The 42735-nt window shown below is 45.3% G+C and carries 35 protein-coding genes and 1 pseudogene; 12 read left to right on the forward strand and 24 right to left on the reverse strand.

The window, feature by feature from the left end:
• Positions 1-504, reverse strand: a pseudogene (locus RMO55_RS01960) (photosystem II q(b) protein); the annotation flags it as partial.
• Positions 505-759: 255 nt separating this feature from the next.
• Positions 760-1245 (reverse strand): glutathione peroxidase, encoded by a 486-nt coding sequence (locus RMO55_RS01965; RefSeq protein WP_310422680.1) that lies wholly within the window; start codon positions 1243-1245, stop codon positions 760-762.
• A 132-nt stretch (positions 1246-1377) separates the two neighbouring features.
• Between RMO55_RS01965 and RMO55_RS01970 the strand changes: the two genes are divergently transcribed.
• A complete protein-coding gene (locus RMO55_RS01970; protein WP_310422683.1) occupies positions 1378-2136 on the forward strand; it encodes a cobalt-precorrin-6A reductase in 759 nt (252 codons plus the stop codon).
• Between the two features lie 102 nt (positions 2137-2238).
• Here RMO55_RS01970 and gcvP read toward each other — a convergent pair whose 3' ends face one another.
• Entirely contained in the window at positions 2239-5163 is a 2925-nt protein-coding gene (gcvP, locus tag RMO55_RS01975) for an aminomethyl-transferring glycine dehydrogenase (protein ID WP_310422686.1), read from the reverse strand.
• Positions 5164-5378: 215 nt separating this feature from the next.
• Complete coding sequence (gene gcvH, locus RMO55_RS01980) at positions 5379-5768, reverse strand: glycine cleavage system protein GcvH (RefSeq protein ID WP_310422688.1); 390 nt, start codon at positions 5766-5768, stop codon at positions 5379-5381.
• A gap of 563 nt (positions 5769-6331) precedes the next feature.
• Between gcvH and RMO55_RS01985 the strand changes: the two genes are divergently transcribed.
• A complete protein-coding gene (locus tag RMO55_RS01985; protein ID WP_310422691.1) occupies positions 6332-7807 on the forward strand; it encodes a leucyl aminopeptidase in 1476 nt (491 codons plus the stop codon).
• Between the two features lie 179 nt (positions 7808-7986).
• Here RMO55_RS01985 and RMO55_RS01990 read toward each other — a convergent pair whose 3' ends face one another.
• From RMO55_RS01990 to RMO55_RS02020, 7 genes are all read right to left on the reverse strand, one after another.
• Positions 7987-8379, reverse strand: a complete 393-nt coding sequence (locus RMO55_RS01990; protein WP_310422694.1) for a PEP-CTERM sorting domain-containing protein — start codon at positions 8377-8379, stop codon at positions 7987-7989.
• 294 nt (positions 8380-8673) lie between these two features.
• Complete coding sequence (locus tag RMO55_RS01995; RefSeq protein WP_310422697.1) at positions 8674-9012, reverse strand: rhodanese-like domain-containing protein; 339 nt, start codon at positions 9010-9012, stop codon at positions 8674-8676.
• Between the two features lie 82 nt (positions 9013-9094).
• Positions 9095-9892: a prolipoprotein diacylglyceryl transferase gene (lgt, locus tag RMO55_RS02000; protein WP_310422781.1), complete on the reverse strand. Its 798-nt coding sequence runs from the start codon at positions 9890-9892 to the stop codon at positions 9095-9097.
• A 267-nt stretch (positions 9893-10159) separates the two neighbouring features.
• Positions 10160-11119 carry a hypothetical protein gene (locus RMO55_RS02005; RefSeq protein WP_310422700.1) on the reverse strand — a complete coding sequence of 320 codons (960 nt, stop codon included), beginning with the start codon at positions 11117-11119 and terminating at the stop codon, positions 10160-10162.
• A 98-nt stretch (positions 11120-11217) separates the two neighbouring features.
• Positions 11218-11805 (reverse strand): nucleoside triphosphate pyrophosphatase, encoded by a 588-nt coding sequence (locus RMO55_RS02010; protein WP_310422703.1) that lies wholly within the window; start codon positions 11803-11805, stop codon positions 11218-11220.
• A gap of 14 nt (positions 11806-11819) precedes the next feature.
• Positions 11820-12365, reverse strand: a complete 546-nt coding sequence (gene psbP, locus RMO55_RS02015) for a photosystem II reaction center PsbP (RefSeq protein ID WP_310422706.1) — start codon at positions 12363-12365, stop codon at positions 11820-11822.
• 244 nt (positions 12366-12609) lie between these two features.
• Positions 12610-16632, reverse strand: coding sequence for a hypothetical protein (locus tag RMO55_RS02020; RefSeq protein WP_310422709.1), 4023 nt, complete (start codon positions 16630-16632; stop codon positions 12610-12612).
• Between the two features lie 210 nt (positions 16633-16842).
• Here RMO55_RS02020 and RMO55_RS02025 point away from each other — a divergent pair, with 210 nt between their 5' ends.
• Both RMO55_RS02025 and RMO55_RS02030 read left to right on the forward strand, forming a co-directional pair.
• Positions 16843-17826 (forward strand): hypothetical protein, encoded by a 984-nt coding sequence (locus RMO55_RS02025; RefSeq protein WP_310422712.1) that lies wholly within the window; start codon positions 16843-16845, stop codon positions 17824-17826.
• A 224-nt stretch (positions 17827-18050) separates the two neighbouring features.
• The gene (locus RMO55_RS02030) at positions 18051-18434 is read left to right on the forward strand and encodes a DUF2809 domain-containing protein (protein WP_310422715.1); all 384 of its coding nucleotides are present in this window, start codon (positions 18051-18053) and stop codon (positions 18432-18434) included.
• A 314-nt stretch (positions 18435-18748) separates the two neighbouring features.
• Here the strand turns inward: RMO55_RS02030 and RMO55_RS02035 are convergent, their stop codons facing one another.
• Entirely contained in the window at positions 18749-20062 is a 1314-nt protein-coding gene (locus tag RMO55_RS02035) for a GAF domain-containing sensor histidine kinase (RefSeq protein WP_310422718.1), read from the reverse strand.
• Positions 20063-20482: 420 nt separating this feature from the next.
• Here RMO55_RS02035 and RMO55_RS02040 point away from each other — a divergent pair, with 420 nt between their 5' ends.
• Positions 20483-20806 (forward strand): DUF3155 domain-containing protein, encoded by a 324-nt coding sequence (locus RMO55_RS02040; RefSeq protein ID WP_310422721.1) that lies wholly within the window; start codon positions 20483-20485, stop codon positions 20804-20806.
• 76 nt (positions 20807-20882) lie between these two features.
• Here the strand turns inward: RMO55_RS02040 and RMO55_RS02045 are convergent, their stop codons facing one another.
• The 6 genes from RMO55_RS02045 to RMO55_RS02070 all read right to left on the reverse strand — a co-directional run bounded on the left by RMO55_RS02045 (position 20883) and on the right by RMO55_RS02070 (position 29973).
• Entirely contained in the window at positions 20883-21419 is a 537-nt protein-coding gene (locus RMO55_RS02045; protein ID WP_310422724.1) for a cofactor assembly of complex C subunit B, read from the reverse strand.
• 33 nt (positions 21420-21452) lie between these two features.
• Positions 21453-22634, reverse strand: coding sequence for a citrate synthase (locus RMO55_RS02050; protein WP_310422727.1), 1182 nt, complete (start codon positions 22632-22634; stop codon positions 21453-21455).
• Positions 22635-22767: 133 nt separating this feature from the next.
• Entirely contained in the window at positions 22768-24090 is a 1323-nt protein-coding gene (locus RMO55_RS02055; protein ID WP_310422730.1) for a four-carbon acid sugar kinase family protein, read from the reverse strand.
• A 220-nt stretch (positions 24091-24310) separates the two neighbouring features.
• Positions 24311-25120: an SDR family NAD(P)-dependent oxidoreductase gene (locus tag RMO55_RS02060; RefSeq protein WP_310422733.1), complete on the reverse strand. Its 810-nt coding sequence runs from the start codon at positions 25118-25120 to the stop codon at positions 24311-24313.
• 736 nt (positions 25121-25856) lie between these two features.
• Positions 25857-27293: a carotenoid oxygenase family protein gene (locus tag RMO55_RS02065; protein ID WP_310422737.1), complete on the reverse strand. Its 1437-nt coding sequence runs from the start codon at positions 27291-27293 to the stop codon at positions 25857-25859.
• Positions 27294-27444: 151 nt separating this feature from the next.
• Entirely contained in the window at positions 27445-29973 is a 2529-nt protein-coding gene (locus tag RMO55_RS02070; protein ID WP_310422740.1) for a WD40 repeat domain-containing protein, read from the reverse strand.
• 540 nt (positions 29974-30513) lie between these two features.
• Here RMO55_RS02070 and cysK point away from each other — a divergent pair.
• Positions 30514-31464 carry a cysteine synthase A gene (cysK, locus tag RMO55_RS02075; RefSeq protein ID WP_310422743.1) on the forward strand — a complete coding sequence of 317 codons (951 nt, stop codon included), beginning with the start codon at positions 30514-30516 and terminating at the stop codon, positions 31462-31464.
• A 124-nt stretch (positions 31465-31588) separates the two neighbouring features.
• A complete protein-coding gene (locus tag RMO55_RS02080) occupies positions 31589-32269 on the forward strand; it encodes a DnaJ domain-containing protein (protein ID WP_310422747.1) in 681 nt (226 codons plus the stop codon).
• 47 nt (positions 32270-32316) lie between these two features.
• Here RMO55_RS02080 and RMO55_RS02085 read toward each other — a convergent pair whose 3' ends face one another.
• Positions 32317-32724: a hypothetical protein gene (locus RMO55_RS02085; protein WP_310422750.1), complete on the reverse strand. Its 408-nt coding sequence runs from the start codon at positions 32722-32724 to the stop codon at positions 32317-32319.
• A gap of 217 nt (positions 32725-32941) precedes the next feature.
• Here RMO55_RS02085 and RMO55_RS02090 point away from each other — a divergent pair, with 217 nt between their 5' ends.
• Positions 32942-33367 (forward strand): VOC family protein, encoded by a 426-nt coding sequence (locus RMO55_RS02090; protein WP_310422752.1) that lies wholly within the window; start codon positions 32942-32944, stop codon positions 33365-33367.
• A gap of 143 nt (positions 33368-33510) precedes the next feature.
• On the opposite strand, the gene RMO55_RS02095 is transcribed toward RMO55_RS02090, so the two are convergent.
• On the reverse strand, positions 33511-34224 hold the full coding sequence (locus RMO55_RS02095) for a triacylglycerol lipase (protein ID WP_310422756.1): 714 nt from the start codon (positions 34222-34224) through the stop codon (positions 33511-33513).
• A 269-nt stretch (positions 34225-34493) separates the two neighbouring features.
• Here RMO55_RS02095 and RMO55_RS02100 point away from each other — a divergent pair, with 269 nt between their 5' ends.
• A complete protein-coding gene (locus RMO55_RS02100; protein ID WP_310422759.1) occupies positions 34494-34937 on the forward strand; it encodes a hypothetical protein in 444 nt (147 codons plus the stop codon).
• Between the two features lie 129 nt (positions 34938-35066).
• On the opposite strand, the gene RMO55_RS02105 is transcribed toward RMO55_RS02100, so the two are convergent.
• Positions 35067-36242, reverse strand: coding sequence for a hypothetical protein (locus RMO55_RS02105; protein ID WP_310422761.1), 1176 nt, complete (start codon positions 36240-36242; stop codon positions 35067-35069).
• Between the two features lie 169 nt (positions 36243-36411).
• Here RMO55_RS02105 and RMO55_RS02110 point away from each other — a divergent pair, with 169 nt between their 5' ends.
• On the forward strand, positions 36412-37125 hold the full coding sequence (locus tag RMO55_RS02110; RefSeq protein WP_310422764.1) for an NnrU family protein: 714 nt from the start codon (positions 36412-36414) through the stop codon (positions 37123-37125).
• Between the two features lie 331 nt (positions 37126-37456).
• Positions 37457-37852: a thioredoxin family protein gene (locus tag RMO55_RS02115; RefSeq protein WP_310422767.1), complete on the forward strand. Its 396-nt coding sequence runs from the start codon at positions 37457-37459 to the stop codon at positions 37850-37852.
• Between the two features lie 305 nt (positions 37853-38157).
• Here RMO55_RS02115 and dxs read toward each other — a convergent pair whose 3' ends face one another.
• A complete protein-coding gene (dxs, locus tag RMO55_RS02120) occupies positions 38158-40068 on the reverse strand; it encodes a 1-deoxy-D-xylulose-5-phosphate synthase (RefSeq protein WP_310422770.1) in 1911 nt (636 codons plus the stop codon).
• Between the two features lie 186 nt (positions 40069-40254).
• Between dxs and RMO55_RS02125 the strand changes: the two genes are divergently transcribed.
• The gene (locus tag RMO55_RS02125; protein ID WP_310422773.1) at positions 40255-40932 is read left to right on the forward strand and encodes a L,D-transpeptidase; all 678 of its coding nucleotides are present in this window, start codon (positions 40255-40257) and stop codon (positions 40930-40932) included.
• Positions 40933-40942: 10 nt separating this feature from the next.
• On the opposite strand, the gene RMO55_RS02130 is transcribed toward RMO55_RS02125, so the two are convergent.
• Positions 40943-41716, reverse strand: a complete 774-nt coding sequence (locus tag RMO55_RS02130; RefSeq protein WP_310422775.1) for a sterol desaturase family protein — start codon at positions 41714-41716, stop codon at positions 40943-40945.
• A gap of 458 nt (positions 41717-42174) precedes the next feature.
• Positions 42175-42486 (reverse strand): metalloregulator ArsR/SmtB family transcription factor, encoded by a 312-nt coding sequence (locus RMO55_RS02135; protein ID WP_310422778.1) that lies wholly within the window; start codon positions 42484-42486, stop codon positions 42175-42177.
• Positions 42487-42735: the final 249 nt, after the last annotated feature.

Here is a 42735-nt window from a genome sequence, read left to right on the forward strand (position 1 = left end):
GAATGAACCTTGACCGATTGGGTAGATGAGGAAGACTGCTGTTGCTGCTGCTACTGGTGCTGAGTAAGCTACACAGATCCAAGGACGCATTCCGAGGCGGTAGGATAGTTCCCATTCACGTCCCATGTAGCAGAAGATGCCGATGAGGAAGTGGAATACTACTAGTTGGTAAGGACCACCGTTGTACAACCACTCGTCTAAGGATGCTGCTTCCCAGATTGGGTAGAAGTGAAGTCCGATTGCGTTGGATGAAGGAATAACTGCACCGGAGATGATGTTGTTTCCGAACATTAATGAACCTGCGACTGGTTCGCGGATGCCGTCGATGTCTACAGGAGGAGCGGCGATGAAGGCGATGATGAAACAGATGGTAGCGGATAGTAATGTAGGAACCATCAGTACTCCGAACCAACCAACATAAATGCGGTTCTCGGTGGAGGTGATCCAGCTACAGAAGCGATCCCAGGTATTTTCGCTCTGGGTGCGTTGTAAGGTTGTGGTCATTGGTTTATGATTGCTGTTTGTTCTTTGGTAAGAACGGGATGTTTTTTATGTATGTACCTAATTTAACCTGATTGTTAACCTTTGTAAAGTTTTCTCAGTTTTGTAGAGCTGATGAATGCCATCAGCTTTGCTTATATACCAACTGCTACATCGATTAGGATATATTAGTCCGCGAAGGCGGACTTTGCATTCCGAGCGGCGATTTCAATCGCTGTCCTAATCGCCTTAGCGGTTGCTATATCTAAATAATCAGACTTATTTTAAAATTGCCTCGATATCTTTGGCGATATCTTTTGGTTCGGCATTCGAGCCATAGCGTTTGACCACATTGCCACTACCGTCAACCAAAAACTTGGTGAAATTCCATTTAATCCCCTCAGTCCCAAAGATTCCTGGTGCTGCTTTGACTAAATGTTTGAATAGTGGATGGGCATTATCGCCATTGACATCAACCTTTTCAAACAGTGGGAAAGACACCCCAAATCGTTTCTCGCAAAAAGACTGAATCTCAGTTGCGCTACCTGGCTCTTGTTGTCCGAATTGATTGCAGGGAAACCCTAGTACTGCGAATCCTTTGCTGGCATAATTGTCTTGTAATGCTTGCAAACCCTTATACTGCGGTGTAAAACCACACGCGCTGGCGGTATTGACGATGAGTAAAACCTTGTCTCGATAAGTACTCATTTCGATGGGTTGACCTTCGATACTGGTAGCCGAAAAGTCGTAAACTGTTGATGACATAAAGATTTTCTTACTTTGTAGATCCTAATCTATTTATTATTAGTCAACTACTCAGAACTTGCTAGGGGATAGATTGGCTCATCCCCTTGATGAGGGGAGGTTGGGAGGGTAAAATCGAGCAATTAGTATGTGATGAAGCGACTTTTAATTTTAGGTGGAACTGGGGATGCGGTAAGATTAGCCAGTCTGGCGATCGATTTACCTGGATTAGCAGTGATTACCAGTCTCGCAGGGAGAACTATCGCACCGAAAGCTTTAGCGGGTGCAGTGCGGATTGGTGGTTTTGGTGGTGAGGTTAGTTTGGTAGAATACTTGCAAACTGAGAACATCGATTTACTAATTGATGCTACCCATCCGTTTGCGGCGCGGATTTCTGGGAATGCGGCTGGTGCGGCGACGAGGGTGGGAATTCCTCGATTGATGTTAATTCGTCCTGGATGGGTGAGATCTGATCTAGATGATTGGATTGAGGTTGAGAGTGTTGAGGCGGCTGTGGGGGCGATTCCAACTAGGGTGGAGCGAATATTTTTGACGATCGGCAGGCAGCAATTAGCACCTTTTGCTAGTCTGGCGGATAAATGGTGTTTGATGCGATCGATCGATCCTCCCGATCCTATTATCCCATTACCTCCAGGTGAGTTATTACTCGATCGCGGGCCGTTTAGTCTAGAGCAAGAACTGCAATTACTTAGAGATTATCGGATTCAGGCGATCGTTAGTAAGAATAGTGGTGGTGATGCTACTTATGCCAAAATTATCGCTGCTCGTGAGTTGGGTTTACCTGTGATTATGGTACAACGTTCGATCGTTCCTGAAGGCGATCGAGTTGGGGATGTTTTGGGTGCGATGAAATGGTTGAGGGAAAGAAACAGTAACCTTATGCGAAGCTAGGGAGTCCTTGCCGTCTACGGCGGGGAGTATGTCAACTCATATCCATTCTCTAGTCGGGTAGGGTAGGGGTAATTCATGAATTACCCCTACCCTGATGAGAGACTACTCTTGACTATAGGCATCCATCGGTAGACAAGAACAGACCAAATTCCTGTCCCCATAAGCTTGATCGATCCGACCAACTGCTGGCCAGAACTTGTAATCCTGCAACCCAGCCACAGGAAACACCGCTTGCTCCCGACTGTAGGGACGATCCCAATTAGGATCGACTAGATCGACGATCGTGTGTGGGGCATTTTTCAGGGCGTTATTTTGTTTATCCACATTACCGATTTCGATTTCGCGGATTTCTTCACGGATGGCGATCATGGCATCGCAAAAGCGATCGAGTTCGGCAAGGGATTCGCTTTCTGTGGGTTCGACCATCACCGTTCCGGCAACTGGCCAGGATACAGTGGGGGGATGGAAACCATAGTCGATCAGGCGTTTGGCGATATCATCGACTTCGATTTCGGCGGTCTTTTTGAACTCGCGGAGGTCGAGGATGCACTCGTGAGCAACGAAGCCGTTGGTACCTTTATAGAGGACGGCGTAGTGATTTTCTAGCCGTTTGGCGATGTAGTTGGCACTGAGGATGGCAACTTCGGTGGCTAGTTTCAGTCCCGCTCCACCCATCAGGGCGATGTAGACCCAGGAAATCGGTAAAATGCTCGCGCTACTCCAAGGGGCGGCGGAGACTGCGCCGATGCCTTGTTTGCCGCCCATTGCGATGACTTTGTGCGTGGGGAGATAGGGGGCGAGATGTGCCATTACGCCGATCGGTCCCATGCCAGGGCCGCCACCACCGTGGGGGATGCAGAAGGTTTTGTGGAGGTTGAGGTGACAGACATCGGCACCGAAGTCGCCAGGACGACACAAACCGACTTGGGCGTTGAGATTGGCTCCATCCATGTAGACTTGTCCGCCGTGTTCGTGAACGATCGAGCAGATCTCGACAATTCCCGCTTCAAATACGCCGTGGGTAGAGGGATACGTGACCATTAGGGCGGCTAATTTGTCCGCATGTTTGGTGGCTTTGGCACGGAGATCTTCTACGTCGATGTTACCATCATTATCGCAGGCGATCGGGACTACTTGCATTCCAGCCATAACTGCGCTGGCAGGGTTGGTACCGTGGGCGGATTGAGGGATCAGGCAGACATTTCGATCGATATCGCCGCGCTGTTGGTGATATTCACGGATTACTAAGAGTCCAGCATATTCACCTTGGGAACCTGCGTTGGGTTGGAGGGAGATCGCCTCAAAGCCTGTAATTTCGGCTAACCAGCGTTCTAAGTCGTCAAATAAGACTTGATACCCTTGGGCTTGTTCGACGGGTGCGAAGGGGTGAATTTGCCCGAATTCTGCCCAGGTTACGGGTACCATCTCGGAGGTAGCGTTGAGTTTCATCGTGCAGGAACCGAGGGGAATCATCGCTTGGGCGAGGGATAAATCCTTTGATTGCAAGCGAGTGATATAACGCAGTAGCTCGGTTTCAGAGTGATAATTTTTAAAAACTGGGTGAGTGAGGTACTCGGAGGTGCGGGCTAAGGTTGAGGTGTGGATGGTGGATTTGGGGCTACTAGCTTCGATTTCGGAGAAGGTGAAATCGGGTGCTTTATCTCCATCAAAAATCCGCCATAAGTCCATTACATCTGCGGGTGTGGTGGTTTCATCTAGGGAGATACCAACGCTATTTAGATCGATCGATCTCAAGTTAATTTGTTGAGATTTTGCTCGTTCTAAGATTTCAGCAGCATTTCCAGTTACTTTTACTTGGAGGGTGTCGAAATAGGGTGCGTCGCCGATCGAGTAACCTAGTTTAATTAATCCAGTAGCGAGGGTAGTAGTGAGAGTATGAATACGGGATGCGATCGATTTCAAACCTTCGGCACCATGATAAACCGCGTACATCCCTGCCATAATTGCCAAGAGGACTTGGGCTGTACAAATATTGCTCGTTGCTTTATCGCGGCGGATATGTTGTTCGCGAGTTTGGAGTGCCAAACGGAGGGCAGTTTTACCGCGTTTGTCTTTTGATACGCCAACTAATCGCCCAGGGATTTGGCGTTTGTAAGCATCTTTGGTCGCAAAGTAGGCAGCATGAGGGCCACCATAACCTAATGGTACCCCGAAACGTTGCGTATTTCCGACGACGATATCTGCGCCGAATTCTCCAGGTGGCTTTAATAGGGTGAGGCTGAGTAAATCGGCGGCGACGGTGACAATTGCGCCTGCTTTGTGGGCTTTTTCGACAACTTCTTGATAATCATAAACCGACCCGTCGGTAGCAGGATATTGTAATAACATCCCAAATATTTCTTGGCTGAAATCGAGCGTTTGATGATTACCAACTACGACTTCAATACCTAATGGAATGGCACGGGTTTTAATTACGTCGATCGTTTGGGGATGGCAAGCTTCGGATACCCAGAAAGTATTAAATTTCGTCTTCTGAATGCCATAACTCATGCTCATGGCTTCTGCTGCTGCGGTGCCTTCATCGAGCAGAGAGGCATTAGCGATCGCCATCCCTGTCAGATCCATAATTACAGTCTGATAATTGAGTAAAGCTTCGAGTCTCCCTTGCGAAATTTCAGGTTGATAGGGCGTATATTGAGTATACCAACCAGGATTTTCGAGAATATTTCTTTGAATAACTGTGGGCGTAATGCAATTGGCATAGCCCATCCCAATATAGGAACGGAAAATTTGATTTTTACTGGCAATTTGTTTGAGCTTATTTAAGACAGTATATTCGCTCTGAACTATTTCGATCGCTAAAGGTTGCTTCAATTGAATCGCCGCTGGTACCGTGCGATCGATCAGCTCGTCCAAACTGGCTACGCCCAATACCCGCAACATCTTATCGATATCTGCTGGTTGTGGCCCAATATGCCGCCCAATAAATTCACCATCCGCCCAGGGGTTGGCGGTAGTACTAGAGATATTAGCTGCATTAGCAAGCCGAGATAAAGATTGCGTCATAGAGATCGAAGTAGTGAGGAATACTGTACTTAAATTTAATAGATCTGGCTAAGTTTGGGTATTGGGAATCGATTATTTGAGCAACTTGGCTCAGTCACCATTGCCAAATTTTGCATTGAAGGTGTTGCTGGTGGGATCTGGGTGTGTGTTTTTTACTCCATTATGCCCCAACTCCCCTACACCCCAACTCCCCTACCCTCTTCTTTAAGTGTTCCCTATGCACCTTCGACTTTAACGCGATATTCAGTCGCCGAGAATGTGCCTTCAAGTTTGCTGGCATCATCCACTTGAACTTCGATCAGCCATCCAGCGGTATAGGGATCTGTACTAATCATTTCTGGTGTATCGATCGCGGCATCATTGCGTTTGATTACTTTGCCACTAACTGGTGCTTTAAGATCTTCTACCGCTTTGACAGACTCGATCGATCCAAAGGCACTACCCTTGGTAATCGTGTCACCAATCTCAGGTAATTCGACAAATACAATATCCCCCAATTGATCCACTGCAAAGGCACTCACGCCGATTTTGGCGATGTCTGCGGTTAATTCTACGTACTCGTGTGAGTCTGTATAACGTAAATTTTCGGGATACTCAAAGCTCATATGGCGTTCTCTTATTATCTTCTGCTCTAGCATAGCGATTTTTGCGCCATTCGCGCGATCGATCGGGAATGAGGATTGAATAACTTACAATTTCTCCTTTTGTAGGGGCAATGTCTTGATTTGCTAACCGTCGGGAAACCAGGGCGTGTGCGAATCGCTGTCTTGTCGGTTTTTTAATTCGGCGGCGTTTTTATTCGGGGGTTCCCCCCGAATAAAAAAATGCCAAGACGAGGGAACCTCCGTTGGCGTAGCCTCTCCGTAGGAGATATAAAACCGCCGCTTCATGAATTGCCCAGACCTTTAGTCGGCACGATGGTAAACATGTAGATTATTAAATTCTCATTCCTAACCAAGGCATCGCCATTAAATGTTACAAAGTGGTGAATACTCACAGATCGATTCTCCCAAGGAGACGCTCCGCGAACGGTGCCCGTGTCTCCAGTGCAATCACCTTGTTTGAGTTTGAAAACGATCCTGACTAGCCTTGCTACAATGAGGGTATGGCGTTAACGTCAGAAAAATGGCGCAAAAACGATTAAAATTACCCCTAACAGAACGTAAATATGGATATCAAAGCGATCGCTACATCTCGTCTAGACTGGACTGGGGATCTTTTGGCGGTTGGGTTTTATGAGGATGCGGTAGAACTGGTAGGCGATCTTGCGGAACTTAATACCAAACTGAGCGGTGTCATCGAGGCATTAATTGCGGAGACTGAGTTCAAAGGTGCTAAATCTAGCAGTGCAGCAACTCGCGTCGGTGTGAATACACCAATTAAGAAAATTGTGTTAGTGGGTTTGGGTAAGGTGGAGGGGATGAAACTAGATACCCTGCGCAAAGCTGGTGCGACAATTGCGCGAATTGCCAAACGGGAGAAAGCGAAAACATTGGGAATTAGTCTCCCTGTCTGGAATGGGGATAGTGCGACAAGTGTGCAAGTAATTAGTGAAGGGTTGCTTTTGGCTCTACATCAAGACAATCGCTTCAAGTCAGAAGTCGAACCAAAACATCAGCTCCATCTGACTGAAGTTCATCTATTAAATGCTGCTGGCAATGATGCGGCAATTAGTAAAGCACAGGCGATTGCTGCTGGTACGATTTTAGCGCGGGAACTGGTAGCTGCGCCTGCGAATGTGGTTACGCCGATGAGTATGGCAGCAACCGCCGAAGAGATGGCTAAAGATTATGGATTCGCGCTGAAAATTCTCGAACAGGCTGAATGCGAAGCGTTGGGGATGGGGGCATTTTTAGGTGTGGCGCAAGCTTCGGAAATGCCACCGAAATTTATCCATCTGACTTATACACCCGCAGGTACGCCACGTCGTAAACTAGCGATCGTCGGTAAAGGCTTAACCTTCGATTCTGGTGGATTGAATATTAAAGGCGTGGGGAGTGGCATCGAAACCATGAAGATGGATATGGGTGGTGCGGCGGCGATGTTTGGGGCGGCTAAAGCCATCGGACAAATCCAGCCAGATGTCGAAGTTCACTTCATTAGTGCGGTGACTGAAAATATGATTAGCGGTCGCGCGATGCACCCTGGGGATATCCTCACGGCTTCAAATGGCAAAACGATCGAAATTAATAATACCGACGCTGAGGGTCGATTAACCCTGGCTGATGCCTTAGTTTATGCGGATAAATTGGGTTTAGATGCGATCGTCGATTTGGCAACGCTTACAGGTGCCTGTATTATTGCCTTGGGCGATGATATTTCTGGCTTGTGGAGTCCAGATCAGTCTTTGGCTGATGGAATTATGGCGGCAGCAGAACTCGCTGGTGAAAATTTCTGGCAAATGCCTCTAGCTGAGAAGTATTTCGACGGGATTAAGTCACCAATCGCCGATCTCAAAAATACTGGCCCGCGCGGTGGTGGTTCGATTACAGCGGCTCTATTCCTCAAGCAGTTTGTTAAAGATACTCCCTGGGCGCATCTAGATGTGGCTGGGCCAGTTTGGAGCGACAAGGAACATGGGGTAAATAATGCTGGTGCGACAGGACATCCAGTCAGAACTTTGGTCAATTGGGTGTTGAGTTAGGTTGTCATCAGTCTGTTGAAACGGACTTGAGCTGTTAGCCTGGGGATTCATCCTTAGGCGGGTACCGAGCGAAGCAAAACATCGTTGAGTGGAGATCCCTGCGTGGATCGAGAAATGAGAAGACAGATCCCCGACTTCTTCGAGAAGTCGGGGATCTAGCGTAATTCTAAAAAGTATATTTAGCTATCTTTCTTACCTGTTGAGGACTTCATTTTGCGATTGAAATATACACCATAACCAAAAGCGACTAAAGAGCCTAAGATAGTAGCTGGTTCGGGAACTGGTGTAACCGCTGAAATAGGTCCTGGACCAGTAATAGTGTTCGTGAAAGTCCCATCCGCACCATTACCGTTACCAGTTGTAACAAAGAAATAATTAGTACCTGTGCTAAGGCTTATGTTGTCAAAACCCGACAACCTGTTTGTGGGTTTATCGTTGTTTGCAACTAGGGCATTAGTTAATGGACTGCCGGAGTCAAAAGCGTTTTGATAAAGAACGGTAAAGTTATTCCAACTTGTAGTCGTGCTCAGAAAATCATAGGGACCGCTAGCACCAACAGTAAACTCGAACACGTTATATGGAACGGCTGTTGCTGTGCTGTTGAGGACTGTAGGCGGATCTGGTTAGGACGGTTCCAGGTTGGACCACCGAAAGTATTTCCACTGTATGTGAGAGTAACAGCCTGAGCACTAGGTGCGATGGGAGACATTATCGCTGTCAATCCCAACGCAAAACTAGCACCAGTGAGGGTGGCTTTATTTGTTGTAAACATAGGTCAATCGGGGGAAGAAATCAATTCCGTTTGACCCTAACACACTAATTTGGAAATGGCAACAATAAAAATATATGCTCGATCGACAGATAAACTAGTATCTTGGTAAACTTGGGTCTACATGGTGACTATAGGCATCAATGCCACCGATAATATTGCTAACTTGGGTGAAGCCTTGAGCGACTAACCACCCGCACATCTGCGCCGATCTCATGCCATGATGACACAGTACCAATGTTTCGATATCTTTATCCAACCGCGTATAAATTTCCGGCGACCAATCGGTGTGTTCGCTCAATGGTAGATTGATAAATCTTGGTAGTGTCACCAGTGCTAATTCTTGCGGTTCTCGCACATCGACAAATTGATACGGCCGATCGTTATCTGCAATTTTTGCAGCTAATTCAGTTACGGTAATTTCAGTAAAAGTCATGAGTTAGAGGGTAGAGGGTAGAGGGTAGGAGGTAGGAATTTAGAGATCGATCTAGAAAATTAACTTTCAACTTTCAACTAATTCAAACCACATCTGGCAAGCTACGCCGCCGAATGTATAGCCATGATAAACCGATCGAGCCGATCCCCATCCCGACTAGACTAATTACTTGTGCCATTTTGAGCGAACCAAACATCAGACTATCTGTGCGCAAGCCTTCTACGCCAAACCTACCGATACTATAAGCAATTAAATACACTAAAAAGATCGAACCAGTTTTGAAGCGATGGTGACGATTATCATCGATAAAAAACCACATTAAGACTGCAAATACTAGTAAATTCCACAAAGATTCATATAAGAAGGTTGGATGAAAGTATTCAGAATTCAGATATTCAAATGGACGACGATCTCTAGGGATAAATAACTTCCAGGGTAAGTCTGTCGGACTGCCAAAAGCTTCTGAATTAAAGAAATTACCCCACCTACCGATCGCTTGTCCTAGAGCTACAGATGGCGCGATAATATCGGCTAATTGCCAGAAGGAAACCTGCTTGAGTTTTGCGAAAATAATTGCTGCGATCGATCCACCAATAATCGCACCATGAATGGCAATACCGCCCTCCCAAATTTTGACAATATCTTCGGGATGTTGGGAGTAGGTTTGCCATTGAAAGAGGACATAATATAACCGTGCGGCGGGAATCGCACCCAATACCAACCAAATTGCTAAGTCGGCGACAGATTCGGGATCTATCTTGCGCGATTTTGCCAACCGCATGGATAAATTCACCCCAATTAATACCGCTGTAGCAATTAACAACCCGTACCACTTCAACCGGAAATTTCCCAAATGAAAAATCTCTTCTCCTGGCGACATAAATTGGACGGCAAGTACCGATCTCGTCGAATAAAAATGACTGGTAATTAGTGTAGATAAGGTGTCGAAATCTAACAAAGGAAATTGCATAGTGGAAAACAAAGTATACTAAGCTGGCAGAGACTTAAGTACCGAAATCTGCTAGTTATAACCAAGGTTAAGGATTTGGGGATTGGGGATTGGGTATTAGCAATAGGATAAAACCTCACACCTAACAGCTAAAACTTAACACCTCCCCCACTAAAAACATATAACTAGCAACTTGGGTTAAATACCGAAATCTGCTAATAGCCGATCTAGATTATCTTCACGATCGGAATCGTCAATTTCTGCATCCCTGCTGGTGCCAATTGGATGTTGAGAATCGGCATCAATCCCGATATGTTCGGGCACAAATTTGTCCCACTGTGCTGAATAATCGACTGATTCGACGATCGGACGAGGAATCATCGGCTTTAATTCGATCGGATGGAGATGCTGTCGGACTGAGTTTTTTCCCCAAATAGACATTGTTGATGCTGGCGGTTGCGGTAAGATCGATGCGAGGATCGATTCTTCATCTTCAATCCATTCTTCCCAAACTGTACCAGCTTCATCGATCGACAAGTCGATGTCATCGTCAATATCAGCGTTGTGAGGGAGTAATTCGGTATTAATATTATTCGTGACGATCGGTGGCGATTGTTGTTGTTTAGAAACCTTACAATGCTCCGGTAAATTGGTAGGTTTGCAATTTTTAATGGGAGCCTCCTGACCACCGCTCGAAATAATTTCAGCCGAGGTGTTCGATCCCTGCTCTTGGCTGATAGAATTCTGCGGGGATTGAGACAATGATGTCCTTAAAAAGTCTAAATTTAAGCGATCCGTGCTGACGATCTCCACTGCGCTCGATGTTGGTAAGAGAACTGTCACAATTGCTTTAATTCGATCTAAATAATCTTGTACGATTCGATAATCGGCAGCAACTCGAGCGATATGTAATTGTTGCAGCTCGAGATAAATACTGCTATCGATCGTGGCATCCTTGCCTACTTCATTCTGGATTTTCCCCGTCAGTAAATTAATTTTAGTACGGAGATATTCATTCCCAGCAGCATCACTACTCGCCCTCGAATTGTCAGTCATCCGAGTCGTGACATCCAATTCCATCGGCTCGCGCAGAATCGCTAAAGCTTCCTGAATTTGTCCAGCGTGCAGTTTTTGTCGGAATTCTTCGCAGGAAATCATTTGACCTCCTGCAAAAGTAAAAAGATAATCATTGTTAGTGTTGTGTGTATCAAAAATTGACCTTACCCCATCCCCTAGTTTTGGGACAATAGCAGGAGTCACCAGTGACTAGTCAGATCGTAGCTCAGTTCTGCCAGCATCGATCGAAGTAATGGCAAGCTTAGACCAATTACGTTGCTATGGCAACCGTCAATTTTGTCAATGAAGGCACTTCCTTTGCCTTCGAGGGCAAAACCCCCCGCACAGACTAACGGTTCGCCAGTGGCGATATAAGCCTGAATCTGAGCATCTGAAACTCGACCGAAATAAACCTCTGTAATTCCACAGCGGACGACTTGGCGATATTGACTTTGGTCGATTAAGGCGTGACCAGTATACAGCTTACCGCGACCGCCGCGCATTTGTTGCCAGCGCGTAAATGCTTCGGCAGGATCTCGCGGTTTGCCATGAATTTCGCCATTAACAACTAGTACCGAATCACAACCTAAGACGAGGGAATCGTTAACTTGATTCAATACCACTTCGGCTTTGCGCTGTGCTAATGTCTCGACTAAGGCGATCGGGTCTGTCAGTTGAATCTGCGATTCGTCAAAGTGACTGACACAGACGAGAGGATTAATCCCGACACTCTGGAGCAATCGTCTGCGGGCGGGGGAAGCCGAAGCCAAGACAAAGTTAATAGTCATAGTTGAGTGGCTATCTACGCAACACTAAAGGAATTGATGACTTCATCGAAGACCTTTTTCATTTTCGCCCACCGTCGATCGGTAGTAGAAGCGTTGAAGGTGAATAATTTACCACGACTGACGACGACACTAGCGATATTATGTCGATGAGCGTTGGGTAGTTTGACATCATATTCGAGGATATAGTAAGTTTTGCCTTTAACTTCATTAGTCTCAGCACTAATCAACTCAGCTTCTCGTCCCGATCCTGGGGGTGCGATCGCGTTTTTACCCAATTTATAACCGACATCGGAAGCAGTTCCTAGATCGCTTAATTTTTTATCTTTATCTACCTGACTGATTACGACGCTGACATTTTCGCTAGATTCGATCAAGTCATGGAAGATAATATCTGCACCCTTGGTAGTTTTGACCGCAACCCAGCCATTGGGATAGAGAAATTTATAGCTATCTCCAGTATCAATATAGGCTTGAAGTCCCGCTGCTTGGACGGGAGCGACATTAATTTGTAATATTATTGCCAGTGCCACGAATAATGACACGGTAGCTTTTTTCCACATGAGGGTTTTAATTATAATAGCGATGCTTATCGGTAATAATTATAGACGCTTAGGGCGATCGAGGTTATTTGGTTAGTTATTGTACTCAGCACAAGCGGCAAACGATACATAGTGGGTTTCGATTTTTCTAGCGGTAGGGTGCGTTACACTGACGCTAACACACCCTACGAGAGAAATTTTTGGTTTCCAAGGGCAGGCTGCTAGTACTAGTTCCCAACCGTTTCCCTCTAACCTCTACCAACAATTATTGCCATTCTTGCAATCGATCGAGCCAGTGTTGTAGTGCCCGTTCGATCTGTTCTTTGCGTCGCTCGAAATTGGCGGCAAGGGTAATAATTAGCACCCCAGCCAATAATCCAATCGCCCATTTGGTAATTGGATACTCGGTAATTAGCACTAGTAATTGATAAGCATTCGTCAATAGAAATGTAATCGTCCCCACGTACAACCAAGCTCGTACCCGCAGTAACAGCCCCACGATCGCGATCGCCAGTCCGATCCCGATTGGTAGCCAGGGTTGATGCCAAAGCAGTGCTGTCACGGCGATCGTGCTACTACCTAGCAGTCTACCCGCGTGACGATTTTGTTTGGAAGTCTGCCAATAAGGGTCCCACTGTACCGCCGCCAAAATTGATAAACCTACCAACGCCGCATACCATAGCGGACTCGTTAATTGATACTGGAATAGCAGCCGCATCCCCGCCCAGTTGACAAACACCAGACTCAGATACGCCCAGCTAAACTGCCGTTGTCGTCGCGCCACACCTGCATAAAAGACGGCTATAACTACCAAATTGAGCAGCGAAATCCGATCCCACTCAAAGACTACCCGCGAGAGTGGTAATACTAGTGCAACCAGTCGCCACGGGCGATCGTGCCAACCCCACGATCGCCAGGGAGCCAATAATACCAACAGTCCCACCACACAAGCGATTAAAATTAAACCCTCATCAACTATCCCCAGATTCTGGAAGATCGATCGAGCGTAGACTCCGACTCCTAATAGCTCCGCCAAACCCAGATAAATCCACCAGTCACCACCATCTTTATCTCGTGCTTGAATTAAGGCATAGCCGCCTAGTAGCACGCTGATAAATAGATGCAGCAGCGTCAACTTTGGTAGCGGAATAGCAGGCATTGTCGCCGCTGCGATCTTCCAGGTACTAGCTACCGCCCAGTGAGTGTGGGCGACATTTTTCAAATCTTTGAGTGGAAAATCCCCCCACCGATCGTGTTGGTGTTGCGATCTCCACCACACTCCCAACCGATAACCCACTGCGAGTACTGCTGTGACAAACCCATAAACAGTCAAAGCATCGGCAATATTACCACCAGATGGAGCTTGAGAGATCGAATAGGTAACTAATTCGTAGCAGCCCAATGTCACCAACAGCATTCCGCCATAACCGATCGATTTATGACTAAATCTTCGACTAGTTAATATGCCAATTATGCCTACGGAGATCGTTAGCAACCCAGTATAAGCAGTAAAAAATGGCAGTCGCAGCAATAGCCCCCAACCAGCCACCAAACAAGGTAATAACTTTGATTCTAGCCGTTGCTGATGTGCCCCGCTCCCCCATCTCCACATCCACAACGGAAACGCCAACAACACATTCGCCGTCGCCAAAACTAAGGTATTGCCACCCAATAAGTGAACCAGCGCGGCTAAAGCGATTTGCAGTGCCCAACTCAATCCCCAAAACCATATCCATTCAGGTAAAGATGAATTGCGCCAACGCGATCGATAGATTGTTGCTGCTACCAAAATTCCGGTAGCTAATAAGGTTGTCAAATGAATGCTCTGGAACCACTGAGTAGATCCAGCTTCTAAGATATCTGGAAGGCTTTCCAGTCCCTGTAAACCGCTGACAATAGCAAATTTGGTGGTCAGCCAGTTAAGATCGTTGTAGGCGTAATTTATCGACCCGATCGAGAGTCCCAATCCTGCTAAACCGATCGCCCATCGATCGGTCGCAACGGCATAAATTTGAGGTAGTTTTCTACTCACAAACCATAGTCCGCCACAGGTGAGTGCGCCGATTACCAGCCAGTAATTCGGGGCAATCTGCCCTGCGAGTAAGTTAACTCCCAATCCCAATCCAAACCCAATGTGAATCGATGCAGGGAGGATCTGTTTCAGTCGTTTGACGATGGGGAACATTAGTCCCACAGCCATAATTAGGATGATATATCGCCATTCAGGTCGATTTACCATCGGCGAGACTCCGCCAACGATCGCTAGCAATAATCCCGCGCCTAAACCTGCGATTGCATACCAAGCAGCATCAGGTTGTTTGGCGAGTTGCCAAGGCTGTACTGGCGGCTTGCGGACAGCGACATAGGTAAAGGAGATCGGGACGATTGACCACCAAATTGGCGAAGTTGTCTGAGCGACAGGAAATGTTGATAGGATTGCAAAACAGCCATAGGCAAACATTGCCAATCCCAACCCGATATTCCAACTGCTACGTTGCCAACCATCCGATCCACGTCGAACGGGTTGCGCTGACAGCCACAGTTCGATCGTGGTTAACACGCTAAATGTGACAGCTAATATTGTCAGATCTACCACTGGGAAATTATTACTACCAGCGACGCTGACAAAATTACTGGCGATCGTTGGCAGAGCCTCTCCGATGGAGAATCGACACCAATTCCAGCGATAGGTGAGAGCTGCAAAAATCGTCGCCAAGCTACAGAGGTGAGTGAGGTAAATATAGCTCGATCGAACTGGCATGTAGCGTAGCGTCAAATGTGCCAAAATCGCTGTAGATGCGGACAGATCGAGGAGCAGACTCAACGGGTTAGTGAAATTGACGATCGGCAATAATGCTCCAGTCCACAGGAGAAGAGACTCACCTGTGCGCGCGAGCGAATGCTCTTCTTTGTTCCAGAACCAAGCTGTCAGCCATACCCACGCCACCAAGTAAGGGAAAATTAGGAGCGAACCAGCGATAAAATAGTTCTGACCGAATAACAGTAGTAGCGTGGGTAAAATCTTTGCAAATATTGCCCCAGTAGACAGGGGTGCCCAGAGAAAACTACTGACGATATAGGTTTGCAGTCCAACTAAGAATAAGACGACTACCTCTCGATCCCACCGATCTGCACGTAGACGTTGCCAAATCCAGATTAGTCCCAGACAACTCACACAGAAGGCTTGCCAGGAGCTACCTTTGGGCGTAGATATCAAATCGCCCATACCCATCAACCAACCCAATATGAGCAAACTCGCACCTAGCTGCTGATATAGTCGAGAAATTTCAGTCAGCGGTATTTGATAACGAGCTAACCGCCGCGATGCTCCATAAACAGCACTAAAACGCTGCAATCGAGCCAGTCGGCGGTGTTTTTGGAGACCCCACTGCACGAATAACCAGCCGACAATCCCGATCGCCAAACCAAAGGTATAAACTGGCAAATGAGCGACAAATAAACCCCGTAACAGCAGTATTCCCAACCCATAAATAGCTAGAGAGCCGCCTTCAGCCTGGCGAATTCGTTGAAGAACGATCGCCACCCCGATCGCCCCAATATAAATCGAGATCGTTGACCAGTATGGAATTTGCCAGCCAAGATGAAGAAAACTTAGAACTAGATAAGTTGTGAGTAGCCAGCTAGATTGAGACGCATCGGCACGGCTCGAACCCTGACGAGACTTGAGATAGACGATCGCAGCAAGACCGATTCCCGCCCCGATCGCAATGACAATTTCTAGAGGTTGATGCCACAATCCAAAAGAATCGATCGCCCAAAAGTTGACCGGAATCAATAGCAACGTCACGATCTGTAACGTACTCGCAGTCAACCTTAGCCCCTCCTGTCGTCCCGCCCAACCACCGACTACCCAAAATCCGATCGTATACAGCCAGAGCAAGCCATACTGCCCCCATGCGGGAAATAGCGACCATTGGGTGGCGGCCAAAACTCCAGAGGAGAGCACTACCAAAAATACGCCCAAAAATAGCAACCAGCGCACGCTCAGTTCGTCTCTGAGATTTTTCCAAATCGTGCGGACTGGTGACGCAATTTTTGCAGCAGGTTCGTGCGTAGCTTGAAATTCAGGTTCAGAGACTGCAGCAACCACTTCTGGCAAAGATTGCCAAGGCAGATCTTCGCATAGACAGGTGCTCGCAAGTTGGAGAATTTGCGATCGATCGAGTATTCCCGATCGCGCCAAACGATCTAGGGTAGCTAATAGTTCGGGATCGTTCGGATCGATCTGCAACTCTAGCCAGATTGATTTCACTGATGGCTGGGACATAATTCCTGGGAGGGGTTAGTTCCTATCATCTCCCACTTTCCACGATCGCTCCGACAGCTTGTGACAGTTTGGAAATCGCTCTGGGAGAATTTGTCAAAAATCGGAATTAGTTTCCGGATAGCTGAGTGTAGTCAGTGTAAATAAAAAAACAAACCATTTTGCATCAACGCCACACAAACGCCTCTCTAGATCTCCCCGCCGATTTCCACTATGCTAAAACACCTATCGATCGCCCTGCCATTATTTATTGCGATTTTAAATATAGTGACACCTGCTGGTGCCGAACAAATAGACCGTTCGTATCGCGTTTCGGCTGGAGTATCTAGATCAAAAAATTTAGACACAATCCCATCAGTTACAAATCTCAATCTGATGGTGCCGGTTTCAGCTAGCGAAATAGCTCCAGACAATGATGGAGTGTCTGAGCTGGAAAATCGCGAACAGTCCAACTCGATCGAACCAATCTGGTCGGATTCTAGTCGCAAAAATCGGTCGAAACCAGCGATCGAGAAGCAATCTCATCGCAAACTTAAATCCAGACTGAGGAGTGCAAAAGTTCCCAGTCTTAAGTCTTCCATATTATCATTAGGTGGAGAAGAACAATCTAATCGATCGAAATCGATCTCCAACCGTAAAAACCTAATTGCAACAAATATCAATTCTGCTCCAGCGACGATCGCTAGAACCATTCGGACATTAAAATCTACTTCCAGGCAAAGAATTGCAACAAGATTACCGTTACCTTTAAGTGGTAATTATCTGAGATTAGTTAGAGATCCAAACAAAGGTAATAACGATCGTGGTAATCCCCTGTACACTCTCGAAGCTTATGTAGATGGGCAAATTTATCAAACATTTGATGCGGTATCCGGGACAGCCTCAAGTCAAAATGTCGATCGCAATTTGGGCAACAATATTGCACCTTTGCCAGATGGTTTATATGCTGTCAGCAATCAAATCGTACCTGGCATCGTACCTGAAATCGGCAAAACTTTTATTGGGATTTTTCCTAAATTTGAAACTGGGCGCAACGATCTAGGGATTCATCTCGATCCGAGTTTCAACAAACGGAATGGATACGATGGAACGGCTGGCTGCATTGGGATGACAACTGCTGCCGATCGCGATGCAATTAATGAATTTGTGACTAAATACCACCCACAAAAATTAATCGTCAGAATCGTATCTTCATAAAAATAACAGGTAATTGATACAATCTCGATTGAGAGAACCCAATAACCCTAGATTCAGATCGAAATATTGCTTGGGTCCGTTCTGGCAAAGAGCGATTTGGCACCCAGGCAAACCTCGATCGACAAACGAATAAATCATCCTATTTCTAACTCGATCGAGATGGTAGATAAAGAATTATACTAAAACAGCATTATCTATTAAGATGTATTTTACACAGTATATCTATGCTTCTACTTACCTTTAACAAAAAATACTTCCGTCTCACCCTATTGCTATTTTTTGTCGAAGTATTTATTGCCGTTTTTATAAAGGACACTTTTATTCGTCCTTTTATCGGTGATGTTTTAGTAGTTATTCTGATTTACTGCTTAGTTAAAGCTTTTTGGAATATCCATTCGTCGATCGCGGCTTTATTTATCTTAGCATTTGCTTGCACGATGGAAATTCTTCAGTATTTTAATTTCGTAAGTATTCTAGGGTTGCAAAACAATCGGATCTTAGCAATTGCATTAGGCAGCACATTTGACTGGAATGACATTACTGCTTATACCCTCGGTACCGCAATAGTTTTATGGTTAGAAAATAGACCGAGCAGAAAGTCGCGCTAAATAGATTATTTGTGATACGATCGTGGCAATCATATCTTTATTTATATCGATCAAATTATATGGATCGCTCCAAAATTGTCGCAGTTGTTACAGGCATAATTTCCATCGTATTAGCGATCGCCTACTTATTAATAGTGCAAATTATTGATTTTCGGGGCGAGATGCTTCCTGCGCCCATAGTCGATACGATCTTCTGGACTTCGTGGGCTGGCCTATCCCTAAATCCCCTTATAAAGTAGGGCTGATTGTTCCACCTCTTAGTAAGATGTCCGTTCTTTAGTAAATTCAGCTCGAGCGGCCTCACTTTGATACGTTCAGATATCGACTTTTACTAATTGCAACCAGAGCATAAACTCAGTACCTCGATCGCCACCTGGAGGTGGGCTAGTAACTTCAATCTTACCATGCATGTGTGCGACCAATTCTTTGGCGATCGCGAGTCCTAGTCCAGTTCCCGCGATACTCCCTTCAGCTTGCACACCTCGATAATGACGGGTAAATAATTTTTCTAAATCTTGGGGTGGAATTCCCATTCCAGTATCCCTAATACAGATTTGGAGCCGAGGTTCTTCGCTGTCGATAAGTTCGACATCTACGTCTATTTCTCCGCCTGCGGGAGTATATTTCAGCGCATTATCAATCAGATTGCTCAATACTTCTCGTAAGGCGGCTGGATGAGCTTGAACTAATGGTAAGTCGCGAGGAATATGAGCATAAAAACTTAAATTTCGGTCTTGGGCGATCGCTTCAGCAGATATAATTAATGGATCGAGTACATCTATTAACTGACAATATTCAATCCGAAAAGCAGCTTCAGGAAGTAATAAATTGGCACTGTGGGATTGACTCTCATCCTGACTTGCCGATAATGCTGGGAAGCCCTCAGTATTGACTACGGCTTCAGTTATTAATGGAATATCGATCGCGCTTTCTAGATGGGTTAATAGTTCTTGTAATCGATCGCTTTCTCTGACTATACTACTTGCAAAACCTCGATGTGGATCGTCTGGCTGCAAGCGTTTAATTAATAATTTACCAAATGTCCGAATCGCTGTTAAAGGATTGCGGAGTTGATGCAATAAATTGTGTAAAAGATCTTGTTGCTGAAGTTGCAACTGCTGTTTTTGACGCAGTTCGAGTGCGAGCCAATTACTTCTGCGATCGAGAATACCCGCTAAGGCGATCGTTTGGGCGATATGTTGAATTTCGGTTTGCTCCACTGAATTCCACGGTTGGGTTTCCCGCGTCGTCACCAGCAGCCCTAAAATCGTCCCATCTGATACCAGTGGTAGGAGGATCTGATGACGCTGGTTTTGGGAGTCATCTACATCCCGTTCGGGTGGTTTTGGTGGGGCTAATGTAGCCGTGGAACTATCTTCGCTGGCTAGTTGTCTGGGGACACGATCCGATGATAAACTCGTCGGTCGATCTGGTAATTGATCGACAATCTCCGACCAGACTGCCCCAGTTTCTGGATAAACCACTACGGGTAATAATTTTGACTCCCCACCGCCCTCTAGTTCTTCTGTCATATAAACAATGCTCATACTCGCACCCAAGCCTTCCGCTAGCAGTCGTAACTGTGCGCGACACAAACCCATAAATTCAGAACTCGCAGTGGTGGACACGATTGAGGGGTGTGGGGGTGTGGGGGTGTGGGGGTGTGGGCGTGTGGGCGTGTTAGAGAGTTCATTGCTTTTTTACTCCCCACCTCCCCACCTTCTCTACACTACAAAACTGTAACTAGTAACTTGGGCCATTAAACCATTCTGGCATGATTTCTGCGGTTAGAGGGCGAGCCGTTCGATCGAACTTGGCAATAGGTGCTTAATTATTCAATTAAGTTTGATTAAGAATATTAAATTTTTATAAAACTTATTAATGTCAAATAGATAACAGAACTTTAGTTTTTCTTTATATTGGTGGGTTTGGGCAGATGAGGAGGGTATTTACCTGGGGGTTGAGTTTTTGGGATGAAGCGGATAGAATAGCGACGGCTTTTGTAACAGACATTACATCTGTGTGAACCCAAAGAGGAGGTAAGGCTGTTGGCTAGAAGACGTAAACGGAAGAGTCGGAGACGGCAAGAAGGGCGGAGAATTTTGGAGCAGGTGCCGCAGTTCAGTATTGAAAGTGGCGAAGATAAACCTGTAACTGCTGCGCGCAATTATATTAAGGCGGAAGGGATTACGCCACCAGCTCTATTGTTGGTTAAACGCAACGAGCATACAACCGATCGTTATTTCTGGGCAGAAAAAGGTCTATTTGGCGCACAATACGTCGAAGAGAACCATTTTCTATTCCCCAGTCTGCGATCATTAGAGCCAGAAACAGAAAGTCAATTAGCGACTGTTGGCAGCAGTACTTACTAATTAAACTGACTTTCTGTTCTAAAATCTCGACTTTAGATAGGCAAGCACTCAAATGCGATCGCATTTGAGTGCTTTTTTATTTTATCTCTTCATGGACACATAATTGCAGTGCGGACTGAAATACTGCCAATTCATCTCGATGACCGCTAATTTTAATCAAAGTGCCAGATAGCGAATCGCTTGGCACTTCTACTTTGAGACGGACTTGTTCGGTGCGTGCCGAGCCTTGCCAATAAAACCAGCCAGCTAATGGTGCAACGATGAGTAACACCAAGAATATATTACCGATATCGGGAAATTGCATCGACAGCACCAACGCCAGACACATGGCACCTATTGCAGCTAAACCAGTCAACAGCACTGCCAAGAAGATGCTAGGACTGACGAAGCCCTCAAAGGTGATAATATCAGTATCTCGATCGACAGCGGCAATTCGGTAAGCTCGATCGGTAAAATAGGCTTGGAGACGCGGCAATAATACTGCTTCAGATTCGCTAGTCTCCAGCACCATTTGCTCGATCCGAGGTTTTGTCGAAGCCCGAATAAAGAAAAACAACCCTACTGCTAAAAGTAGGGTGAGGATGAATGTCGAAGTTAGAACAGGGGTGTTCATTTATTACTTATTACTTATTACTTATTACTTACTTTACTCTCTATCCCCGATCGACACATAAGGCTGCTGATGCAAACCCGTGTAAATTTGAGTAGGACGGAAGATCCGATTTTCTTGGAGTTGTTCGTTCCAATGTGCTAGCCAACCAGCTACTCTGGCGATAGCAAAGACGGGGGTAAATAAGTCTGATGGGATACCCATTTTACGGTAAACCAAGCCAGAATAATAATCAACATTGGGATAAATTCCCCGTGTGCCCAAATACTCTTCTAACACGCTCTCTAATTCTAAAGCCACGTCATAGTAGGGATCGTAGCCAAATTTTGCAAACAGTTGTTCGGCTAAATCTTGGAGAATAATCGCGCGAGGATCTTTGACTCCCTTGTAAACGCGATGCCCGAATCCCATAAACTTATACTTGGGATCTGAGGCTAAACACTTCTCGACATAAGGACGCACATTAGCGACAGAACCAATCTCTTTTAACATGGTAATAACTTCCTCATTCGCACCACCATGTAGAGGGCCTGCTAATGTACCTACAGACGAAGCAATCACTGTGTAGGGATCTGCCAAAGTAGAAGCTGTCACCCGTGCAGAGAAGGTAGAAGCATTCATCGTGTGCTCTGCGTGGAGAATTAAGCAGACATCCATGATCTTTGCCATCAGCGGATCTGGCTCTTTCTCTGTCAACATGTACAGAAAATTAGCAGCATAATCTAAATCGTCGCGAGGTAAAACGGGATTGTTGCCCTTGCGCATCAGTTGAAATGCGGCTACCATCGTCGGAATTTTTGCCAGCAACCTAATTACGGCTTGACGAATATAGTTGGGATCGTTGACGATGTGACGGGAGTAAAATAGTCCCAAAGCGGCTGCGGACGCTTGGAGTGCGTCCATCGGATGTCCGGTTTCAGGGAAACATTTCATCATGTCTTCGATCCGATACTTAATCCGCCGATGGGAATAAATATCTTTAGAAAACGCGCTGAGTTCGGTATCGGTTGGTAATCTTCCCCAGATTAATAAGAACGCTGTTTCAAGAAAGTTACCATGTGTAGCAAGTAATTGGATCGGAATACTGCGATATTCTAAAACGCCTTCTTTTTCACCAAGATCGTTTGTTTGGATACCCACATAACTGATGCTCGATTTGGCAGCGGGAACGCCTTCTAATCCAGGTCTGTATTCAGGTTTGCGATCGCCTTCTGTCATAACGATTATGAATTAGTTAGTACTAGTAATCATAGCTTGTTAGGGGATAGGGTAAAGGGTAAAGGGTAAAGGGGTTTAGCCATCACCCTAGAAATTCAGCTTTCAACTTCTTGCACTGAGCGTAGCCGAAGTGTCAACTCCCAACTAATCTTCGATAAGCTGTCGCCAGTGCATCGGCATCGCCGACATTACCAGGGAATAAGACGACGGGGAGATTGGGGAATTGGGGATGTGTCGGTGGGGTGACGATCGCCGAACAACCAGGGACGATCTGTCCGAGTAATCGGGCTGTAGGCAGGGCTAAACCTTTGCTGAGGGTATCGTTAGAGGTAATTCCACCTTTGCTAATCAAAAAGCCGATATCGTCTGGTAGGGCGCGGATAATGTCCATTAGCAATGCGGATACTGATTCGCCAAATTGAAGTCGGGCTTGGATGCTATTGAAGCTGAGTTCTTGACGGCTGGTATAAATGGCTGGGGTATTTCCATCGGTATGGATGGTATCGATTCGATCGAGTATGGTAGCCAATAGTTGCTTTCTAATTGTCGTATCATCATCGATTAATTGAGACACATCGATTTCGACACCGACAATCCCTTGGGCTTTGAGGAGTTGGGCTAGTTGTTCGGTGGTTTTTTGAACGTGGGAACCAATGATAATCGCGCCTGGTTTACCATTGCGGACATATTTAGACATCTCGGTTGCGGGAATCGGTTGAGCACCGAGATTAGCTAAAGATGTCAGAATACTAGCACCACTGCGGAATAGAAATTTTTTACCCTGACTAGCAGCAGCGAGAATATCTGCGGCGAATCGATCGAAATCTGATTGCTGTTCGCCATCTACTACACAACACCGATTGCGCTCTAACTGCATCAGTCGTTCTAAACTACCACTGCGAACTTCTGGGAGTAAAAATTGTACCACTCGATCGGCTGGAATTTTACCCTGAGTTTTTTCGGCGACATAATCAGGTAAATAACTATGACTGTAAGCAAATACCGAATCTCTCGCAAATTCAGTTTGGTGTACTGGTGTCTCCACCCCGTTTACGAGCAAGTAATGAATACTATCGCGAGTAATCCTACCACCTTCAAAAAAGGCTGGCATCAAAAAATGAGCATCAAAGCCACCTAATTCCGCCGCAATAACATCAGTCTCGATCGGGTAATGTCCGCGTAAGGTAGAATCCGATCGACTCACCACCAAGAAATCTGCAATCCCTACCTCTGCGATGGCGATCTTCAAATTCTGGCAAACTTCCCGCGTCACTGCGGCTGCTTGACTGGGTTCTAGCGCGCGCGTATTTGTCAAGATAAAGAAAATCGGTGCAGCATCAGTCAACCCTAGTTTCAACGTCTCCACATCCCACTGAGTCAAGAGCAGACAACTATGAACCGTCTGCGATCCGGTAGGATCGTCATCGAGAACAATAATTTTGGGTTGACTTGTCATAGCTAATTACGATCGAAGAAATTTACTTGCCTCATCAATATAACCAACTTAGTAACCAAAAATTGTGTTTAAATCCCCTGTTGCACAACATATCCCCGACTTCTCCAAGAAGTCGGGGATATATCGAAATTTAGGGTAGGGGCAATGTCTTGTCGGTTTTTTATTCGGAGGGAACCTCCGAATAAAACCGCCGCTTCATGAATTGCCCCTACCCTAAATTTCACCCCCTGGCTCCAATTCGCAGCCAAGACGGCTTAGGATTGGCTAGTGGCGAAGCAAGCTGGATAACTTGTTCGACTAATCGAGGCACCAAATAGCTACCCCAAACGGCTAACTGACTTTGCCAACCGATGATAATTTCATGCTTATCGCGCTCGATTCCACGGATTAGAGCTTGGGCGACTCGTTGAGGAGACATTGGTACCATCCAGCGAAATAACTCCAAGTCTCGCACCATATCTGTATCAGTGAGGGTGGGTAAGAGCGAAATTACTCGGACATTATGGCTGGCTAATTCGCCGCGTAAGGCTTGGGTAAAGCCTAAAATGGCAAACTTAGTCGCTGAATAGGTAGACATCGTTGGTGCGGCTACCTTACCCATCAAACTGGAAACGTTAACAATTGTACCTTCTCGTTGCGATACCATCCGCCGCGCAATTAAGCGCGTTACATTATACATACCGAGTAAATTGATCGCGATCTCTTCTTGAACGTGTGGCAATTTAGATTGCAAGAATGGAGCTTGATGAGCGACTCCAGCACAGTTGATGAGTAAATGAATTTGTCCATAGTCTCGCCATGCTTGAGAGATGACGACATTCACCTGGATGCGATCGGTCAAATCTACAACTAGCGGGATAACTTCTACTCCCATCGCTTCAATATCTACAGCAATGTCAGCTAATCGCTGTTGATTGCGGGCGACGAGTAGTAGCCGTTTAATACCATGTTTGGCGAGTTCAAAGGCAATTGCTTGTCCAATGCCGCGCGATGCCCCAGTAACGAGGGCTGTTTTTCCTTGTAGCTTCATTTTCAAAACCTCCAAAGGTAAGGTCTCGCTGGATACCCAGAATCGATCCATAGATACATGGATTTAGATCCCCTGGAGATACAGTGAGGAGTTGGGAACTTAAATTTCGATCGAATGCTGGTTAGTTAGATCTACGAATTTGTAGACTAACTGAGTGTGTGTGGTAAATGGTGAAAGATCGTCTGCTCGCAGCAATTTTTCGGAGAGATGCCGATCGAGCATCGGATCGGTTGCATCAATTGTTCAGAGTGTAGGGATCTGGAAGTGACAAAGCATGGAGCACCTCTTGTAAAGATGAACAGTTAACGTGAGGATTTACGCCTCTATCACACCCTATCAAATAGATCTAGTGTTTGCAACATTTATTAGCAGTATTTAGCGATTGTGATATATCTCTACATAATTCTCAGGGATCGCTCGATCGGCTATTAATCTGTAGATCGGCTGTTTTGACTCGGTTGTAGTGCGATTGAGGCCCGCTCGATCGTGAGATTATTTCTGAGAGACTAACATTTTCAAAACGCGATGCATTCATTATCGATAGATCTAAACATGCTAGATGGGATAACGTTTACGTGGAGGTAGGGGCAATTCATGAAGCGGCTCGCGCTCGTCGGGTTCCCCGACGGTTTAGCGAGACAAGACAGCGGCGGTTTTATTCGGGGGTTCCCCCCCGAATAAAAAACCGACAAGACAGCGACACGCGCTATTGTTAACACACCTTACCGCTCAATTATCAATTATGTCTCCAGGTACCGTGAAAACCCATCGGTATCGCACTAGGTAAACCCAATCGACAGACGGGAAAATCATCCAACTTGTCACTATCGTAAATCCAAACTTCACTCTGATGATTTTCGCCATCATAAATGACTGTTAGAATCCAGCTTTGGTTAAGATCGAATCGATCGACCACATGAATTGGTTCGCTAGGATATAAATGTTTATCAATTTCAGCAGTAGTTAAGGTTTGAGTCTGTCGATCGAATCTTCCGATTGTACCGACTAATTCTTGATGGAGAATAGCGTCTGGTTTGTGAACGCCTAAATATGTATATCGCCATTCTTTTCCGACTTGAGACTGTTCGACTACGGGGAATTCACAACTACGATCGATTAGTTGTTCACTGCCAATTAGTTTGCCAGTGGTAGGATTTATTATCAGTTGCCACAGCGTACCGATGGCTTCGGTTTTGGTTTTACCAGTAGCAACTTCTGCCAAAAATTGATTGGTTGTAAAATCTGGATATCGCACTAAATCACAGATAATATTACTATTAGCATCGACATAGCCATTACCAAAATGCCACTGGAACCAAGTTTCAACGATCGATCGACTAATTAGAGTTAAATTATCGCGATCGAATACTAGGATCTGAGTGCCTAATTCTGGTTTCCAGCGGATCGAATCACTGTAGCTAGCCAATCCAAATAGAATTGGCAGTGGTTGAATTTCGAGTGGCGGCATACAAAAAACTAAGTACTTACCAACCATCAGAAAATCATGAACAGTTATAAGTCGAGGCAGTTTAGTTTGACTATAATTGATGACTTTACCACTGCGATCGCTTTCGTAGAGATTTAGTTGAGTTTGAGCACCGATCGAGACCCCAAAATTATAGATATGTCCAGAAATTGGATCGACTTTTGGATGTGCTGAGTAAATTAATGGTACTGAATTAAAACCTAAACTATCTGTGCCAATTGTCTCTAAACTATCTAAATCTAGCGCGTGGGGAATACCACCCTCCCATAATGCTAATAACCGATCTGGTAAAGCCAAAACAGCAGTATTTGCCACATTTTTGACCAATTTACTCCGTCGTTCCCAGATCTTGCCCGATGGTATCATCCCATAATTACCATACAGCCAGCGATTGACTTGACTTTCTGCTTGGTATCCCTCCGTCTGAACGTATCGATAGACACCGATAGCAGCCCTGTCAGCGAACTTTACGGCTAAAATTGCGCCATCTCCGTCAAACCAATGTCCCGCTCTTGTCCCAGCCCGTTCTAGCCGCCCTGGGCCATTGCGATAGAGAGTGCCACACAAGCCGGGTGGAATCGCACCGGAGAGAATTGGTAGTGATGTAGAGGGAAATTCAGGGGCAGGTCGAGCTAGAGCCTTGTACCAGAGCGGTTTGATAGTTACTTGTGGGGAGGTAATTGACATGAGTGAAACGTAAGCTGCTAGTTTAGTCTCGCATCAAAAGGGAAGGTATGGGAGTAACGGGGATTGGGAGTCAGGGAGTAACGGAGCAGGGGGTATGGGAGTAAGAAACACCCCAACACCCTAACGCTCCCACACCCATACTCCCAATCCCTCATTCCGCCGGAACTCGCCAAACTTGGATTTCACCATAGCTACCAGTTGCAACTGTCCGACTATCGGCACTAAACGCTACAGATAATATAGCTCGATCGTGTGAGGATATTGTGTGGAGGAGTTTACCATCACTCAGATTCCAAATATTGACAGTACGATCATCGCTACCACTGGCAATTGTCCGGCCATCTGGTGAAATTGCCACACACGCGATCGATTTAGAGTGTCCCATGAGAGTATTAATCAAATTGCCTGTGGCTGCTTCCCAAATTTTAATGGTGCAATCGTGACTAGCACTAATAATCTTAGTGCCATCAGGGGTAATGACAATGCTACTGACGCGACCGCTATGTCCTAATAATGTTTTGAGTAGTCGCCCTTCCTGAATATGCCACAATCTCACCGTATAATCGCTACTACCACTAGCAATTAACTGTTGATGAGTAGCCAAACAAGCAACATTTTGGAGATGCCCCTGACATTGATGGATCAATAGACCGTTTTGAGGCTGCCAGATCTTGATGAAAGCATCATTTCCGCCCGTTACCAATCTTTGCCCATCACTAGTCAACGAGATAGCATTGACAGCCGATTTATGGTCGAGTAACTGGGGTAACTTAGTCCCAGTTGTAAGTTGCCACCACTGAATTGTTCCATCCAAACTACTACTGATAATTGTTTCCCCATCAGTAGTTAGTAAGACACTATAAATCCAGTGACTATGACCCAGTAAATTATGAATTAATTTACCATCGGACAGTCGCCAAACCTTCACTGCATCGTCTACGTGCGTAATATCGCCATGTCCGCTCACCAACCACTGTCCATCAGTACTGAGGGCGAGAGTATATACTTCACTATAATATCCAGTGAGTTGATGTACTAGTGCGAGTCGATCGTAAGAAATTTGCTCAAGTGCATTTACGTCCGGAAATCCCATTTCTAGATCTGCCATCACCACCATCCCAGTGGCTTCAGCTTCAGTCCAATTTTGGGACATTCCCGACAGCTCTGTTGGTTTGAGTGTAATATGTGCGAGTCGATTCCAGCTTGAGGCTGGAGCGGCAATTTGTTGACAGATCGTCGGGAGACAACTAGCCGCTGGAACTACTTTTTCGATCGCTTGGAGCCGTTCTCGTGCATCCCTAACGGCTAATTGGATAGATTTACCACCAGAAAAAGCTTTGAGAAACAGTTTGACAAATTCCTGCGCGACTTGATCTTGGACGGCTTCGCGCATGACGATCAAGTTGGGAATCTGGAGATCGGCTAGTTCATTTGCTAGTTCTAAACCCTCGCCACAATTGAGAATCAGTAATTTTAATCCCCGCTGGACGGCAGTCCTAATTCGATATTTGAATTCGGTAATGCCGATAGTATCGTGGTGATTGATATAGATGCGATTGTTGGGTAAATAGCCAGAAATATAGCTGCTAAAGAACATTACACTCCAGGACTTCTGAGTGACTAAATCGACAAAATCAGGATGATTGGGTGCAACGACAAATTTTGACTCAGTATAAGGCAATGCATCTAAATATTCTTTGCTGCGATCGAGTTTAATTCCCTGGGCACTAGTAAGTATAGATAGTACTGAAACTTGCAATTTTTCCTCAGTTGCGGAATCGTCCGCGATCGAGGGAATCGGTGATAAGCTAACTTCTGCGAGCGGGTATCGATCGAGTAATGGTTGCCAGATCGAATTCCACGGTAGCTTGAGTAATATTTTGGAACGGCTCTTCACAATAATACCGATTTCTCGTTCGGGATCGACAACTGCCGCCAGTCGCTCGCGGATCGTCTGGAATCCTGGAGAACTATACCATTGATGTAAATTTGCTTGCAGCATCGCGCCCGCATCCAAACAGTCATTAATTCTTTCTGGCACGAGACTAACGGCTTTATTACTCATCAAACGATGATTCTGGGGATCGAGCCGACGATATCGAGATTGCCATTCCTGATATTGGGACAGCATGGGGGCAATATCTGGAAAGTTTACCACCGTCTGTGCCAGTAACTGACGATTAGCCCCCAAGACAGTCATATCGACTTGAAGAATCGCGCCTGATTGGGCTTCTTCAACCATAAAAATGACTTCCTTGCCCCAAGCAACTGAAGAAGATCCTTTACCTGCCAATATAGAACTGGCACTTTCTTCGCCAATCGCTCGATCTCCAGTTGCCACTGTCGGTGAATGAGCGTATAGTGGCTCCATTTCCTGGGCTAGGAAATTGGCGACAGTATAATAATTTGTACTGTGATTGAGTCTTATCACAATCCGGTAAAGTAAATACTTCAGCTCCACAATAGAAGTGTGGCGATCTCGCAATTCTTGGAGATAACTTTTGAATTTAGCCGTACTCAGTTGTTGAGCTTCATTACTCCAATTATTGGTACAAGCACAGAATACCAGCTTTTTAATTCTGGCAATGTGATTGCTTTGTTCTAGATTATGTACGATCGCATCCAGCATCCCTGACTCCCGATTAAGACTCCACTCTTTGGTACTAGCAAGAATACTCAACTATTCGAGCAATTAAGCTCCACTCTTTGGCAAGACGGTATTATTATTCGCATTTTTTAAAATTTGATAACAAGTAACAATTGTAGCTTGGATTGAAAGCTCTCGTCTTTCAAGCGATTGATGACATGACTAACCGATGTAAGTCGGAAATCGCCGAATCGTTGATGTGTTGTCGCTCAGGGCTGTCTATGCATCCGAGCAGGTTTGACAGAAGCCCAGCCGATGGTGACATAGTATGAGTAGACGCGCCTTTTGTAGAATCAATGCTCTACTGTAGAGACTCTCAAAAACGATTTAACTATCTCAACATTCATTATTCCCCAAATATCGAGCTTCTTTATCATGAGAAAATAGTAAAATTTGGTAGCTAATTGCTAATCATTAAATTAAGCTGCTTTATCAGAAGATAATTTTAGGGTGGAAGGTAGAGGGTGGAAGGTAGATTAACTTCAAGACGAACCTGAGTAGGATGATAAGCTTAAAATTAGGAGTTAGGTGTCTAATTCGCCCCTATCCGCTACCCTCTATCCTCCACTCTCTATGAAGATTGCTAACAATATCACCGAATTAGTCGGTCGCACGCCATTAGTCAGACTCAATCGCATCCCTCAATCCGAAGGCTGTGGTGCGGAAATAGTCGTCAAATTAGAAAGCATGAATCCGGCTGCATCTGTTAAGGATCGGATTGGAGTCAATATGATTGAATCTGCCGAAAAGGAAGGTCTGATTGCGCCTGGTAAAACAATTTTAGTCGAACCAACATCGGGAAATACGGGTATTGCCCTGGCGATGGTAGCAGCGGCGAAGGGATATAAATTGATTCTGACGATGCCAGAAACGATGAGTCTCGAACGCCGAGCGTTATTAAAAGCTTATGGTGCTCAATTGGAACTGACTCCAGGTAGTGAAGGGATGAGCGGCTGTATTCGTCGCGCTCAGGAAATTGTCGATAAAACTCCCCATGCTTACATGTTGCAGCAGTTTCGGAATCCGGCTAATCCTCAAATTCACCGGATGACTACCGCTGAAGAAATTTGGGCTGATACAGATGGTCTCGTCGATATTGTCGTGGCTGGAGTCGGTACTGGCGGAACGATTACGGGAATTGCTGAGGCTCTCAAACCTCGCAAGCCAGAGTTTAGAGTCATCGCTGTCGAACCAACTAATAGTCCTGTATTATCCGGTGGAAGACCGGGACCTCACAAAATTCAGGGGATTGGCGCGGGATTTGTCCCTCAAGTGTTAAAGCTGGAATCGATCGATGAAGTTATTCAGGTGACAGACCAACAAGCGATCGAGTATGGGCGTAGATTAGCACGAGAAGAAGGCTTATTGTCAGGTATTTCTACCGGTGCAGCTTTATTTGCAGCGATCGAAGTCGGTCGTCGTCCCGAAAATAAAGGTAAACTAATCGTCATGATTCAGCCTAGTTTTGGCGAACGCTATCTCAGTACTCCTCTATTTCAAGATCCAGAACCATCAGTAAATTAGGCTTTAGGCGTTAGGTATTAGGTACTAGGGGCTGATTCAAGTAGAACAAGATAATTATCGATCTCATTGAATGCCTAAAGCCTAAAACCCAACGCCTAAAGCCTAAAGCCTAAAGCCTAATTCAATGTCAGAAACACACTACCAAGTTCTTCAACTCACCACAAAAGCTACTGCCGATGAGATCAAACAATCTTATCGGCGGTTAGCCAAGGAATTTCACCCTGATGTTAATGGTGGCAAAGCTAATCTCGATCGTATTATTCAACTCAATGCTGCTTATGAAGTATTAGGTGATGAACGCAAGCGCAGAGAATACGATTACCTCCTGCAACCAGCCGTCGCAATTCCCCGCCAACAACAATCATCAGCTCACATCCCCCGTCGTCCTCGGCCAGTCGGACACGAACTTGATGAAGAATTAATCTTGTGGTTAAATCAAGTTTATCAACCAATTAATCGCACGATCGGGTGGATTATTAAGCCACTAAAAACGCAGATTCGCGAACTTTCTGCCGATCCATTCGACGATGAATTGATGGCAAATTTTGAGGCATATGTAACTGAATGTCAGAAACATTTACAGAAAATCGACAAGATTTTTCATTCGATGCCCAATCCCTCATTATTAGCAGATATTGCCGCTAATTTATACTACACCGTTAATCAGGTGTCTGACGGTGTTAAAGAGTTGAATTTTTACATCATGAATTATGACGAGAGCTATTTACACGATGGAACTGAGATGTTTAAGATTGCGGCTCAGTTGCAAAAAGAAACCAACAAGAGAATTAAAAGCTTTAAGTAAGTGGAAAGTGGAAAGTTGAAAGTAATTTACTGAGCCGCATTACTGTGTTATGGCGATGCTGGAGTCAACAAGATTAAAGCTTCACTACTTTGGCGAAGATCTTTGTCAAATGTCTTCCCTGTATAGCCTTTTACAGTGAGAAGAGTATAAGATTGAACCACTTTTTGCGGAATAAATACTATTCCTTGACGATTCGTTCGACCTTCCCAATGTTTGCTATTAGTGGGACATGGTGCCTTAATACAATCGATTCCATTCTGGCTATCAATTTGGGTAGGTCGGTTGGTGACAGGTTTATTGGTGGTTCCATCTATCACCGATAACTTCAGGACCCCAGTGCCAGTGTTGTTACCTAGATCGATTTTAGTTTCAGCCAAAACTGGCTGTAATAATGAGCTAACAAGGATAGCAAGACTCAAACTTTTGCCAAAAGTTAAAAAAGGTCGATTAATCACGATGCGTCCTCCATTTAATATATATCTCTAAGGAATGAGAATTAAATAATTTGTAACTCTTTTTTTTAGTAGGGGCAATTCATGAATTGCCCCTACTAAAGGTAGGGCGAAGGATCGATCTACCTTTTCTTCAATCCTCATTCCTCAGCTACAATTCTTCCGATCGTATTTCCGATAACCTAATCAGCAATCCTATTTAAAATAATCTAAAATTAACATGACTGAAGTTATCTTTCATCTGGCATTCCCGATCGAGAATATCCCAGACACCAAAAAATTCTACGTGGATGGTTTAGGCTGTACAGTAGGCAGGGAAGCAACCAATTCGATGATTTTAAACTTATACGGACATCAACTAGTCGCCCATATTACTGACAAACCTGTGCCCCGACAAACCGGAATTTATCCCCGTCATTTTGGGATTGTCTTTCCGACTTTAGCCGATTGGCAAGCATTACTCGATCGATCTACATCTCGACAACTAAAGTTTTATCAGTCAGCAAAACATCGCTTTCCCGGCGAAATTACCGAACATCGCACCTTCTTTCTAGAAGATCCATTTGCCAATCTATTAGAATTCAAATACTATACGCACCCCGAAGCAATTTTTGGTGCCAGCGATTTTACTCGAATTGGTGACTAAGGATAATTGGCGTTGCTGAATTAATGTGTGAAAGAACAAGTCTCGCGGGTTTGAATACCTGCCTTAAAACTTAACTTTCAACTTTCTGTTTTGTCGCGCTCAACCGTCGGGGAACTAGGGCGCACGCGCACCGCAACTTTCAACTATTTAACAGGTTGAGATAGGGCATCGACGATCGCGTTGAGAGTGCGGGGATCTGAGACCATCCAGGGATGAGTAAGTGCTGAAATCATTCGCTCTGTTCCAATGCCGAGTTGAGAACTACTCGGCGGTAAAATAATTAGGTCGAAAGGAGTCCATAAAGAAGTAAAATTAAGAGAGTTTAATCGATCTACATCCCGATTTAGATCTTGTATAAACTCATGTTCGGGACGCATTTGGATACAACCAGGTTGCATCGAAAAATGTGCCGCGATCGTTCCTTTGTGAGGCGTAGAAATTGTAATAAATCTCTGCACCCGATCGATCCCACCCAACCGTTGAATATAGTAACGAGCAACTAAGCCGCCCATACTAAAACCTAGCAGATCGATCGGCCGATCGGGATCGAAAGTTCGATCGATTAAAGCCGCTACCTGTCCCGCCAAAATTTCTAGTCTGGCAGCCCCATGATTGGGGGTAAGATTTATATCAAAAACTTGCCATCCCAAACCTCGCAGATGGCTGGCGATCTTGCGCATCTTGTAGCTGGTATCCATCAAGCCATGTACCAGGAGAATCGGGTGGCGATCGAATCGATTCTCATCCTGAGAGCGGCTTGTACTAAACGGAGCTGTTGGCGTAGTCTCTCCGTAAGGCGAAGTGAATCGAGGTACACCAATGGTCGTCGGTAAATGAGGATTAGGATTTACTTGCATATCAGAGATCGTTCGGGCGATGTCAGTGTCAGTCTCAATTGTAAAATAGCCGATTGTGGTCGATCGATCTGCTCGTGACAGTTTTTCAACTGTCTCACAGCCTAAATTGAGAATAGTTACAGCAGGGAATTTTAGCTACTTCACAGATATCATCAGAAACCCAGTCCTTTCTGACAAGTAAATTTTTGTTAAACTTTGTAATCTTATCTTGCACTTGCCAGCAGTCAAAATTGATAATTCAATTTATGTAATGAGAGAGATAATTTACTGTGTTTAAAAAGTTCTTTGGCAAAAAAAATGATGGCTTCTATCTCCAAATAGAAGATGACAACGCTCCACCAAAATCGGAAGCTAAGGCTAAAGCTCAAGCCAAACCGGAACCCGTATCCACCCCAGCACCTGCGGCAGCGGCTACTCCAGTTGCACCAGCAGCGGCAACTCCAGTTGCACCCGCAGCTCAAGCTGATAAAAAAGCCGACAATAAAGCAGCTAAAGCCGATCAAAAATCTGCCAAAAAAGCTGAAGCTCTCAAAAAGGTAGAAGCTCCCGCTCCTGTTGCAGTTTCAGCACCTGCGGCTCCAGCAATTACCAACTTTGCGACTGACTACTTGATTAAACCATCCTCTAACTCTGGTCGTCGTCTGCCTGGTGCCAATATGAATGGATTTTTAGAATTAGCACGTCAAGCCAAAAAACCAGTGAACATCAAATAGGGCAGTATTGGGCGGCGTAAATCCAAGTGCTATTTTGGGAAGAGCGGGGAGCGGGGAGCGGGGAGCGGAGAGAAATGACTACTTCATATCCCAAATCCCGAATCCCAAATCCCGACCCTCCCAAGAGTACTAGTTTGTAGAAATGCGATCGATTTGGGAGTTCTTATCTTTACACATGGATAAAGCACTAAAAAGCTGAAAAGCTCGATCCCAAGGGCTATCAGCGCGACGTAATAATTCAATATGTGGATTAATCCAATTTAGTAGCTCCGGGTAGCCGATTGCTGTTTCCGCAAAGGGTGTAAAGTCGCTTTGGGTATGCACTTCTGGGACTTGTTTGTGGATTTGGGCAATCAGATTTTTCCAGTTATCGTGACTAGTCGAGGGAATGCGTTCGCCATTTAACAAGCCACTGAGATCGCCACTGAGTTGACTGCTTAAATCACCAGTGAATTGAGTGCGATTCTGGGTAATTAGCTGCTTGTAATCGCAAAAATCATAGGTCTGCGAACACAACCTGAAGATACTGCGACGATCGCGCAATTGTAAATCGCAGATGTGAACGTAGTCGAGAATTCTGGGTTTGCGGTGAGTGCGATTGCGCGCATCTATTTCCATCACCTCTTCAAAAATCGGCAACATGCCCGTGACGATTTGGGTAACTTCCGACCAGTTAAAACTAAATGTTCGCAGTTCGGCACGATCGTCCAGACAGACGATTGTCGCTTTAGGATAAAATGACTGGAAATGACTGACTCGAAAGACAAACATTTGCTGAGTGTCATGTTTCGAGACACAAAAACAGGGAATCTCTGCTGTTTGCAATCGATCGCGATAAAACTCTAATTCTCCCATTTGTCCGACCCGATACAGTCGCCAACCCCGACGGGGTAACTGAAGTCTAGCACTGTAGGGATCTAGATTCATAATCCCCGCGAATTTCGGTGCCGTTGCCTGCTTCTGTTCCTGGGACATCGGTTCGAGCACCAAAAATCCTGGTTCGATATTGTCTTCGATTCCGGCTCTGGCTTGTGCTACAGCATTTGCTTGAATTTGTGACTGGATCCGATCGATGCGTTGAATCCCTTGACGGGCTTCAGTCGTAATTTTAATATTGACAGCATGTTGAAGCAGCAGCCGATAAATTTCTAGTGCGTTATCGAGTTTGTTTGTTGCTTCTTGCAATTGTGCCGCGTAAAGTTGTATTTGGTGGTCGTCTGGGTGTTTTGCGACTAACGTAGCGATTAACTTAGCGGCAGTCTTGTAATCCTGACGATTTAGGGCATCAGCAGCTTGCTCTAACATAGGTTTAGGAAAGTTATTTGCATAGAGTAGTCTTTTGAAAGTCGTCAGGATGTCGCAGTGTCCCAGAAGGCACATCTTCGTCTCTGTATATAGAGTTCCCTCATCTGCGTGTAAACCTAACTAGTTACTGGATTTTTTCGTCATTTATTTACTATTCACTATCGACATAATGCCTCTAGATTCATTGACAAATAGCCACGCGATTATGTTGGGGTTATTACTCTGTTTTGCGATCGTTCATAGTGGTCTGGCGGCTTTGCGCCCCTGGGGTGAGGGTAAAATTGGTGCGCGGTTATATCGCGTCATCTTTGCCTTGGTGAGTATTCCCTTTGCCACGATCCTGATTATTTATTTTTTCAATCATCGCTATGATGGCTGGCAATTGTGGCAGGTACAGGGCACCCCTTGGGTCGCACCAGTCGTGTGGATCTTATCCTTCATCTCCTTTCTGTTTCTTTATCCAGCTACTTTCAATCTACTCGAAGTTGCGGCGGTGCTCAAACCTCAAGTCCGCATTTACGAGACGGGCATCATGCGAATTACGCGCCATCCTCAAATGGTCGGCCAATTGATTTGGTGTGTTGCCCATACACTCTGGATCGGGACTACTTTTACATTGGTAACGTCGATCGGGTTGATGCTTCATCATTTATTTGCCGTCTGGCATGGGGATTACCGCCTGGAACAGCGGTATGGATCAGATTTTGAGCTGGTAAAGGCGAGAACCTCGATTGTCCCCTTCCAGGCGATTCTAGATGGCAGACAGACGCTGCAATTAGCCGAATTTCTTCGTCCTGCCTATCTTGGTGTGGTGGTATTTGTCGCTGTATTTTGGTGGGGACACCCGTGGTTAATTCAGATGACTGCGAGGGTATCCTTTTAAAAGGCAATGAGGTACTTTCTATCTGGTCGATCGACTAGTAGCGGCACAAATTGAGCGGCTATTCCCAAATCTCATCAGAATAGTCTTTTTATTTACGCCCAAAACTACTAAATTGTAGATTTGCGACTGCGGACACAACATCTGTTACTTCTACGAGGCTTGATTTTTTGCACGCTTCGTTTCAAACTTACGTCGATTTACGGATAGATTTAGCCCGATTGTCTCGATCCCTAGTACTTATTCGCCGATCCCTATTCCCTCGATTGGGGTAATTAGGTTAGCATAAATACTTATATAACAAAAATTTTGATACTAAGATTGACCACCCTTTATGATCCATTCTGTAACAGATCTGAATTTTAAGGCAGAGGTTCTCGCGTCATCGATTCCCGTACTGGTCAATTTTGGCGCACCTTGGTGCGGATTGTGTAAGGTAATCGAACCAACATTGATTCAGTTTCAGGATCGTTGGGACGAGCAAATTAAATTAGTTAATGTTAATGCAGATGATAACCTCAAGTTAGCTAGTACCTATCGACTAAAGACTCTGCCCACCTTGATTTTGTTTACGAATGGACGGCCTGCCAATCGGCTAGAAGGATTTCATAGTCGGGAAGATCTCCGTGCTAACTTGGATCGGATGACGAGAATTGCGACTATTAATTGGCAAATTGGAGATCGAGGTGCACCGATGCAGATTGATTGGCGATTGGTGGCGATCGAATAATTAGATCGTTAGCTTGCAGTTTACACTAACCTTAAGCGGCGTATTATTTTGTTGTCGGGATTCGGGATTCGGGATAGTTCCGTAACTTACACTGCTTAGTACTATTCTTTGTACGGGTATAAACTGCGCTTTTACAAAGAGCAATTAATTGCTCAGAGTGTTTATTTGGTGCGTTGCGGCTACCCTTCTAACACCCCCTAACCATAGATCGATGATGACAGTGTAAAGTACTGTATTAAATAGCTATCCTTTCCAAGGAAACGATAACCTTGGAAAGGACAGCTAAAAGCTATTTAGCTTGGTTGCTACACTCCAACAGCCACAGGCTTTTGAGTGAAGAAAGCATTTCGCACTGTCTCGGCGATTTGGGCGCTTGTCAAACCCAGACTACCCAGGGATTCATCTGGCGTAGCGTGTTCTACCAGAATGTCTGGTACGCCAATCCGTTTAATCGGTACTACCACATTGAGATCCATTAATGATTCAGCAATCGCCGAACCGAAACCACCCATCAGACAGCCTTCCTCAACCGTTACCACTTTGCCAATTTTTCGAGCTAGAGGCGCAAATAGTTCGGTATCTAATGGCTTGGCAAACCGCGCATTGATTACCGTCGCTGAAATCCCATGCTCGTTCAGGAGTTGGGCGGCTTGGAGGGTCGGATGTACCATCGAACCGTAGGCAATCATCAAGACATCATCACCCTGACGGAGGATTTCCGCCTTACCGATCGGTAGTTCTTCCCAACCTTCTTCCATTAACGGTACACCATAACCGTTACCACGGGGGTAACGCATGGCAATTGGGCCATCGGTATAGTTAATTCCGGTGACTACCATCCGTTGCAATTCGCCCTCATCCTTAGGAGCCATCAGCACCATATTCGGGATACAACGCAGATAGGCAATATCATACATCCCTTGGTGGGTTGGGCCATCAGCACCGACGATTCCGGCTCGATCGAGACACAAAAATACAGGTAGCTGTTGAATGCAAGCATCGTGTACGATCTGATCGAATGCGCGCTGCAAGAAGGTAGAATAAATTGCCGCTACTGGGCGCATTCCTTCGGTGGCTAACCCAGCGGCGCAGGTAATTGCATGTTGTTCGGCAATTCCGACATCAATGTATCGCTCTGGGAATTTCGCCTGGAATTTATCTAAGCCCGTCCCTGTGCCCATCGCAGCAGTAATCGCGACAATTTTGGGGTTTTGTTCGGCTAAAGTCATCAGGGTATCTGCAAATACCTTGGAATAAGTCGGTGGCTTGGGTTTAGTTGCTGGGGCACTTTTACCAGTGGCGAGATTAAAGGGATTTTGAGCATGATAGCCTTCTTGGTCTTTTTCGGCGATTGTATAACCTTTACCCTTCTTGGTTACAACATGTACCATCACTGGGCCTGCATGTTTGTGGGCACCTTCAAAGGTACTAATTAATTCGGCCAGATTGTGACCGTCTACAGGGCCGATATAAGTAAAGCCTAGTTCTTCAAATACCGCACCGACTTTAGGCACAGCTAAACGTTTCATTCCTTCCTTCACCCGTGCGAGTTCGGGAGAAATCGATTCGCCGACAAACGGGATATTTTTTAACTGTTCCTCCAGATTGTCGCTGAGGAACTGAATCGGCGCACTGACGCGCAGTTTATTTAGATAACGCGGAATCGCACCCACATTCGGCGAGATCGACATCTCGTTGTCATTTAACACTACCAACAGATTGGTTTTGGGTAAATGTCCAGCATGATCGATCGCTTCTAAAGCCATCCCACCCGTGAGTGCGCCATCGCCAATTACAGCTACACATTTAAAGTGTTCGCCCTTGAGGTCGCGCGCGATCGCCATCCCCAAGGCGGCAGAAATACTCGTAGAGGCGTGTCCCGCCCCAAAGTGGTCGAATTTACTTTCCTTGCGATTGAGATAGCCTGCAATCCCATCCTTCTGGCGGAGCGTATGGAAACGATTGTATCTGCCCGTAATTAATTTATGGGGATAAGCTTGGTGTCCGACATCCCAAACTACTTTATCTCGATCGAGATCCAATGTTTGATATAGTGCCAATGTCAGCTCGACAACGCCTAACCCAGGGGCTAAATGTCCACCACTAGCTGCTACTGTCTGAAGATGCTTTTCCCGGATTTCCAGAGCAACCTGCTCTAACTGCCGAACAGATAAACCGTGCAACTGGTTTGGATGGGTGATTTCGCTTAGGTGCATAGCCAGTTTTCCCCGTCTAATACGATTTCGATATATGAGTACCTCTCCTAACTGTAATTTATTTAGCAGGTTTGAGATCGGTAAGTTCTCGTGTTGTAACAGTTAGCAATAGGAATCAGCGATTTTAGCAAGAGTGGATGACGGATTAGAACAAGAATTACAAGCGGATGCGGAGATCGATCGAGTATGCGGTGGAATAAATCGGTAAAGACTGGCTTAGTGATTTTGCTAAGTTTAGGAGCATTGGGAGTTGTTTATAGTGTGTGCGATCGATTGGGATATATTTTCCCGTTGGCTCTATGGAGTGACATCATGTGCGAGGAATGTTCCAAGCAAATGACCTATCATCAACCACCACCTGAAACTGGACTTATTCGTGGCAATAAGTCGATCGATGAATTGTTCGGCGGTCGATTCGACAAAGCAAGGATTTCAGTTCTCATCGAAAAATCTAAATATCGCCTCACTATCTATCAAGATAAACGACCGATTAAATCATATCCAGTCGTTTTAGGAGACAATCCCAATGGTGATAAATTTATCGAAGGAGATCGCCGCACTCCTGAAGGAATATTTCATCTTAAAGATCTCTATCCTCATCCCCAGTGGTCCAAATTCTTGTGGTTGGATTATCCTAATGCTGCTTCATGGCGCAAACATTTAACCGCGAAACAAGCTGGTAAAATTCCTTGGTATGCATCAATCGGTAAAGATGTTGGTATTCACGGTGTACCTAGCAATGGAGATAATTTGATTGACACTCAAGCTAACTGGACATGGGGGTGTATTTCGCTCAAAACTGCTGATGTGAATGAAATTTATCGAGTGTCTAGATCTGGTACTTTAGTCGAAATAATCCCCTAGTATTTGTAAATTACTGGTGGAGATCGATCCGATCTACTAATCCATTATTTACGTAATTATCATCCTGCGTACCTAGCAATCGATCCCAAAAGGTAAAATATAGTCCGTAATGCTTGGTACATTTATGATGATGCACCGAATGATGTGCAGGACCGATTATCCATCGTCCCGACCAGCTCAGACAACCCGAAGTGGGAAATAGTGAAAACCCCAGATGATTTAATACCGACCAAACTGTCATAGTCATAATAATCGAGATCGCGGTCAAGAAATGAAGTGGTATTGTAAATACGATCGCGACTAAAAATAACGCTTGAAAAATTGCTTCCGCCGGATCGAATGCGAAGGATGTCCAGGGAGTTGGGTGTTTAGATAAATGATGTCCCAAATGAAACCATTTGAATAATTTTGGGTGGTGAAATAAACGATGGATAAAATAAAAATAAGTATCTTGGAGCAACAGCACCCCTATAAAGCTAACGCCTAAGTACCATAACCCATATCCATCCAAATCGGCATATAAAGCAGTACCACCTCGATCGAACTCAAAGATCGAAAATGCTGCACTGAGTGCGAAAATAACGGTTGAAAGTAGTGATAATTTGATATCTCGCCGAATTGATTCCCAAACTGGCGGATCGATCGATATTCCTCGATCGACTAAAAACTGTTTTAGCACTGAGTGAATCAACAGATGCGTTCCACCAGCAACTAGAAAATATCTGCCCAAAATAATGCCGAGGAAAGCAAACCAATAGTACAGAAATGGGTGATGGTCTGCCAATGTAAAATTACCTCATCAATCGGAAATTAGGCGTATATTCTAATCCTATTCGATCGACAAGGATTTGGGAGGGTGTATTATCCGAGCGGGGAGTATGGAGATGGGGATGGATAGGGTGAGGAGACTGGGCAAAATAACAATATCGCTAGATTTTCTGAGCCATTTTAATGATCTCCTTGCCACAAGCAGCGAATAGTAAAATAGCCATTACTGCAAGAAACCTGACTTCTTCGAGAAGTCGGGTTTCTGTACCCATCTATGTTGAACCGTCTTGATTGCTATCGCAGACGGTAAGCCTTTCCGTTGAGGTTTGAAAATGAAAGGCATCAAGTATTTCCATAAGACTTTTAATGTATCTTTTGTTAAAATAGAAAATCAGTAAATTTTTGTAGGCTGGGCAGTGCCCACCAGCTAGAGTTTAACCATTATTATTAAATTCTTATAGCCCAAAAACAGCATTATTCAGTAGTAACAGAAGAACGTAATACCACTGCCAAGAGTCCTGGATAAAGCCTGTCGAGATCGGCAGATCGGAGCGTATTAATGTGTTGAGTTCCTTCCTTCCGCGTCAACACCAACCCCGATTCGCGCAAGATTTTGAAATGGTGGGACATAGTAGATTTGGCGACAGAGCAATCTAGATCCGAGCAAGTTAACTCCCCTGTTTGAGCCAATCGTTGGACAATCTGCAACCGCACCGGATCTCCCAGCGCGTATAGTACGCCGACGAGGGAGATATCTTCGGATTGGGGGTGGTAGAAGGGGCGCATGGTGTGTGGGTTTGACAGTTGCAGATATGCTGTCGATCTCTAACTCGATCGGGAGCTACTTGCATTATCTCATATTGGTTGATATAGTTTAATAGTTCGAGAACATCGAATTATCGAAATAGATCGAGCAAACTAACCTAACTCTTCAAGACTATTTAAGTTAGCTATGATATTTACCCATCTGTTTACACCCCTGAAACTTGGTGCATTGACTATCCCCAATCGGATACTAATGGCACCATTGACTCG

Source organism: Chamaesiphon sp. VAR_48_metabat_135_sub (assembly GCF_031418915.1).
In the GTDB taxonomy this organism is placed as follows: Bacteria; Cyanobacteriota; Cyanobacteriia; order Cyanobacteriales; family Chamaesiphonaceae; genus Chamaesiphon.

Excerpts from the sequence above, each read along its gene's own strand:
- RMO55_RS01965 (WP_310422680.1), bottom strand. The coding sequence starts at position 1,245 with ATGTCATCAACAGTTTACGACTTTTCGGCTACCAGTATCGAAGGTCAA.
- RMO55_RS01970 (WP_310422683.1), top strand. The coding sequence starts at position 1,378 with ATGAAGCGACTTTTAATTTTAGGTGGAACTGGGGATGCGGTAAGATTA.
- gcvP (WP_310422686.1), bottom strand. The coding sequence starts at position 5,163 with ATGACGCAATCTTTATCTCGGCTTGCTAATGCAGCTAATATCTCTAGT.
- gcvH (WP_310422688.1), bottom strand. The coding sequence starts at position 5,768 with ATGAGCTTTGAGTATCCCGAAAATTTACGTTATACAGACTCACACGAG.
- RMO55_RS01985 (WP_310422691.1), top strand. The coding sequence starts at position 6,332 with ATGGATATCAAAGCGATCGCTACATCTCGTCTAGACTGGACTGGGGAT.
- RMO55_RS01995 (WP_310422697.1), bottom strand. The coding sequence starts at position 9,012 with ATGACTTTTACTGAAATTACCGTAACTGAATTAGCTGCAAAAATTGCA.
- lgt (WP_310422781.1), bottom strand. The coding sequence starts at position 9,892 with ATGTCGCCAGGAGAAGAGATTTTTCATTTGGGAAATTTCCGGTTGAAG.
- RMO55_RS02005 (WP_310422700.1), bottom strand. The coding sequence starts at position 11,119 with ATGATTTCCTGCGAAGAATTCCGACAAAAACTGCACGCTGGACAAATT.
- RMO55_RS02010 (WP_310422703.1), bottom strand. The coding sequence starts at position 11,805 with ATGACTATTAACTTTGTCTTGGCTTCGGCTTCCCCCGCCCGCAGACGA.
- psbP (WP_310422706.1), bottom strand. The coding sequence starts at position 12,365 with ATGTGGAAAAAAGCTACCGTGTCATTATTCGTGGCACTGGCAATAATA.
- RMO55_RS02020 (WP_310422709.1), bottom strand. The coding sequence starts at position 16,632 with ATGTCCCAGCCATCAGTGAAATCAATCTGGCTAGAGTTGCAGATCGAT.
- RMO55_RS02025 (WP_310422712.1), top strand. The coding sequence starts at position 16,843 with ATGCTAAAACACCTATCGATCGCCCTGCCATTATTTATTGCGATTTTA.
- RMO55_RS02030 (WP_310422715.1), top strand. The coding sequence starts at position 18,051 with ATGCTTCTACTTACCTTTAACAAAAAATACTTCCGTCTCACCCTATTG.
- RMO55_RS02045 (WP_310422724.1), bottom strand. The coding sequence starts at position 21,419 with ATGAACACCCCTGTTCTAACTTCGACATTCATCCTCACCCTACTTTTA.
- RMO55_RS02050 (WP_310422727.1), bottom strand. The coding sequence starts at position 22,634 with ATGACAGAAGGCGATCGCAAACCTGAATACAGACCTGGATTAGAAGGC.
- RMO55_RS02055 (WP_310422730.1), bottom strand. The coding sequence starts at position 24,090 with ATGACAAGTCAACCCAAAATTATTGTTCTCGATGACGATCCTACCGGA.
- RMO55_RS02060 (WP_310422733.1), bottom strand. The coding sequence starts at position 25,120 with ATGAAGCTACAAGGAAAAACAGCCCTCGTTACTGGGGCATCGCGCGGC.
- RMO55_RS02065 (WP_310422737.1), bottom strand. The coding sequence starts at position 27,293 with ATGTCAATTACCTCCCCACAAGTAACTATCAAACCGCTCTGGTACAAG.
- cysK (WP_310422743.1), top strand. The coding sequence starts at position 30,514 with ATGAAGATTGCTAACAATATCACCGAATTAGTCGGTCGCACGCCATTA.
- RMO55_RS02080 (WP_310422747.1), top strand. The coding sequence starts at position 31,589 with ATGTCAGAAACACACTACCAAGTTCTTCAACTCACCACAAAAGCTACT.
- RMO55_RS02090 (WP_310422752.1), top strand. The coding sequence starts at position 32,942 with ATGACTGAAGTTATCTTTCATCTGGCATTCCCGATCGAGAATATCCCA.
- RMO55_RS02095 (WP_310422756.1), bottom strand. The coding sequence starts at position 34,224 with ATGCAAGTAAATCCTAATCCTCATTTACCGACGACCATTGGTGTACCT.
- RMO55_RS02105 (WP_310422761.1), bottom strand. The coding sequence starts at position 36,242 with ATGTTAGAGCAAGCTGCTGATGCCCTAAATCGTCAGGATTACAAGACT.
- RMO55_RS02110 (WP_310422764.1), top strand. The coding sequence starts at position 36,412 with ATGCCTCTAGATTCATTGACAAATAGCCACGCGATTATGTTGGGGTTA.
- RMO55_RS02115 (WP_310422767.1), top strand. The coding sequence starts at position 37,457 with ATGATCCATTCTGTAACAGATCTGAATTTTAAGGCAGAGGTTCTCGCG.
- dxs (WP_310422770.1), bottom strand. The coding sequence starts at position 40,068 with ATGCACCTAAGCGAAATCACCCATCCAAACCAGTTGCACGGTTTATCT.
- RMO55_RS02125 (WP_310422773.1), top strand. The coding sequence starts at position 40,255 with ATGCGGTGGAATAAATCGGTAAAGACTGGCTTAGTGATTTTGCTAAGT.
- RMO55_RS02135 (WP_310422778.1), bottom strand. The coding sequence starts at position 42,486 with ATGCGCCCCTTCTACCACCCCCAATCCGAAGATATCTCCCTCGTCGGC.